The 50,905-nt window shown below is 63.3% G+C and carries 53 protein-coding genes; 31 read left to right on the top strand and 22 right to left on the bottom strand.

The window, feature by feature from the left end:
- The first annotated feature begins 357 nt into the window (after positions 1-357).
- Entirely contained in the window at positions 358-1,566 is a 1,209-nt protein-coding gene (locus tag AC1DYO_RS28615; protein WP_477267747.1) for an MFS transporter, read from the top strand.
- A 139-nt stretch (positions 1,567-1,705) separates the two neighbouring features.
- Positions 1,706-2,335: an ankyrin repeat domain-containing protein gene (locus tag AC1DYO_RS28620; protein ID WP_477267748.1), complete on the top strand. Its 630-nt coding sequence runs from the start codon at positions 1,706-1,708 to the stop codon at positions 2,333-2,335.
- A 49-nt stretch (positions 2,336-2,384) separates the two neighbouring features.
- On the opposite strand, the gene AC1DYO_RS28625 is transcribed toward AC1DYO_RS28620, so the two are convergent.
- Positions 2,385-2,687, bottom strand: coding sequence for a DUF1330 domain-containing protein (locus AC1DYO_RS28625; RefSeq protein ID WP_477267749.1), 303 nt, complete (start codon positions 2,685-2,687; stop codon positions 2,385-2,387).
- 165 nt (positions 2,688-2,852) lie between these two features.
- The gene (locus AC1DYO_RS28630) at positions 2,853-3,419 is read right to left on the bottom strand and encodes a hypothetical protein (RefSeq protein ID WP_477267750.1); all 567 of its coding nucleotides are present in this window, start codon (positions 3,417-3,419) and stop codon (positions 2,853-2,855) included.
- Positions 3,420-3,660: 241 nt separating this feature from the next.
- On the opposite strand from AC1DYO_RS28630, the gene AC1DYO_RS28635 reads away from it, so the two are divergent.
- From AC1DYO_RS28635 to AC1DYO_RS28680, 10 genes are all read left to right on the top strand, one after another.
- Positions 3,661-3,849: a hypothetical protein gene (locus AC1DYO_RS28635; RefSeq protein ID WP_477267751.1), complete on the top strand. Its 189-nt coding sequence runs from the start codon at positions 3,661-3,663 to the stop codon at positions 3,847-3,849.
- A 207-nt stretch (positions 3,850-4,056) separates the two neighbouring features.
- The gene (locus tag AC1DYO_RS28640; RefSeq protein ID WP_477267752.1) at positions 4,057-6,276 is read left to right on the top strand and encodes a sensor domain-containing diguanylate cyclase; all 2,220 of its coding nucleotides are present in this window, start codon (positions 4,057-4,059) and stop codon (positions 6,274-6,276) included.
- Positions 6,277-6,432: 156 nt separating this feature from the next.
- On the top strand, positions 6,433-6,672 hold the full coding sequence (locus AC1DYO_RS28645) for a GDCCVxC domain-containing (seleno)protein (RefSeq protein WP_477267753.1): 240 nt from the start codon (positions 6,433-6,435) through the stop codon (positions 6,670-6,672).
- A gap of 31 nt (positions 6,673-6,703) precedes the next feature.
- Positions 6,704-7,171: a hypothetical protein gene (locus AC1DYO_RS28650; RefSeq protein ID WP_477267754.1), complete on the top strand. Its 468-nt coding sequence runs from the start codon at positions 6,704-6,706 to the stop codon at positions 7,169-7,171.
- Positions 7,172-7,371: 200 nt separating this feature from the next.
- A complete protein-coding gene (locus tag AC1DYO_RS28655) occupies positions 7,372-8,742 on the top strand; it encodes a multicopper oxidase family protein (protein ID WP_477267755.1) in 1,371 nt (456 codons plus the stop codon).
- A 30-nt stretch (positions 8,743-8,772) separates the two neighbouring features.
- A complete protein-coding gene (locus AC1DYO_RS28660; protein ID WP_181060423.1) occupies positions 8,773-9,213 on the top strand; it encodes a DUF411 domain-containing protein in 441 nt (146 codons plus the stop codon).
- 28 nt (positions 9,214-9,241) lie between these two features.
- Positions 9,242-9,766, top strand: a complete 525-nt coding sequence (locus AC1DYO_RS28665; protein WP_235984451.1) for a TlpA disulfide reductase family protein — start codon at positions 9,242-9,244, stop codon at positions 9,764-9,766.
- A gap of 3 nt (positions 9,767-9,769) precedes the next feature.
- The gene (locus AC1DYO_RS28670) at positions 9,770-10,483 is read left to right on the top strand and encodes an SCO family protein (RefSeq protein ID WP_181060421.1); all 714 of its coding nucleotides are present in this window, start codon (positions 9,770-9,772) and stop codon (positions 10,481-10,483) included.
- A 41-nt stretch (positions 10,484-10,524) separates the two neighbouring features.
- Complete coding sequence (locus AC1DYO_RS28675) at positions 10,525-11,313, top strand: DsbA family protein (RefSeq protein WP_477267756.1); 789 nt, start codon at positions 10,525-10,527, stop codon at positions 11,311-11,313.
- A complete protein-coding gene (locus tag AC1DYO_RS28680) occupies positions 11,310-11,855 on the top strand; it encodes a hypothetical protein (RefSeq protein WP_477267757.1) in 546 nt (181 codons plus the stop codon). Before AC1DYO_RS28675 ends, AC1DYO_RS28680 begins: the two co-directional genes overlap by 4 nt.
- A 194-nt stretch (positions 11,856-12,049) precedes the next feature.
- Here the strand turns inward: AC1DYO_RS28680 and AC1DYO_RS28685 are convergent, their stop codons facing one another.
- From AC1DYO_RS28685 to AC1DYO_RS28720, 8 genes are all read right to left on the bottom strand, one after another.
- Positions 12,050-12,718 carry an ATP-dependent DNA ligase gene (locus AC1DYO_RS28685; protein ID WP_477267758.1) on the bottom strand — a complete coding sequence of 223 codons (669 nt, stop codon included), beginning with the start codon at positions 12,716-12,718 and terminating at the stop codon, positions 12,050-12,052.
- Between the two features lie 311 nt (positions 12,719-13,029).
- Positions 13,030-13,368: a slr1659 superfamily regulator gene (locus AC1DYO_RS28690; protein ID WP_477242300.1), complete on the bottom strand. Its 339-nt coding sequence runs from the start codon at positions 13,366-13,368 to the stop codon at positions 13,030-13,032.
- An 18-nt stretch (positions 13,369-13,386) separates the two neighbouring features.
- On the bottom strand, positions 13,387-13,947 hold the full coding sequence (locus AC1DYO_RS28695) for a slr1658 superfamily regulator (protein ID WP_477267759.1): 561 nt from the start codon (positions 13,945-13,947) through the stop codon (positions 13,387-13,389).
- A 2-nt stretch (positions 13,948-13,949) separates the two neighbouring features.
- Positions 13,950-16,316 carry a SpoIIE family protein phosphatase gene (locus AC1DYO_RS28700; protein ID WP_477267760.1) on the bottom strand — a complete coding sequence of 789 codons (2,367 nt, stop codon included), beginning with the start codon at positions 16,314-16,316 and terminating at the stop codon, positions 13,950-13,952.
- Positions 16,313-17,491: a methyltransferase domain-containing protein gene (locus tag AC1DYO_RS28705; RefSeq protein WP_477267761.1), complete on the bottom strand. Its 1,179-nt coding sequence runs from the start codon at positions 17,489-17,491 to the stop codon at positions 16,313-16,315. Before AC1DYO_RS28705 ends, AC1DYO_RS28700 begins: the two co-directional genes overlap by 4 nt.
- Positions 17,488-18,009, bottom strand: coding sequence for a ubiquinone biosynthesis methyltransferase UbiE (locus AC1DYO_RS28710; protein ID WP_477267762.1), 522 nt, complete (start codon positions 18,007-18,009; stop codon positions 17,488-17,490). The genes AC1DYO_RS28705 and AC1DYO_RS28710 overlap by 4 nt, the downstream gene beginning before the upstream one ends.
- A gap of 278 nt (positions 18,010-18,287) precedes the next feature.
- Positions 18,288-19,937 (bottom strand): putative bifunctional diguanylate cyclase/phosphodiesterase, encoded by a 1,650-nt coding sequence (locus AC1DYO_RS28715; RefSeq protein WP_477267789.1) that lies wholly within the window; start codon positions 19,935-19,937, stop codon positions 18,288-18,290.
- Positions 19,938-20,365: 428 nt separating this feature from the next.
- Positions 20,366-21,508 (bottom strand): helix-turn-helix domain-containing protein, encoded by a 1,143-nt coding sequence (locus AC1DYO_RS28720; RefSeq protein ID WP_477267763.1) that lies wholly within the window; start codon positions 21,506-21,508, stop codon positions 20,366-20,368.
- Between the two features lie 302 nt (positions 21,509-21,810).
- On the opposite strand from AC1DYO_RS28720, the gene AC1DYO_RS28725 reads away from it, so the two are divergent.
- A complete protein-coding gene (locus tag AC1DYO_RS28725; protein WP_477267764.1) occupies positions 21,811-22,113 on the top strand; it encodes a hypothetical protein in 303 nt (100 codons plus the stop codon).
- Between the two features lie 51 nt (positions 22,114-22,164).
- Here AC1DYO_RS28725 and AC1DYO_RS28730 read toward each other — a convergent pair whose 3' ends face one another.
- A complete protein-coding gene (locus AC1DYO_RS28730; protein ID WP_477267765.1) occupies positions 22,165-22,482 on the bottom strand; it encodes a hypothetical protein in 318 nt (105 codons plus the stop codon).
- A gap of 114 nt (positions 22,483-22,596) precedes the next feature.
- On the opposite strand from AC1DYO_RS28730, the gene AC1DYO_RS28735 reads away from it, so the two are divergent.
- Positions 22,597-23,328: a DUF2270 domain-containing protein gene (locus AC1DYO_RS28735; RefSeq protein WP_235984450.1), complete on the top strand. Its 732-nt coding sequence runs from the start codon at positions 22,597-22,599 to the stop codon at positions 23,326-23,328.
- A 108-nt stretch (positions 23,329-23,436) separates the two neighbouring features.
- Here AC1DYO_RS28735 and AC1DYO_RS28740 read toward each other — a convergent pair whose 3' ends face one another.
- The gene (locus AC1DYO_RS28740; protein ID WP_477267766.1) at positions 23,437-24,330 is read right to left on the bottom strand and encodes a LysR family transcriptional regulator; all 894 of its coding nucleotides are present in this window, start codon (positions 24,328-24,330) and stop codon (positions 23,437-23,439) included.
- A 175-nt stretch (positions 24,331-24,505) separates the two neighbouring features.
- On the opposite strand from AC1DYO_RS28740, the gene AC1DYO_RS28745 reads away from it, so the two are divergent.
- The 5 genes from AC1DYO_RS28745 to AC1DYO_RS28765 are packed head-to-tail and all read left to right on the top strand — an operon-like array spanning position 24,506 to position 27,383.
- Positions 24,506-24,910, top strand: coding sequence for a (R)-mandelonitrile lyase (locus AC1DYO_RS28745; RefSeq protein ID WP_477267767.1), 405 nt, complete (start codon positions 24,506-24,508; stop codon positions 24,908-24,910).
- Positions 24,907-25,245: a carboxymuconolactone decarboxylase family protein gene (locus tag AC1DYO_RS28750; RefSeq protein ID WP_477267768.1), complete on the top strand. Its 339-nt coding sequence runs from the start codon at positions 24,907-24,909 to the stop codon at positions 25,243-25,245. The genes AC1DYO_RS28745 and AC1DYO_RS28750 overlap by 4 nt, the downstream gene beginning before the upstream one ends.
- Before the next feature lie 4 nt (positions 25,246-25,249).
- Positions 25,250-25,624: a DUF2255 family protein gene (locus tag AC1DYO_RS28755; RefSeq protein ID WP_477267769.1), complete on the top strand. Its 375-nt coding sequence runs from the start codon at positions 25,250-25,252 to the stop codon at positions 25,622-25,624.
- Between the two features lies 1 nt (position 25,625).
- Positions 25,626-26,615, top strand: coding sequence for an aldo/keto reductase (locus AC1DYO_RS28760; protein WP_477267770.1), 990 nt, complete (start codon positions 25,626-25,628; stop codon positions 26,613-26,615).
- 27 nt (positions 26,616-26,642) lie between these two features.
- Positions 26,643-27,383: an SDR family oxidoreductase gene (locus AC1DYO_RS28765; RefSeq protein WP_477267771.1), complete on the top strand. Its 741-nt coding sequence runs from the start codon at positions 26,643-26,645 to the stop codon at positions 27,381-27,383.
- A 51-nt stretch (positions 27,384-27,434) separates the two neighbouring features.
- On the opposite strand, the gene AC1DYO_RS28770 is transcribed toward AC1DYO_RS28765, so the two are convergent.
- A complete protein-coding gene (locus tag AC1DYO_RS28770; protein ID WP_477267772.1) occupies positions 27,435-28,046 on the bottom strand; it encodes a sulfotransferase family protein in 612 nt (203 codons plus the stop codon).
- 210 nt (positions 28,047-28,256) lie between these two features.
- Here AC1DYO_RS28770 and AC1DYO_RS28775 point away from each other — a divergent pair, with 210 nt between their 5' ends.
- Positions 28,257-28,562, top strand: coding sequence for a hypothetical protein (locus AC1DYO_RS28775; RefSeq protein ID WP_192248918.1), 306 nt, complete (start codon positions 28,257-28,259; stop codon positions 28,560-28,562).
- Positions 28,563-28,599: 37 nt separating this feature from the next.
- On the opposite strand, the gene AC1DYO_RS28780 is transcribed toward AC1DYO_RS28775, so the two are convergent.
- Together AC1DYO_RS28780 and AC1DYO_RS28785 are read right to left on the bottom strand one after the other, a co-directional pair.
- Positions 28,600-29,232, bottom strand: a complete 633-nt coding sequence (locus AC1DYO_RS28780; RefSeq protein ID WP_477267790.1) for a Vgb family protein — start codon at positions 29,230-29,232, stop codon at positions 28,600-28,602.
- Positions 29,233-29,266: 34 nt separating this feature from the next.
- Positions 29,267-30,487, bottom strand: a complete 1,221-nt coding sequence (locus AC1DYO_RS28785; RefSeq protein WP_477267773.1) for a helix-turn-helix domain-containing protein — start codon at positions 30,485-30,487, stop codon at positions 29,267-29,269.
- A gap of 388 nt (positions 30,488-30,875) precedes the next feature.
- On the opposite strand from AC1DYO_RS28785, the gene AC1DYO_RS28790 reads away from it, so the two are divergent.
- From AC1DYO_RS28790 to AC1DYO_RS28815, 6 genes are all read left to right on the top strand, one after another.
- Complete coding sequence (locus AC1DYO_RS28790) at positions 30,876-31,628, top strand: DUF899 domain-containing protein (RefSeq protein WP_477267774.1); 753 nt, start codon at positions 30,876-30,878, stop codon at positions 31,626-31,628.
- Positions 31,629-31,706: 78 nt separating this feature from the next.
- On the top strand, positions 31,707-31,979 hold the full coding sequence (locus AC1DYO_RS28795; protein ID WP_477267775.1) for a hypothetical protein: 273 nt from the start codon (positions 31,707-31,709) through the stop codon (positions 31,977-31,979).
- A 48-nt stretch (positions 31,980-32,027) separates the two neighbouring features.
- Positions 32,028-33,032 (top strand): zinc-dependent alcohol dehydrogenase family protein, encoded by a 1,005-nt coding sequence (locus AC1DYO_RS28800; RefSeq protein WP_477267776.1) that lies wholly within the window; start codon positions 32,028-32,030, stop codon positions 33,030-33,032.
- 274 nt (positions 33,033-33,306) lie between these two features.
- Positions 33,307-35,856, top strand: a complete 2,550-nt coding sequence (locus AC1DYO_RS28805; RefSeq protein ID WP_477267777.1) for a caspase family protein — start codon at positions 33,307-33,309, stop codon at positions 35,854-35,856.
- A gap of 3 nt (positions 35,857-35,859) precedes the next feature.
- Positions 35,860-36,156, top strand: a complete 297-nt coding sequence (locus AC1DYO_RS28810; protein WP_477267778.1) for a hypothetical protein — start codon at positions 35,860-35,862, stop codon at positions 36,154-36,156.
- Between the two features lie 149 nt (positions 36,157-36,305).
- Positions 36,306-36,578, top strand: a complete 273-nt coding sequence (locus tag AC1DYO_RS28815; RefSeq protein ID WP_181060395.1) for a hypothetical protein — start codon at positions 36,306-36,308, stop codon at positions 36,576-36,578.
- Positions 36,579-36,610: 32 nt separating this feature from the next.
- On the opposite strand, the gene AC1DYO_RS28820 is transcribed toward AC1DYO_RS28815, so the two are convergent.
- Positions 36,611-36,937 (bottom strand): hypothetical protein, encoded by a 327-nt coding sequence (locus AC1DYO_RS28820; protein WP_477267779.1) that lies wholly within the window; start codon positions 36,935-36,937, stop codon positions 36,611-36,613.
- Between the two features lie 134 nt (positions 36,938-37,071).
- On the opposite strand from AC1DYO_RS28820, the gene AC1DYO_RS28825 reads away from it, so the two are divergent.
- A complete protein-coding gene (locus AC1DYO_RS28825; protein ID WP_477267780.1) occupies positions 37,072-39,159 on the top strand; it encodes an alpha/beta fold hydrolase in 2,088 nt (695 codons plus the stop codon).
- A gap of 12 nt (positions 39,160-39,171) precedes the next feature.
- Here AC1DYO_RS28825 and AC1DYO_RS28830 read toward each other — a convergent pair whose 3' ends face one another.
- The gene (locus tag AC1DYO_RS28830; RefSeq protein WP_477267781.1) at positions 39,172-39,810 is read right to left on the bottom strand and encodes a TetR/AcrR family transcriptional regulator; all 639 of its coding nucleotides are present in this window, start codon (positions 39,808-39,810) and stop codon (positions 39,172-39,174) included.
- Between the two features lie 400 nt (positions 39,811-40,210).
- On the opposite strand from AC1DYO_RS28830, the gene AC1DYO_RS28835 reads away from it, so the two are divergent.
- The 3 genes from AC1DYO_RS28835 to AC1DYO_RS28845 are packed head-to-tail and all read left to right on the top strand — an operon-like array spanning position 40,211 to position 43,955.
- Positions 40,211-40,687, top strand: a complete 477-nt coding sequence (locus AC1DYO_RS28835) for a (2Fe-2S)-binding protein (RefSeq protein ID WP_477267782.1) — start codon at positions 40,211-40,213, stop codon at positions 40,685-40,687.
- Positions 40,684-41,667 (top strand): FAD binding domain-containing protein, encoded by a 984-nt coding sequence (locus tag AC1DYO_RS28840; RefSeq protein ID WP_477267783.1) that lies wholly within the window; start codon positions 40,684-40,686, stop codon positions 41,665-41,667. Before AC1DYO_RS28835 ends, AC1DYO_RS28840 begins: the two co-directional genes overlap by 4 nt.
- On the top strand, positions 41,664-43,955 hold the full coding sequence (locus tag AC1DYO_RS28845) for a xanthine dehydrogenase family protein molybdopterin-binding subunit (protein ID WP_477267784.1): 2,292 nt from the start codon (positions 41,664-41,666) through the stop codon (positions 43,953-43,955). The genes AC1DYO_RS28840 and AC1DYO_RS28845 overlap by 4 nt, the downstream gene beginning before the upstream one ends.
- Before the next feature lie 172 nt (positions 43,956-44,127).
- On the opposite strand, the gene AC1DYO_RS28850 is transcribed toward AC1DYO_RS28845, so the two are convergent.
- The 3 genes from AC1DYO_RS28850 to AC1DYO_RS28860 all read right to left on the bottom strand — a co-directional run bounded on the left by AC1DYO_RS28850 (position 44,128) and on the right by AC1DYO_RS28860 (position 47,379).
- Positions 44,128-44,841 carry an outer membrane protein gene (locus AC1DYO_RS28850; RefSeq protein ID WP_477267791.1) on the bottom strand — a complete coding sequence of 238 codons (714 nt, stop codon included), beginning with the start codon at positions 44,839-44,841 and terminating at the stop codon, positions 44,128-44,130.
- A gap of 227 nt (positions 44,842-45,068) precedes the next feature.
- Positions 45,069-46,028, bottom strand: a complete 960-nt coding sequence (locus tag AC1DYO_RS28855) for an AraC family transcriptional regulator (protein WP_477267785.1) — start codon at positions 46,026-46,028, stop codon at positions 45,069-45,071.
- 340 nt (positions 46,029-46,368) lie between these two features.
- Entirely contained in the window at positions 46,369-47,379 is a 1,011-nt protein-coding gene (locus tag AC1DYO_RS28860; RefSeq protein ID WP_477267786.1) for a zinc-dependent alcohol dehydrogenase family protein, read from the bottom strand.
- A gap of 97 nt (positions 47,380-47,476) precedes the next feature.
- On the opposite strand from AC1DYO_RS28860, the gene AC1DYO_RS28865 reads away from it, so the two are divergent.
- Positions 47,477-48,406: a LysR family transcriptional regulator gene (locus tag AC1DYO_RS28865; RefSeq protein WP_477267787.1), complete on the top strand. Its 930-nt coding sequence runs from the start codon at positions 47,477-47,479 to the stop codon at positions 48,404-48,406.
- A gap of 27 nt (positions 48,407-48,433) precedes the next feature.
- On the opposite strand, the gene AC1DYO_RS28870 is transcribed toward AC1DYO_RS28865, so the two are convergent.
- Both AC1DYO_RS28870 and AC1DYO_RS28875 read right to left on the bottom strand, forming a co-directional pair.
- Positions 48,434-49,192 carry a slipin family protein gene (locus tag AC1DYO_RS28870; protein ID WP_181060383.1) on the bottom strand — a complete coding sequence of 253 codons (759 nt, stop codon included), beginning with the start codon at positions 49,190-49,192 and terminating at the stop codon, positions 48,434-48,436.
- 71 nt (positions 49,193-49,263) lie between these two features.
- Positions 49,264-50,640, bottom strand: coding sequence for an NfeD family protein (locus AC1DYO_RS28875; protein WP_477267788.1), 1,377 nt, complete (start codon positions 50,638-50,640; stop codon positions 49,264-49,266).
- Positions 50,641-50,905: the final 265 nt, after the last annotated feature.

The following is a 50,905-nucleotide window of genomic DNA, read 5'->3' on the forward strand; positions in this document are numbered from 1 at the left end:
AAGCTGGCAGGAGCACAAAGATCGATGACACCGGCCTGATCATTGTGACACAACCGCGGCTCGATCGGACGCACTCTGTCATCCACGCCAGAATCCCTGCCGACCCAGATCGCCTCGGCGGGTCCCATTACAGAGTCAGGCTCCTAGCGCCGCAGAGCCACTCGTCAATTCGGCAGTGCATTTTGTCGGCGCCGCGCAGCCCTTCCGCCTGCTTTTGCGGCCTCCGGATGGACTTCCGCATAAACCAGATAAAAAATGCAACCGGATTGTCGGATTCGACATCGAGCCAACGTCCTTCGGACGCAAGCGGCGCAACGGAGCTGGCGCGCCGCATCGAACCGATTTCGGGAGAAGACCATGAACAATTCCTATCGTTGGGTCATCGTCGCGGCGGGCGCGTTGATGACCTGTGTGGCGCTCGGCGCGATGTTTTCGCTGGCGATCTTTCTCGAGCCGATGGCGCTCGACACCAACTGGTCGCGCACCGGCATTTCCAGCGCCATGACCCTGAACTTTCTGGTGATGGGCGCCGGCGGTTTCGCCTGGGGCGCCATCTATGACCGCGTCGGCGCCCGGCCCGTCGTCCTTGCCGGCGCGGTGTTGCTTGGCCTGTCGCTGGTGGTGGCAAGCCGCGCCCAATCGCTGCTGGTCTTCCAGCTGAGCTATGGCGTCATCGTCGGTCTCGCGGCCAGCGCCTTCTTCGCGCCGATGATCGCGCTCACCACCGCCTGGTTCGACACCCATCGCAGCCTTGCGGTGTCGCTGGTCTCGGCCGGCATGGGCGTGGCGCCGATGACCATCTCGCCTTTCGCGCGCTGGCTGATCACGGCCTATGACTGGCGCACGGCGATGTTCGATATCGGCGTGATGGCTTGGGTGCTGTTGCTGCCGGCCGTCTTGCTGGTGCGCCAGCCGTCGGCGGCGGTCGCGGCATCGGATGGCAGCGCGCCGGCGCCTGCCGCAGATCCCGGAATGTCAGTCGGCCAGGCGTTGCGCTCGCCGCAATTCCTGGTGCTGGGCATGACCTTCTTTGCCTGCTGCGCGGCACATTCCGGGCCGATCTTCCACATGGTGAGCTATGCCATGGCCTGCGGCGTGGCGCCGATGGCGGCGGTGTCGATCTACAGCGTCGAAGGCCTTGCCGGCCTTGGCGGCCGCGTGCTCTACGGCGTGCTCGGCGACAGGCTGGGCGCCAAGCCGGTGCTGATCGTGGGCCTCGCCATCCAGGCGGTGGTGATCGCCGCCTATCTCGCCGTCGGCAATCTCGAGCAGTTCTATCTGCTGGCTATCATCTTCGGCGCCACCTATGGCGGCGTCATGCCGCTCTATGCGGTGCTGGCGCGCGACTATTTCGGACCGCGCATCATCGGCACGGTGCTTGGCGCCGCCACCCTGCTCTCCAGCCTCGGCATGTCGTTCGGACCGCTCGCCGGCGGCATGATCTTCGACGCCTATGCCAGCTACTCCTGGCTGTTCATCGGCTCGGCGCTGATTGGCCTGGGTGCTGCCGGCATCGCCATCGCCTTCCCGCCGCAGCCCGGCCGGGAGCGGCTGCAAGCGGCGTGAAGTCCCTGGTTTCCGCCCTGGCGACGCGGAAATCTGTTTGCCCGATGCATGCGATTGTGAAAGGCTTCTGGCCGAAGATATCGCACGCCGGCCTGCCGGCGTGCGATCCTAGCCAAGTCCGTTCACGGAGGCAGTTGCGATGGGCCTGGAAGCCGAGGACGCGAAAGGCTGGTCGACCCTGTTGGGTGCGGCGGAGAAAGGCGACATCGAGACCCTCCGCGCCGAGCTGGCTGCCGGGGCCGACATCAACCAGACGGATGAGGGCGGCTGGTCGGCGTTGCATCTGGCGGCCCACAACGCCCGCGGCCCGGTGCTCGAAGCGCTGATTTCGCATCCGCAGATCGACGTGAATTCCAGGAACAAGTGGAAGAGCACGCCGCTCAGCCTCGCCGCGGCCAAGGGACACCACGCCGCCGTAACGGCGCTGGTCAAGCATCCCGACATCGATATCGACGCGCGCGCCGACTACTATGGCCGGACGGCGCTGATCGAGGCGGCAAGGACCGGGCATCTGGATATCGTCAAGCTGCTCGTCGAACACGGCGCCGACGTCAATGCGGCCGACAAGACCGGCCGCAACAGCGCGCTCATCGAGGCGATCAAGGGGCGGCACTATGACGTGGCGCAATATCTGCTGGAAACGAGGAAGGTGAACTTCCTCAACAAGGACATGCGGCTCAATGCCTTGATCTGGGCCGGCAGCACCCGCAATGCCGAGCTTATCGAGAAGCTGGAAGCAGCGATCCGCAGTTTCTTYGACGGCAAGTAAGCGCGTCAGATCGCTCCGGCACCTTTCTCCCAGCGCGACAGATCGCGGCCTAGGTCGGCGACAAAGCGATCCCGTCGACAGCCAGGATGCGTGTCCTGGCGCTGCGAAAGCGGATCTCCTTCAAACGCTCGTATTCCGGCGAGTCATACCAGGCCGAAAGCGATGCCATGTCGGGAAATTCGATGATGACGAGGCGGTGCGGATGCCAGTCGCCTTCGAACACCTTGGTCGCGCCGCCGCGCGCGAGATAGCGGCCGCCATAGCGCTCCTCGGTGGCCGGAACTTCACGCCTGTATTGATCGAATACGGCCGCGTCGGTGATATCGACATCGGCGATAAGATAGGCCGCCATCCCGTGTGTCCTCCCTGTTGCCAATCGTCCCTTCTCAAATTGCCTTGCACATCATCAGCAACGCATCGGCGCCCGCCGAAGTCGTCAAAATCCGCTGATGCGGCAATCATATTAGTATCAAATCATATTAAGCAAATCCGAGGAGACGGCTTGGTGACCAAGCTATCAGACGCCGCCGGCCTCCACCGTCCTTGCGACCACCCAGCGGTGCTTGCCGATCTTGCGGGCGCGCTGAAAACCTTGGCGTTCAAACATCGCCAGCGTGCCATTGTGCAGGAAGGCTCCAGCGACCGAGCGGCCTTCCGCATCCTCGGGATAGCTCTCCACCGTGCCGCCGCCGAGTCGGGCGATCTCGGTGAGCGCACCGGCAAGTGCTGCCGCGGCCACGCCTTTGCCGCGATAGGCCTTGTCGGAGAAGAAGCAGGTGATACGCCAGTCCGGTAGGTTCGTCAGCCCTTCCTCATAGGCGCGCCGGTGCTTTATGCGCGGCAGCTCCTGCGTCGGGCCGAACTGGCACCAGCCGACACAGGCCGCGCCGTCGAAAACGAGGGCCGCATGTGCATGGCCCTCGCGGACCCGGGCCTCCTTCTCGGCGCGGTTTCCTGCGGCGCCGACGCCTTTGGCGTGGAAGGCCATGCACCAGCAGCCGCCCCAGACGCCATTGTGCCGCTCGACCAGCGTGGCGAAATGCGGCCAGGTGTTTTCGTCGAGGGGTTTTGCGCTGAAGCTCATCGTGACCTCGTGAGCGACGAAGAATAACCGATCTGGAAAAACTTTGAAGCAAGGCGTCGGAAGCTGCGATCTCTTCCTGCCGGAACAACGGCTGCAGCCGACATAGGTTGTACAGGTTTCTCCCCATCCAGGACATCCGGCGCGGTCAGGACAATTCGATTCAAATGCGGCTGTGGATGTTTGCTTTCGGGTAAAGCGAGTCGCACATGTTCGGCGCACGGCGGGCAATAAGGAGAAGCTAATGAAAAGCGACTTTGCCGCCGCCCGGCTGCATCTGGAGCGGGCCTGCCACTATCTGCGCGGCAACGACGAAACGAGCAGCGAGGCCCTTGCGGCGCTCGACCTGTTGATCGAGGCGATCGCTGCGGCCCAGTACACACCGCCAGCGGCGGAGGTGGTGGATTTTCCACGGTCGGCAAGGCTGCGGTAGTCCCACGAAGAGGTCGCTTCGGGTGGGAGCGGCCTCGGCATGCCATCGGCTGACGAGCCGGCAATCGCCCGCCTTGATCGCGTGCGACGGGACAAGGTTCGGGCTCGCCGTTAGCACGTTGATAAGCATTTGGTAATACAAGACAGACAATGAAATACAGGCTCGATCCAGCGTATAGGATGCCGGTATCCTCGGCGGATTCGTGTCATGCGCATTAGAAGCCAGATCATCCTCAGCATGGTGAGCGCCGCGGCCTTGATCGGGCTGGTTGGCGGCGTCGCCATTTTTACGCAGAAAGCAGCGACCAGCTCGCTGGGATTGACCGAAGCGACCAACGTCGCGCGCGAACTGGCCGACACCATCGTCTTCAAATCATCCGACGGTTCGCCTTCGCTGCTCGAGCGGCCTGACGCGCTGCGCGAATTCCTGGAGTTGCAGCACCCTCGCTCGCTGCGCGATTTCGTCATCGTCGACCGCAACAAGACCGTCGTCGCCCATGCCGCCGACGAAGAACACCCTACCGGCTCGCGGTTCGATCACGACCCCAACAACGAAGTCGGCCAGACCCTGGTGGACGGCGTCCCGCGCAAGTTTTCCGATGCCCATGAAGGAAACGACATACTCGCCGTTCCTATACAGAATGCCGAGGGTGCGATCGCCGGCGCCGTACTGCTGGAATACGATCCCTTGCTGCGCGCCGCCGAACAGCGCACCAACGACATGCTCTGGCTGGTTGGCCTCAGCGCGGCGGCCGCAATGCTGGTTGCGACGGCATTCGCATGGCTGCTGCTCAACCGTTTCGGCGCCGGCCTTTCCGACATGATGCGAGGCATGCAATCGCTGGCAAAAGGCGATGCCATGACGCGCATAGATCACACCCGCAAGGACGAGTTCGGGCAATTGGCGCACGGCTTCAACATGATGGCCGACCAGCTTGCCTCCGCAAAGGCTCACATCGAGGACATCGTCGAGACGGCGGCCGAAGGTATTGCCGTGCTGGACGCCGATGGCCGCGTCGCCAGCGTCAATCCCGCGGCGGCGGCGATGATCGGACGGCGCGCCGACAAGATCGTCGGGCAGGACTGGGCCGCGGTGATGACAATGCGTGATCCCAGAGGCGGTGAGTTCGCCGGCGGGGCGTCGCCTGTCGAGCAGGCCTTGACCACCGGCCGCCAGCACCAAAGCGAAGTGCGCCTGGCCAAGTCGGATGGCTCGCATGTGCCGGTGATCGCGAGCTGCAGTCCGCTCAGCAGGTCCGACGGCGGTCTCGTGCTGACGCTGAGCGACATCAGCGAGCTGCGCCGCGCCGAGGGGGTGGTCAACGAGCGTGCCGATCAGCTGGCGGTGCTCAACCGTGAGCTGCACGAGAAGTCGGAGACCACGACCCGTCTGGTCAAGCTCGGGGAGCTGCTGCAGGCCTGTGTGACTTTCCCCGAAGCGTTTTCAGTGGTCGGCACCGCCATGGCCGAGTTCCTTGGTGGCTTGAGCGGAACCGTCCACTTGACCAGCGCCTCGCGCAACCTGGTCGAGGAAATGGCGCATTGGGGCGATATTCGGTCGAGCGTCGGGCAATTTGCGCCGGAAGACTGCTGGGCCCTGAGACGCGGCCAGGAGCATGTCGCCGGTCCCGGCATGCTGACCCCGCGCTGCGCCCATATCACCGAGAACGGCAAGAAGGGCTATGTCTGCATGCCGCTGGCGGCGCAAGGCGAGACGCTGGGTATCCTGCATCTGTGCGAGCCGAATGCAGCCGAGAGACCGCAATGGCTGGCTGAACGGCAGCAGATCCTGCGCGGCGTCGTCGACACGCTGGCATTGGCGCTGGCCAATCTGCGCCTGCGCGAGACGCTCAGGCAGCAATCGATCCGCGATCCGAACACCGGCCTGTTCAACCGGCGCTATCTCGAGGAAACGAGCAGCCGCGAACTGCGCCGGATGGAGCGCTCGGCCCAGCCGCTGACGATCCTCATGCTCGACGTCGATCATTTCAAGCAGTTCAACGACACGTTCGGGCACGAAGCAGGCGACCTCGTCTTGAAGCAGGTCGCCGCGACATTGATCGAGCACGCCAGGGACAGCGATGTCGTGTCGCGCTACGGCGGCGAGGAATTCGCCATCGTCATGCCGGGATGCTCGCTCGAGGAAGGCGCCGAGCGGGCCGAAGCGCTGCGCCAGGCAATCAGGCAGCTTCACCTGACGCATCGCGGCCGCACACTGGGCACCGTGACGGTCTCGTTCGGGGTCGCCGCCTACCCCGAGCATGGCGCGGGCTGGGCTGAAATCACCAATGCCGCCGATCATGCGCTCTACGAAGCCAAGGGCGAAGGACGCGACCGCGTCGTCGTCGCCAAAAGCGGCGTGCCCGGCGAGCGGCCCTCGATCCAGCTGGTATCGGCCGCGAAAGCGAGTGTAGACATTAAGGGCTAGGCTTTCGCCCGATCACCTATGTGCTTAGCGGAAAGCATGTGAGATGGTGATGTACGCATAACCTCACTGGAGGCCGATGCACTCGCGACTGTGTCGGCAGCGGTCATGGTCGGTGCGAGCGTTGCCACTACTGATTGCTGAACCGGTGCGATCCGCATGACGCAACTCACATCCACCCTCACTTGTCCGCATTGCGGGCATCAGGCCAGCGAGACGATGCCGGTCGATGCCTGCCAGTTCTTTTACGAATGCAGAGGCTGCGGGACGTTGCTCCGGCCGAAGGCGGGAGACTGTTGCGTTTTCTGCTCGTACGGAGATGTGCCGTGTCCGCCGGTCCAGAAGGCGCGTGCGGGAGGACGGCCGGCGTCGTGCAGCGGCAAGGATTGTCCGGGTTGACGAGTCGCGCCAGCGATGCCGAGCGGCCGTGATGTTGCAACAGCTGGCGATCACGGGCTTGGGACTTGCAAAAGCCGCGCTTTGCGGTCAGCCTAAAGGGATGGTGGCCCGGCTTTCGCCAAAACATCTGCTCGTCATGCTGCTCGCGGTCTTTCTGACCGCCGGGTTCAGCCTGTCCGCCGCTCAAGCCAGCGCCATGTCCGCAACGATGACAATGACAGCCGACGACAGCATGGCGATGCCCGCCGGTGCAGGCATGGGCAAGATGGCCGATGTCGGCATGAAGGGCGACTGCAAGGCCTGCCTCAAGGATGCCGGTGACAATGGCAATCCGATGCACTGTTCGCCGACCTGCATCGCGCCCGTGTTTGCGGTGCTGCCGCAGGGCCTTGCCATGACGACAGCTCCCCGCTTGCGGCAGCCGGCAGCGCTGCCCACACCGTTCCCGTACGGGCGAAGTTCCCTGCCCGACCCATACCCTCCCAGACCCAGCGCCTGACGCCGATTCAGCCGTCTTACGGCTGACCCCGGCGCCTGATCGCCTGCGCGCGCAAGAAGCGCCGCGGGCACGCATGGCAATCCAGTTCGATGTCGGCATGCCCGCCATCGATCGAGATCGCAAAGGGTTGAAGGGTGAATTACGATTTCCATTATTCCATATCCCGCCGCGGGCTTCTCGCGGCAGTGGCGGGCGCTGCCGTGTCCGCTTCGCTGCGTCCCGCGCGCGCCTCGGCCGTGGACCAACGCCAGATCAAGGTTGCGCCGGGCCAGGCGCCGTTGAACGGCGTCGACGGCCAATCTACCGCTGTCTGGACCTACAACGGCACCGTCCCCGGGCCGGCGCTGCGGCTGCGGCAGGGCGAGCCCGTCCGCATCACCATCGAGAACGGGTTGGATGAGGACACAACGGTTCATTGGCACGGCATCCGCTTGCCGAACGCCATGGACGGTGTGCCCGGCCTGACCCAATCGCCCATCAAGCCGGAAACAAGCTTCATCTACGAGTTCACGCCGCCAGACGCGGGCACCTTCTGGTACCACCCGCATGCCGACAGCCTGGTGCAACTCGGCCGCGGTCTTGCCGGCCCGCTCATCGTCGAGGAGGCCGAGCCCGTCGCCGTCGACCGCGACCTGCTCTGGTTGCTGCAAGATTGGCGACTCGCCGCCGACGGCCAGATCGCCGGCGGCTTCGGCAGCGCCATGGATGCGTCGATGTCCGGCCGCGTCGGCAACCTCATCACCATCAACGGCACCGCGCCGGGCGATCAGAATGTGAGGGCGGGCGAGCGCGTCAGGCTGCGGCTCGCCAATGCCTCGCTGGCCCGCATGATGGCGCTTCGCTTCGAAGGCCACCGCCCGGTCGTCGTCGCGGTCGACGGCCAGCCCTGCGACCCGCATGAGCCGGAGGACGGCCGCCTGGTGCTGGCGCCGGCCATGCGCATCGACATCGTTCTCGACTTGCAAGGTGACCCCGGCAGCAGCCACGCGGTCATAGACGACTTCTATGACGGCCTTGCCTATACGCTGACCAATCTCGCCTATGACAAAGCGGCGCCGTTGCGCGCCCATCCTCTCGACGCGCCTGTCGGCCTGCCGCGCAATCCGCTACCCGCGCCGGACCTCGCGAACGCCGTGCACCAAGAGATCATGCTGCAGGGCGGCATGATGGGCGGCGGCAAGCTGAAGGGCGTCGGCGGCATGATGGGCATGGGAATGCCCGGCATGAACGGGGGTGCCGCCTGGGCGATCAACGGCATGTCGATGACCGGCGACGGCCACGCCGGCATGGCGCCGCAGTTCACGCTCGAACGGAGCGCCACCTGCCACCTCACCATCCGCAACGAGACCGCCTGGTGGCATCCCATGCACATCCACGGCTTCAGCATGCTGGTGCTGTCGCGCAACGGCGCGGCCGTGCCACACCGGCAATGGCAGGACACGGTGCTGCTCGCCCCCAAGGACACGATCGAATGCGCCTTCGTCGCCGACAATCCCGGCGACTGGATGCTGCACTGCCATGTCGCCGACCACCAGATGGCCGGCCTGATGACCGTGCTCCGCGTCAAATGAAGTTGAACCGCTTACCCAAAGGAGACTGAAATGAAACTGATCTATCGCCTAGTCGCCCTCACCGCCCTTGTCGCAACGCCCCTGCCCGCAGTCGCGGCGACGATCCAGGCGGTCATGTACAAGAACCCGCAATGCAGCTGCTGCGAATCCTACGCCAACTACCTTGAGCACAACGGATTCAAAGTGGACATCAAGCCGGTCAACAATCTGTCGCAGATCAGCAGCGATGCAGGTGTGCCCGCCGACCTTGAGGGCTGCCACACGCTGATGGTTGACGGCTACGTCGTCGACGGTCTGGTGCCGGTCGACATCGTCAAGAAGCTGTTGACCGAACGGCCCGCCATCACCGGCATCACGCTGGCCGGCATGCCGACAGGCGCCCCCGGCATGGGCGGCGAAAAGGATGGCACCTGGACGATCTACGCCTTCACCAAGGACGGCAAGGCGCCAACCGTCTACGCGACGGAGTGAGAGCCCGGTGGTCATAAGCAGAGTAACGATGGCGATATTCGGCGCGTTGCTCGCCGCGGCGCTGCCCGCTTCTGCGGCGGAGGCGCCGCAGAACTTTGCGGTTGTCGACACGCCCGCTGCAGTGCCTGAGATCGGCTTCACGGACGCCGCCGGCCAGCCGAGAACGCTGGCCGATTATTCCGGCAGGGTGGTGCTGCTCAACATCTGGGCGACATGGTGCGCGCCTTGCCGCAAGGAAATGCCGACGCTCGACCGGCTGCAGGCAAAACTCGGCGGACAGGGCTTCGAGGTCGTCGCGCTGTCGATGGACAGGAAGGGCCCCGACGCCGTCAAGAAATTCTTTACCGAGATCGGCATAGAGCACCTTGAAGTCAACATCGACACTTCGGCCAAGGCCATGTTCACGCTCGGCGCGGTGGGCCTGCCGATGACTTTGCTGATCGACCGTGACGGCAAGGAAATCGGCCGGCTGATCGGGTCGGCCGAATGGGATGCGCCCGATATGGTCGACTTCATCCGCGGCCGCATCGCCGCCAACCCGGAAAGGAAATGAGCGATGCACATCCAATCGAGTTGGAACGAATGGACGCGTGTGCTGCTGGTCGCGCTCGCGGCGCTGGTCGCTGGCTTCACTCACGGTGCTCGGGCGCACTCGCTCGACGATGTCGACGCCATGCTGCAGAACGACGAGAAATATTTCCAGCCGATCGACAAGCCTGCGCCCGATTTCACGCTGCGTACCGCCGACGGTCGCACCGTGCGACCGGCCGATCTCCTCGGCAATGTCGTCGTGCTTCATTTCATCTACACATCGTGCCCAGACGTGTGCCCGCTCCATACCGAGAAGATCGCCGAGATCCAGAAGATGGTGAATGGCGCGCCGATGAAGGATCAGGTTACCTTCGTGACCATCACCACCGACCCTACAAAGGATACGCCAGATGTGCTCAATGCGTACGGACCGGCGCATGGACTCGACCCGGCCAACTGGCTGTTCCTGACCACGACCCCCGATCAGCCGGAGGATGCGACTCGCAAGCTGGCGGAAGCCTTCGGTCACAAGTTCAGCATGACCGATGACGGCTACCAGATGCATGGCATCGTCACCCATGTGATCGACAAGGAAGGACGCTGGCGGGCGAATTTCCACGGCCTGAACTTCGCGCCCGTCAATCTCGTCACCTTTGTCAACGCGCTGACCAACAATGTCGAGCGCCCGCACGCCGAGCCGGACGAAGGCTGGCTGGCGAAGTTGAGGGACCTGTTTTGAGGCGAGAGCACCGGGCAACTGCGAGAAAAGGAGAAAGGCACATGTTCATCAGGCCAAGACAGGCAAGCCCTTCCCGTGGCGGCATCCTCTGCACGCTCCTTATTGCCACGCTGACAGGTTGGCTACTGCTCAATCCGGGTTTGCAAGGCATATCGGCGCGTGCGGCCGGCGAGATGTCCCAGGACCAGCTCGATCAGCAAATCCATGACTACATCCTGGCGCATCCTGAGGTTCTCATGCAAGCACTGCAAAGCCTGGACCAGCGTCAGCGTGAAGCAGAGGCGGCCCAGGCAAAGCAGGTGCTGGCGTCGCGCGCCGACGACATCTTCCACGACAAGCAAAGCCCCGTCGGCGGCAACGCGCAGGGCGACGTCACCCTGGTCGAATTCTTCGACTACAATTGCCCCTATTGCCGGCAGATGGCGCCGATCATGGAACAGGCCGCAGCCGACGATCCGCAGCTCAAAATCGTCTACAAAGAATTTCCCATTCTCGGTCCGGATTCCCTGTTCGCGGCCAAGGCAGCGCTGGCGGCGCAACTTCAAGGCAAATATGGCGCTTTTCACAAGGCGCTAATCGGTGCGCGGACCAGGGTGACCGAGGCGGCCGTACTCAGGATCGCCGGCGAGGTCGGGCTCGACGTCGAGCGCATGAAGACCGACATGCAGCAGCCCGACATCCAAACATTGATCGACCGCAACACGGAGTTGGCCCAGGCGCTGAGGATCACCGGAACGCCGGGCTTCGTCGTCGGCGATCAGATTTTTCCGGGTGCTACCGATCTTGAGACGATGAAGAAACTGATCCGGCAGGCAAGGAGCGGCAAATGACGGCGAACCCAAACCGACGAACGGTCGTTCTCGGCGCAATCGGCGCCGCCACGGCCCTTGGCCTATTCGAGGACGAGGCTATGGCTACGGACGACCTGGCGGCCCGTTTCAAGGATCTCAGCCAGAACGGCAACAGCACCTGTTCGGCCAAGTTTACAGAGTCGATCGCGACCCTGCCTGCGATGTCACGGATTACAGGCTCATGTTGCAGCCCGATGGAAATGAAACGATATGCCGACCAGGTGAACGGCCTGGCCAAATACCGCGACATCGCGATGATCCCGAGCGATCCCTATGACATTCCGGCGGGCATCGCTCAGAAGATGATGCCTTACTACGACCTGAACCTCAGCGGCGACGAGCAGATGGCCTACGACTACGCAATGGCCAATTCCGAGGAGAAAGGCCCGTGCTGCTGTCCATGCTGGCGCTGGAAGGTGTATGGCGGACTGGCGAAATACCTGATCCACGAGCACGGCTTCACCGGCAAGCAGATCGTGGATGTGTGGGACCTTTCCGACGGCTGCGGCGGAGGGATGTAACTCGGAAGACCACCCCTAGCAGACGGAATTGGCGGCGATCTGAAAAGCGAGGCGGACCGCTCTCACGGTACTGGCTCGCGCTTCCGGAATCCTCTGCGGCCTATTTGCGTCTGTGCTAATATATTTTGATCACGCGAGGCGAATTGACTGGTTTCATTGCGATGACAGCGCAGCCGATGTACCGTCTCTCGCCGTCACGCGTGGCCATCAGGGCCATTGGAGCCGTGCCAGGCTCGCGAATGACGCTCGGCAATTCGGAAATCGCCTTCCTCGAAATATCCGGCCTTCAGCCATGCGGTCGACGGTCCGCTCCGGTAGCGGCTGTCGGCGCGCTTCGAGATGATGCCCTCAAGCCCGATCTTGTCGACGGCGCGGAGGATCGCCAGCGCATCGCCGTCGAAATGCTCGCTGTACCGGATCTTGCCGGCGCCAGGCTCAACCAGTTGCCACAGCGCCTGCTTGCGCTGCAGCAGGGGCAAAGGGGCAAGATTGCGGCCATCGAGATGGAGGATGTCGAACGCCACGAACACCAGCCGGCTCGGCTCATTCCAGATCGCGGTTTCCAGCGCAGGGCAATCGGGGGCGCCCTGCTCGCCGGCTACAATGACCTCGCCGTCGAGAATGGCAGCCCTGCATGGCAGCTCGACTGCCAGCGCGATGGGCCAGTATTTTGTCGTCCAGTCATGGCCGTTCTTGCTGAAAAGACGCACGCCGCCTTGATCGATGATGAGCTGCGTCCGATAGCCGTCGAACTTGACCTCGTGAACCCATCCCTCATCTTCAGGCGGTTGCTCGACCAGAGTCGGAACCTGCGGCGGAATGAACTCCAGCCGGCCGCCGCTGACCTTGCCACGCTTACTCAATGACGGACACCTTTGACCGCGTAGCGGGAGGCGTTGCCGGCACAGGCAGCGACACCCCAGCTTTCTGGACGCCTGCCGCCTGTGCCGAGCCCCCGCCAGACCCATTGCGAACATCTACGGACGAGGCCGGAATGTCGTTAGCTTCGCATCCAGATACTTATCCTTGCGTACATATCTCACTCGATGCGGCGCTCTTGCCCCGACTGGCCGATGCTGGCCAGGATTGCCGCTGACTCACGCAGTCCCTTGGCCAATTTCGGGCGACCCAGTTAAGGTCTGTTGGGTCTTCAGGCCTGAAGACCCAACAGACCTTAGTCCATCAAAAGCACCAGGGCGGGGTGCAGCTTCTTCAGGTTCGGCAATGATTTCGATTGCCAGGGTATGTCGGGCGTTCCACGCACGACAAGTCGAACATCGGGATGCTTGCGCACCTCGATGGTGAATTTCGCCAGCAGGTTGATGCCGGAAGAGTTGAGAAAGTGAAGGTCCTTCAGGTTGAGTGTAATGGAAGCGGGATTTGAGGCAAGAACACTGGTCGCCAAAGCCGTGACGGGCGCACCGGCCTCGGAGCTGGCAAGCCGCATTGCGCCGTCGAAGAAAATATCGCTTCCTTCGTTCCACACGCGGTAGTCGTCTGTCTTGATTTCCATGACCTGGCTTCGTTTCTTCTAGTTGTGCGTTTGCGAGATCGGAATGGAGGCATAGGTTTCCAGGCAAATCCGATCACCTTCGTCGGCGGAGCTGAATATCCAGGCCAGGCGTGCGCCATAGTCGCTCATCAACGTCAGCAATCCAAGTCCGGAGCGTGACACGTCGGGGCTCGCGGCATTCGCTTCAATTCGCTGTATCAGCAGGTCTCTGGGGTCGCCAACCGTGATGTCCGCCAGGAGGTTTTTGAACTCGGATGCGTTTTCACCATCGACGTCATTCGAGACCTTAAGCTTGAAGCACTCCGAATCCATCGACGCCTCGATCACGATCTCACCCGGTGCGCGAAATTTGACGGCGTTCTCGATGAGCTCGTTGACCAGATATCCTATGCTGTGCCGTACTTCGATGTAGTCATTGCGGGACGACCGGAAGCGCAAGGCGAAAAGATCGGCGATGAAGTCCGAGGTCGTGGCACAATGACGCCAACTCAAGTCGAGAGGTCCGTCGAACAGCCGCACGCGACTGACGCTCTCCTTCATCCCGATTGCAATGTCAGGGGTCCCGAACAGCGTAGTCATTGCTATGTGTGCCTTATGATCACGAGGGTGATGTCGTCATGGATCTTCTGGACTCCGATATGGGCCATAAGATCCTCGATGATCCCGATCTTGATGTCCTCGGCGCTCTCGCCTTGACGTTTTCTTGCGCTCTGGCAGAGGCGCTCGAACCCGAATAGCCTTTTGTCCTGATCCTCCGCCTCGGTCACACCGTCGGTGTGCAGCACGATCACGTCGCCACTCTCGAACCGGATGTCACGCGTGTCGATGAACTTCGAGATGTCGTTCTCCAGACCAACCGGCATACCCAGATCAAGCGTATCGATGCGTTCGACTTCCCCGTCCGCACGCACGACGAGAACGTCCTCATGCTGGCCGGATAGCGTTACCCGCTCATCCTCGAAGTCAAGAAAGGCCAGCGAGAGATGCTTGCCGGTGTTCGTCCGCTCGATGTTCTTGTAGATCGCTCTGTTCAGCCGGTCCAGAAACTGGTGCGGATCCCCCTCGTTGGTCTCCTGCAGCGCGCGTGCAACGGATTGGACCATCAGCATCAGCACGCCGCTCTCGAGACCATGACCGGTCACGTCGCCAATGCCGATCTTGATCCGTGATCCGTTCTGCAGGACGTCGTAATAGTCACCGCCGACCTCGTCGGCCGGCCGCATGTAGGCTGCGATCTCCAGCCCCGGAATCGCTTCGAGTTCGAATGGTTTCGGCAGGACCATCAACTGGATCTGCCTGGCAACCGCGAGCTCGGCGCCGAGGCGGACGTTCTCGTCCTGCAGCTTTTCGTTGAGAGCGGAAATCTCCTGATTGGCGTCGCCGAGCTCCCTGGTTCGTTCGTCGACGAGTTGCTCGAGGTTTTCCGTGTGGAAGCTGATCTGCTCGGCCATGCGGTTGAAAGCGATGCCAGCGGCTCCAACCTCGTCGCGCGTCGGAATGCTGACGCGGACAGAGTAGTCCTTGGTCTGGAGCCGCTGGGCGGCACTGGCAAGCGCCCTGAGGCCCGCGGTGATCCGTTTCGAAATTCCGAGCACGGCCGCGAAAACAATCAGAAGCGAAACGATGATCGCACCGATCTGAAAGAGCAGGATACGATTGGTTGCGAGCGAAATACTCCTCTGCGCGGCAAACAGGGACGCATAGATCTCCCGTTCGGGAACGACGATCCCGACCGACATCGTTTCGGACTTGATCGGTCCCGAACTCCACAGATTGGTCGGCTTCAGTCGCTTGAGGACAACAATGTAGGGTACGCGTTCGCCCTTGTTGTCGAGCATGATATGCTGAATGACACCGTCATTGTTCTGGCCGAGAGGCAGCGACGCGATAGCCGGCTGCGTACTTCCCCGCAGGGACCGCTCCAGGCCGGTGACGCCTTGCGTGCCCGCGTCGCTTGATGAAGTCAGGCCGATGATCGCCTGGCCCGACGGATTGATCGCCACCACATTGCCGGTCGACATGGTGAGGAAGCCGAACCCGGTTTCAGCGATCTTCACCCTTTCGACGACTTCCGCGAGCTGATCGAGAGTGATGTCTGCCCCGGCCGTACCGGCGATACCGGTGTGATCGCGCGTCCACAGCGGGTGGAAAAAGCTGACGATCAGCTTTCCCGTGATTGCATCGGTGTAAGGCGCTGTCTGGGTGATATCGTCAGGGACCGGACGCGAGGCTGGATCCTTGGCCCATTGCTGCCATGAACCATAGATTCCCGGAAAGAAGAACTCCCAGAACTCCGCCTTGTTGTGGCCCGGATAGAGCTTATCGAAGGTCTGCGCCTGGTTCGTATACGGCACCGTCCTGAAGATCGGCCGTTCTTTTGGACCAATATAGTACATTTGCAGTTTGGACGATCCGCTGGCCATGAGAGTCGGCGCGACGAGATCGATCACGGTACTGTCTTCTATTTCCTTCTGAACTCCCGGCAGCGGAGCGTGGTCGGCGCCCAGCAGGTAGCCCCAGACACTGACCACGGAAGGCGCGCCCGGCAGGTTCTGCGCCCAATCGCCCTGCGCGTCGTAGACGACCTTCACGGAGCCGGGCGCTTCATGCGAAAGCGTCGCTCCGACCTCTTGCTGCCTCGACGGTTCGTTGATCTGGGCCTGCAGTATGCCAGCCAGCGCCTTGACGTCGCCGTGAACCCGATCGAGCAGCAGATCAACGCTCAACGCTGTCGATTCGGCATAGGAACGAATGTATTCCTGGTTTGCGGTCGTCAGGCCCTCACCGACTTCCGATGTTGCGTCGCGCGACAGCTTCTGAACGTTCCAAAGCGCCAAGCCACCGCTCAGCAGGAGGTCGAACAGGACGGCGCCGCCAACGACCAACACGAATTTCGCTCGAAAGGAGCGCAGGCCGAAGCGCGGCGTAGGCTCATTGTCGGCTTTCATTGCGGCCGTCGCCCGGATGCGACCCAGATCGGCCACCCCGCATAACCCTTGGGGTGGAGCGCAGCGAAAATGTGGTCCTCGAAGCCCTGCCGGAACTGTGCGACGAACTCCGGTCCATCGCCGCGCCTGGTCGCCATCTCGCCCGCATAGACATCCGCCCAGGCCGCAATGACATCAGCGAAATCCTGCGGATCGCCGTCCAGGTTAGTGACCATGAAGGTCTCCACACGGATGTCTTCGAATCCTGCTTCCATCAGATATCGCCGGCTCTTGGGCCCAAGCTCGACGTCCATCTCGAAATGCCCGAACAGCTTCGCCACCTCGTTGTAGGTCCAGCGGATGCTTTCGGCGCGCGGCTCGCCGAGGCAATGCGAATTCTTCTCGTTGGTGATGTAGACCCGCCCGCCCGGCTTGCATATGCGGTAGAGCTCCTTGAGGATGAGTTCAGGCCGATTGAATATCTGAAGGGAATGCCGGCAGGTCACCAGGTCGAACTGCGCTTCATCGAGCAGCATCTCCGACGCATCGCCATAGGTATATTCGATGCCCCGGATATCGAACTCCCGCATCACCTGTCGGGCATAGTTCAGGCTCGATATGGAGTGGTCGAGGGCGACGATCCGCGATGGCTGGAACTCCTTCTGCACGAGCACGGCGAAATCGCCGATCCCGCAACAGATGTCGGCCATGACGATCCCCTGCCTCATGCCGTGTCGCGGCAAGATTGCGCGCTCGTGGCGCCAGGTCATCTTCGTCTGTGAACGCAGGATCGGAACGAACCCGCCTTCCTCGAGGAAGCCCTGTCCCGGATAGAATTCGCTGTCGTACTCCTCGACCGTGATGTTCGGCTCGATTCCGCTCAAGCGGCCGAATTTTCGCGAGGTCCATCCGACGACGCTTGACGTGATGACGACGAATTTGAGATCGGGCCGAGCGCGGCAGGCGTCGATGATGATCCTCGAAAAGGCGTGAAACGCGGCGTTGTTCATCTGCGTCAGGCGTCTGACATTGACGTAGAGAACGCCGCGCACACGGCCGATCGCATCGCGGAGCAACGCTATGCTAGGCCCAAGCTCATCGATCGCCTGAGGCCGGACCACCCCGGATATGGAGAACTCCTGGTTGTTGGCGTCATATTGCGCCTTGAAGCGCGGGAGGAGGTCGTAAGGGCTCAATGTTGCAGGCCCTCAAGCGGAAGATCCACGACAAGCTTGATTGCATCACCATCGGCTTCCTCGACCCTGAGTGTCGCGTTGTAGTCGACAGCCAGTTCCAGGAGCACGACCTCCCGGCTGGGCGCGAGATCCCCAGACACCGAATTGAGGTATCGCTCCCTGGCCTCTGTTCCCGCGACGTGTGACACGGCTTCTTCGTAGAATTGGCGCTCCTCTGGCACGCATGGGAACGTCAGCTCGATCCTGTCCGTCGCGCCGTGGCGGGACACCCTGCATGCCAGTTCACCACCGGCATGGCGCGTACGAAAGGCGACTTCCAGCAATTCATTGAGGGCAGAGGAAAAGAGATTTGAATGCCGGACCGAGTCTGATCTGTTTTGACTGATCATCCGGGCCATGTATGTCGAGACATAATCGCAGTGTCTCCAGGCGGAGACGAAAGCTTTGATTTCCATGTCGATCTGGATCATGGGCGCAAAAGTCGGCTCGCCAGCCAGCTCATGATGAACAGGTCCCATAGGCAACCTCCCTTGTTCCATCAGCATTGAGCCCTGGTAGGGCGATGGTCTCCGCGACGAAAAATTTCACCGCGCGCCGTGATGAGCCACTCTTGCACCGACTCGAAGAATTGAGCGGTATCTGCCTCGATCGTTTCTACAAATCTCCACTTCACCGTTAACAAAGGGTGCAAGGTGCAAAGCAATTCCAGGAAAGGTGCGCAGGGGTTTTCCGTCCGGAATTGCGTAAAAACAAATACTTAAAGCGGGTCGGCGGCACTATCAAAAGCTGAACCGCTCTAAACCGCCCGATTTGATTCCTCCATTGCTCGCACCACCCTCAGCGGGGACCGTTTGATGAAATTGCTGGTTGCCTCGGCTCCGAGCGGGCGCCCAAGGAAATTGCCTTGCAGGCAATCGCAATTCTCCTTGATCAGCCACCGCGCCTGTGCCGACGTCTCGACCCCCTCGGCGGTGACGCTTATTCCCAGGCCGTGCGCCATATTTATGATCGATCGCACGATGGTCTGGCTTTTGAGATCGGTCTCCAGATCCGCAATGAAGTACCGATCTATCTTCAACGTGTCGAAGGGAAAGTTCTTAAGGTAGCTCAACGATGAGTAGTATGTTCCAAAATCGTCGAGCGATATTCGTATTCCCAAGACGTTCAGAGTGTTTAATGTGTCGATATTGTCGATCGTCTTCTCGAGAAGAACCGTCTCGGTAATCTCGAGTTCAAGTCGGTCGGCTCGGATTCCAACTGCATCGATGACCTGAGCGACGGTATCCGTCAGCGAACCGCTAAAGAACTGAGCCGGCGACAGGTTCACTGCGACCGTCAGCGAGGAGGGCCACGTCAATGCCTGGCGACAGGCTTCTTCGAGCACCCATCGTCCAATCTCGTCCATCAGACCGTCCGCCTCGGCGATCGGTATGAACACGCCGGGTGGAATGATTCCGATCTCGGGGTGCCGCCACCGCAGTAGCGCTTCGAAACCGATCACCGACGCGGGAGACCGAATGAGCGGCTGATACTCCAGATAAAGCTCGCCCCGCTCCAGCGCGGTTCGAAGGTTGCGCCTCAGATTCTCGCGTTGCTCGAGCAAGAGCAGCATCGAACGGTTGAACGTTCGAGCGCAACCGCGTCCGTCCGTCTTGGCTGCGTAAAGAGCAATGTCCGCGGCTTTCATCAACTGCTCGCCATCGGTCCCGTGCTCCGGCCCGAAAGCAATTCCGATACTCGATCCGACGAAGACGGGAATGCCGTTGATGACGAACGGCTCCTTGAACGCGTCGACCAGCGATCCTGCGAGGCGCTCGGCTTCCGCAGGTTGATCCTTTCCCAATTGGATGACGGCGAACTCATCGCCGGCATACCGGTATGCGGATTCGCCGTCCTGCAGCGCATCGCGGATTCGACCCGCCGCGAGCTGAAGAAGCGTGTCGCCGGCTCCATGACCGAGCGTGTCGTTGACGGCTTTGAAATCGTCGAGGTCGATTTGCAGCAGGGCGGCTTTCGGCTTTGCTCCGCCGATGGCCGTCAGCGCCTGCTGTAGCCGCTCGCCGAATCGCCGCCGATTCTGCAGTCCGGTCAGCACGTCGTGCGTCGCCTGATGGAGCAGAATTACATGCTCCTGCTCCTCCGCCGCGCTCCGCTCGCCGTGCCCCCTTGTCTCGATGATCCCCACACCATTCGCGGCGGCGAAGACGAAAACGGAACGAGGCGCTTCGCCCGATGATCGCGGCAAGTCGATGCTTGCCGGAGTGCCGCCGTGGAACACACGAAGAAATTCGTCGCGATACCTTGCATCGAGGAAGCTCGGATAGATCTCCCAAACGGCGGCACCCGGCGCTACCGCGCCTCCGTACACGCCTTTGAGCTTGGTTGCGTAGTGCGTCAGGCAGAAGTCGCGGTCATAGAACGACAAAAGTTCGGTCGTGTTTGCCAAAAGGTCAGCGAGAAGCGCTTCGCCGGCACGTGGAACATCGCTTGAGGAAGGCCCCTCACTCTCCGTGCCGACGCCTGATGCCTCTGGGCGCAAGAGCCACCTCCATAGGCGGTGCAAATTCGCGTCCCCCAGTCCAGAAATAGCATAACTGCCAAGCTTGGCAAACTTTTCAACTTGCAGTCTTAACAAGTTCCGCATGCTGCGTAGTTGCAATGTATGCGCCGCCGTGATTGGCGGCAAATTGTCGACAATGATGAACAGTCACAGTTCCTTAATAAATCGGCAATTGGCGGAAATTGGCTGTAGATTGATGGCGCGGTCGACGCGACACGAAATATTCTGGTTCATGAGGCAGCGTGGCCTTGGCCGCCCCCGACAAGCCTGCAAGCCTGCTTGAACCTGCCCATCTCAACATCGCCGATCCTGTTTCAATTTCCGAGCGATTTGAGCCAACCTTCAAAGGAAGAGGCCTTCTCGTGCACAGCAGGCGAAACAGAGTTGGCGAGGCGCGGCAACACCACAGTGGTGCGGCCTTCGCGGGGGCTGTAACCGAATTCCTTGCTGAATGCCCGGCTGAAATTAGCGGCTGAACTAAACCCGAAGGCTTCGGCAATTTCAACAATGCGCCGGCTGTCCGCCGGATCGCTAAGGGCAATATGGGCTGCCAGAAGCCGGCGGCTTTGTATGTAATGGAGAACACCACCGCTTGGTTCGAACAACTGATAGAGACGAGAGCGCGATACGCCGAGCGCCCGGCACATTGAATCCGGTGTCAGATGAGGCGTATCCAGATTGTTTTGGACGTATCGGCGCGCTCGCTCCATCAGCGCGACACCCGCCAATTGTTCGGCGGCGGCAGCATGTTCCGCCGGCGGCGCGAGGCAGGCAATGATCATGCTGCGTGTTGCGTGCACGATGCGGGGCAGATCTTCGGCCGTGAGACTGCGCAGTCTTGCTTCAATGCTGTTGACGTAGTCAACCAAGAGGCTGGCAAAGTTGCCGAACAGAATTGAATTGTTCTTCGCGTCGAGGGTTGCGGCCACATCAGAGAACAAATCACGCGGCAGATAGAGAAAGAGACTTTCGGAGTCCGTTGTCCTCCCGCGAAACGGATAGCCAAGCGACCTGATCTCCAATTTGCCCGGCTGGCCTTCTGCAACGCGGCGATCGACCTCCGTCCACGACCGGCCAGTACGTGGCAACGCGACATACCAGTGATCGATCGAACTGGACCGAAGCTTGGCGGCAGAACGGTTGTAACTATGTGCCGGAGCGTGCTGCTGGACGATCAGCATGCCACCGAGGTTCCAAGCCGTGTGGTCGGCGGCAAAGCCATCGTCCGGCGACTTGTCATCCGGCAACTTGACCTCGACAAGCGGAGCCATGTGCGCTTGCCAGGTGGCGAATTGATCCTCTGGTGCCAGTTCGCGCGTTGAAAAAGACAAAGGCTGGAGCGCCGGCCCGAGTGGCGAAGCTGACTCGTTATGAGGTTGAGCGTCGCGCGGCCAACGACGTCGATCACGCTCCGGCGGCTGCTTCGCAGGGGTCTTGCCTTGCCTTTTTGCGTCCATCGCGTGGTGCCATATCCGAATCGGCTATGCCCATGCCCCTCGCAATCATGTGGTCTATCTCGGGTATCTGGCAAGACTTTGCGGCCGATATCGACAACCAGCCGGATCAAGCCGTTCGGTGACCACAGCCGAAACGACTGCCAACCGCAGCGGAACTCGCGTCGGCAGAGCAGGCGATCACGCTGAGTTGCAGCAAGAAATGCATTCCGAGATAAGTTTCTGGATGCGACGCTAACGACACTCTTCAGCCCGCTGCATATACAATTGAGCATTGTGGAAGCGTAGTCGGGGAGACTGTCGAAATGAACGCAAAGCTCAACAGCGAAGCTCGTCGCAAGATAATTCTTGACGGATACATTAACAACGAGCCGTTGAAGGATATTGCGGCCAGGATCGGATGCTCACTGGCGAGTTTGAAAGTTACAGCCAGTAAAATCGGCTGCACTCGAACTCCGCAGGAGGCGGCCGATTTTAGGCGCGGGTTTCATATCCCGGAAAACAAGCGACATGATTACTACCAGCTGATGAATATTGGTCAGTATAAAGCTCGTGAGTGCGCGCAAATTTTGGGACTGCTGACCGTTCAATCGTCAGGAAGCGAGTAAACTCACCGCAATACACTGTCGCCGATATTGTCGCTGGAGCATTCCATCGCCTCAGCGGCTGGTCGGGCAGCGGGCCCTGAAAGGTTCGCACAAATGCCGCGTGGGCGCTTCAACCGCACCTGCCTCAGCCCCCACGATCTGGCTATTTGCGAACATGTGTTCGATCAGGTCTGCGCGGATGAACATCTCAACCCCTTGGACCCGGACGCCGAAATCCTGGCGGTGATGGTTGTGGCCATTGTTCGAAATGCTCGCACCAGCGAGTGCGAACTGCTGGAAGCGGTCAGGTCTCGTCGGCAAAAGGTCGCGGGAAGCGGGCATTAGCGCACCGCATTCGATCGCGTAGCCGGCGGGTTTGGCTGAGCGCATAAACCCCTCCAGGAAAGAGGGTGGAACGTTTCGGCCCGCCGCGCGTTGAGTTTATTGGGGTGAAGGCCGGCTTGTTTCGGCCGGCCATGGCGTTAGGGAGGCGCGTGGCGGGGAATGTCGCAGGTCAAGACCGTGAAGCCCGACGAGGCGGCGGCGCCGCCGCGGGTGTCGGATGCGTTTGCGCTGAAGCTCACCTCATCGGAACTCGCGACCACCATGTCACATTTCCACCGCGCAGAAATCGCCCGCATGGCTGGCTGGCGCGACCGGCTGGACCGCACCAGCAACTGGGCAATCACTGTCGTCGCCGCCATGCTCTCTGTATCGCTATCGACGCCAAGCGCCCATCACGGCGTGCTGCTGTTTGCCATGCTCTTGATCACGCTGCTTCTGTGGATCGAGGCGCGGCGCTACCGCTTCTTCGACGTCTACCGGGCCAGGGTACGCCAGTTCGAGCGCTACTATTTCGCCCAAATCTTCTCGCCGCAGCCTGACTACGCCTCCAACTGGCTGGCCATCGTCGGCGAAGGCTTGCGTTCGCCACGCTTTCTGATCTCGCAACGCGCGGCTCTGGTGCGCCGGCTGCGCCGCACGTACATTTTTATGTACACGATCCTGATGCTGGCCTGGGTGCTGAAGATCACGACGCCCAGCCTGCAGCGCGAAGGATCGCCGATCGGCTTCGGCGCGTCATTCCTCGATGCCGCGCGCGTGGCGCAGCTCGGCCCGGTTCCGGGCATCTATGTGGTTTGCATGGTCGGACTGTTCTATGTCGGCCTGCTCGCAGCCGCTTTCCTCATTTCAAGCGATGAGGGTGAGCTTTCGCATGGCACCGTGCATGTCTGAGCATAGTTCCGACAGCGCAATCGGCACCCGCGCTAACGCGCCGACCCGGCCGCTGCATCCGCTGCAGGTGCGATTATTTCGCCGAAGGCATGCGGACAAACGTTGGGCTCAGCCGCGATGGCGCAGCGCATCGACCAGCAGCGAGAAGGCAGGCGTCGCCTGGCGGCGGCTGGGATAATAGAGATGGTAGCCGGGAAAAGGCGGGCACCAGTCGGCCAGTACCCGCATCAGCCGACCGTCAGCCAGCTGGGGCGTCACCTGATCCTCAGGCAAATAGGCAAGGCCGAGCCCCGCCTGCACGGCATTCAGGCGCAGTGCCGCAGTGTTGAAGACCAACTGGCCCTCGACGCGCACCTTCAGCTCGCGTCCGGCCTTTTCGAATTCCCAGGCATAGAGTCCGCCATAGGTCGGCAGGCGCAGATTGATGCAATTGTGGGTCGTCAGGTCCTGCGGCGTGCGCGGCTTTGGCCGCGTGGCGAAGTAGGCCGGCGACCCCACCACCGCCATGCGCATGTCGGGGCCGATGCGCACGGCGATCATGTCGCGCGCCACCTGTTCGCCAAGCCGCACGCCAGCATCATAGCGCTCGGCAACGATGTCGGTCAGGCCGTAGTCGACGATGATCTCGACCCTGATGTCGGGATAGTCGGGCAGGAATTTTTCCAGGACCGGCCACAGGATCGCGTCCGCCGAATGCTCGCCGGCGGTGATACGGATGGTGCCGGCGGGTTTTTCACGCAGTTCGCTGAGCGCCGCGAGTTCGGTTTCGATCTCGTCCAGCCTCGGACCTATCGTGCGCGCCAGGCGTTCGCCGGCCTCGGTCGGCGCTACACTGCGCGTGGTGCGGGTCAGAAGCCGTACGCCGAGCCGCTCCTCCAGTGCCCGCAACGTATGGCTGAGCGCCGATTGCGAGACGCCAAGCTTGGCCGCAGCCTTGGTGAAACTCCTCTCGCGCGCAACGGCGAGGAAGGCGGTGAGCTCATTCAGATTGTCGCGCGGCATTGATGAGCTCTCCTCATAGGTACATGCCGGATATAGCACCTAATCGCGGATAATCGCAGAGCCTAAATAGGCTCCATCACAAATCGAGCAGCCTCGGCGGCGGCAACGACGGCGGCCATCCCCCCACCGGCATCGAGAAGGAACCCCCCCGCCGGCATCGGGAAGGAACAGATCCATGGACATCAAGCGAAGCGGCTCGCAGCCCTCGGCGAAGGGCCCGGCCGACTATTTCACCGGCACGGTGCGCGTCGACGCGCCTTTCAAGGGCAGCGAGCCTGCCCGGGTCGGCGGTGCCACAGTGACCTTCCAGCCGGGCGCACGCACCGCCTGGCACACGCATCCGCTCGGCCAGACATTGATCGTGCTGTCGGGCGCCGGACTGGTGCAGCGCGAGGGCGGGCCGGTCGAGCCGATCCACCCCGGCGACATCGTCTGGTTCGCGCCCGGCGAGAAGCACTGGCATGGTGCGGCGCCAACCACGGCGATGAGCCACATCGCCATCGCCGAAGCGCTCGACGGCAAGGTCGTCGACTGGATGGAGAAAGTCACCGACGAACAATACGGAGTTAAGCCATCATGACCGATGCACCAGCGGTTCCCAAAAATCCGTTCTCCGATATCGCTCCCGCCCTCGGCAAATATACCGACGAGGTGCTGTTCGGCGACGTCTGGAAGCGTCCCGGCCTGTCGCCGCGCGACCGCAGCCTCATCACCGTCGCCAGCCTGATCTCGGGTTACCGCATCAATGAAATGCCGGGGCACATGAAGCGAGCGCTCGACAACGGCGTCACCCGGGACGAGCTCATCGAAACCATCACCCATCTCGCCTTCTACGCCGGATGGCCGACGGCAGCCACGGCTGTGGGCATTGCCCGCAAGGTCTTCGAACAGGCCGACACCGAAAGAAGGGGATGAGGACATGACGTGGTCGAAAAATGAGCTCGCCAAGATTGGAGCGAGCGACGATCTGCACATATCGCCGCTGCGCGATGACGGCGTGACCCTTGGCACGCCAACCTGGATCTGGTCGGTCGTGACTGACGGCGAACTCTATGTGCGCGGCTACAATGGCCAGGCATCGCGCTGGTACCAGGCCGCGATCAGGCAAAAGGCCGGTCGCATAAGCGCCGCCGGTATGACCAGGGACGTCGGCTTCGAGCCGGTCGACGAAGCTATCAACGACCGCGTCGACGATGCCTACCGGGCGAAATACGCAGCGAGCCCTTATCTCGCGCCGATGATTGCGGCGCGCGCCCGCGCCGCAACGGTGCGGATCACACTGAAGGAGAATTGAGATGCAAAAACGCACACTTGGAAACAGCGGTCTGGAAGTCTCGGCCATCGGGCTCGGCTGCATGGGGATGAGCCAGTCCTACGGGGCACCGATGGAGACGGCGGATGCGGTCCGCCTGATCCGCGCGGCGTTCGAGCGGGGCATCACCTTCTTCGACACCGCCGAAGTTTATGGACCGTTCAAGAACGAAGAGGTCGTCGGTGAGGCGTTGCAGCCGATCCGCGATCAGGTGGTGATCGCCACCAAATTCGGCATCGACATTGCAGGCACCGCCGGGCACAGCGGCATGGACAGCAGGCCGGAGCACATACGTGACGTCGTCGAGGCTTCGCTCAAGCGATTGAGGACCGATCGCATCGACCTCCTCTACCAGCACCGCGTCGACCCGATCGTACCAATCGAAGATGTGGCGGGCACGGTGAAGGAGCTGATCAGCCAAGGCAAGGTCAAGCATTTCGGCCTCTCGGAGGCCGGCGTACGCACCATCCGTCGCGCGCATGCGGTGCAGCCGGTCGCAGCCCTGCAGAGCGAATACTCGCTATGGTGGCGCGAGCCGGAAGAGGCGATCCTGCCGGTGCTGGAGGAGCTGGGGATCGGCTTCGTGCCGTTCAGCCCCTTGGGCAAGGGCTTTCTCACCGGCGCCATCCGCGCCGACACGACGTTCGACAGCAACGACTTCCGCAACACGGTCCCGCGTTTTGCGGCGGAGGCCCGCAAGGCCAATCAGGTTCTGGTCGATGCGATCGGCGCGATCGCGGCCGAGAAGAAGGCGACCCCGGCGCAGGTCGCGCTCGCCTGGCTGCTGGCGCAAAAACCCTGGATCGTTCCGATCCCCGGCACAACGAAGCTCAACCGCGTCGAGGAGAACATCGGCTCGGCTGCCGTTGCGCTGACGGCGGACGATCTTGCCAACATCGAAAACGCGGTCTCGGCGATTGCCGTGCAGGGAGAGCGCTATTCTCCGCAGCAGGCGGCAAGGATCGACCGCTGATCGCGACGAAATCAGAAGGGTAGAGTCATGGCACAAGGTATCGAAAACAAGGTCGTCGTCATCACCGGCGCCAGCAGCGGGCTTGGCGAAGCCGCCGCACGGCTGCTGGCGAAAGAAGGCGCGAAACTCGTGCTGGGCGCGCGACGTCTCGATCGCTTGCAGGCGCTGGCAACTGAGCTTTCACTCGGCAAGGACGCCATCCTGCAGACCGACGTCACCGACGTGGGCCAGGTCCGGCGTCTCGTCGACCATGCGGTGAAGGTGCATGGCCGGGTCGACGTCATCATCAACAATGCCGGGCTGATGCCGCACTCACCGCTGGAGCGCGGCAAAGTCGAGGACTGGGACCGGATGATCGACGTCAACATCAAGGGCGTGCTCTACGGCATCGCCGCTGCCCTACCGCACATGAAGACGCAGAAGAGCGGCCACATCATCAACGTGTCGTCGGTTGCCGGCCACAAGGTGCGGGCCGGCGGTGCTGTCTATTCCGCCACAAAGCACGCGGTGCGCGTCATCTCGGAAGGCCTGCGCCAGGAGGTCAAGCCCTACAACATCCGCACCACCATCATCTCGCCCGGTGCCGTGGCGACGGAGCTTCCCGACAGTGTCACCGAACCGGATTTTGCGGCCGCCATCCGCGACATGTACGACAAGACCGCCATCCCGGCCGATTCCTTCGCCCGAACGGTGGTGTTCGCCATGAGCCAGCCCGACGACGTCGACATCAACGAGATCCTGTTCCGGCCGACGGCGCAGGAGTATTAGTCTCAGGAGTCACGACCGAGAGCGGGCAGCGGATCGGCGAAGCTGCCGACCTTAGAGCTGCCGGTCAAGCGCGAATTGCGCCTGGAATGCCCTGGTGTCGTTACGATTGGGATAGGGCTGGTCCGGCACTGGAACGCGCAGATGCGCGCACAGTGTCTCCCAGCCGTCGCCCAGTTTGTGGACCAGCAGCCGCTCCGGCCGCACTGTCGCCATGACCGCGGCGACGTTGGCCTCGTAGATGGCAATCGCGGTCGCGCGATCCTGCGCCTTGCCGCCGAAGACTTGCTTGGCGATCAAGGAAATGCCGAGCGCCTCCTCATCCCTCAGCTGGCTGATGCCGGCCAGGATGGTCTTCTCGAAACTCTGCCACCAGCTTTCCGGCGAGCGCCAGGTGAGGATGACCGAGGCGTCGGGATAGACCTCGATCAGCTCGCGCCAGTAATGCGCCGACGGCCAGTCCATGCAGGAGGCATAGCCGGCAAACAGCTCGCTCCAGTCAGGCGCAGCACGATTTACCAGCGCGCGCCAGAGCCGCTTCTGCCCCTCATTGGCGATGACTTCGGACATATGATGACAGGGACCCAGGCCGAGGATGGTCAGCGCTTCGCGCATCGAATCCGTTCCGGTGCGGCCAAAGCCCGTTCCGATCACCTTGATCGACATATTTGTTCTTCCCTGGTTCGAACCGGCCGAAGTCGGTCAACCATGTCCCCTCCGTATGCACCGCGCGTGGCGGTGGCATCAGGATCGCGGCCGGGCCAGATTAGCCGTCGACGATAGAGCTGTCCCCTACAAAGATCGGTTGACCGGCCTCGGCCACGAAGCGACTATTCAGCTTGGATAGCCAGGATGCAGACTGCAGGAGGACATGAGATGGACGAACCCGATCGCTGGCGGCACATGGCGAGTGCGCCCAAGGACGGCAGCCGCATCCTGGTCACGGTGCGGCCGTCGGAACAGGGCCCGGCCGAGGTCGACCTCGCCTATTGGTCGCGCGCCGACCAGTTCGGCTCAGAGGGCTGGCGCTCTTCCGATTCGTCTCCGGGGCGGGTGATCGAGTATCCCGAACCGGAGTTGAAATGCTGGATGCCGCTGCCAACGGCCAATCTGAGCCGGGCTTCCATGCCCAGCCCGTGGGAAGGCGAAGACGTCCCTCTGCTCGATGGGTCGGGAATATAATGACGGCAGGACGACCATAGGAAATACGCTGCCGCCCTTATTTGGGGCGCCGCACCGCCCGCACCATGCCGCCGGGGCCGCTGCCGCAGAAGAAGCGGTCGCCGCCGTCGGATTCGAGCCCCGACACGCCCACGCCTGCCGGCATATCGAGCCGCTCCAGCACCTTTCCGGTTTGCGGGTCGACGCGCCGGACATCGCTGTCGTCGCCTTCCCAGGTGCCGTGCCACAGCTCGCCATCCACCCAGGTCACTCCGGTGACGAAGCGGTTGGATTCGATGGTGCGCAGGATTTTGCCGGTCTCGGGATCGATCTGGTGGATTTTGCGCGCCCGGTTCTGCCCTACCCAGAGCGTGCCCTCGGCCCAGGTCATGCCGGAATCGCGGCCGCCGCCGGGCGCCGGAATAGTGGCCAGTATCTCGCCGGTGTCCGGATCAATCTTCTGGATGCGATCCCCGGCCAGTTGAAACAGATGCCGGCCATCATAGGCGGTGCCGGCGTGGGCGGCGACATCGATCGAGCGCAGCGTCTCACCGCTTGCCGGATCGAAGGCGGTCAGCCGCTCGCCCGAAGCAAACCAGACATTTTCTCCGTCAAAGCTCACGCCATGCACGGTGTCGACTTCAGAAAAGGGTCCGTATTCACGCAGGATTTCGGCGGCTGAATGTTTCATGTCCTGGTCCTCGATCATGGTCACGGAACCTTCCCTAGCCGTTCGGCAGCGGTGCCGGGAGTAACAAGGTGGTCGTGAAACCGGCCACAGGTGGTGTCATCCAGCGCCGCGCCCGGCCGTGGCCGAACGACTGCACCTTGCCGGTCTCGGCAAGCTGCTCGAGCGCCCGCTGCACGCTGCGCTGGCCGGCGCCGAGCGCCAATGCCAGTGCCGAGCTTGCCCAGGCCTCACCGTCGGCCAGGAAGGCCAGCACCGCCGCGTGCCGCTCCTCGATCGGCCGCGCCAGTACAGCCACCGTGCCGGCCTGGCGCGGCGCCAACGCGAAGCCTTGGCTCGTCGCCTCGATGCCGGCCAGCTGCCGCAACTCGGCGCGCAGCCGGCCGATCTCGACCCGCAGCCTCGCCCGGTGCGATTCATCCGCGTGCCTGCCGCCAAAGGCGCGGGCAATCAGCGTCGCCCGTGACATATCCGCCGGCCAGGCTTCGGCGAGCGCACGTGCGAGCGCAAACAGCACCGGCCGCGTGGCCAGAGAGACAGCGATTCCCTGCTTGCGCACAGCGTAACGGAACGTATCGACGACCAGCGCCGGTGACGCCTGCAGCGCCTCGACATCTTCGAGCAGCAGGGGGCGTTCGGCGCCAGCCGCGATCAGTCGTGCCGCTGGGGTGTCCAGCGCCAGAAAGGCGCTGTCGACCTCGGCCATAAGGCCCGGAATGCCGGCCCGGCGGGCGGCATGGCGCGCCCACTCCAATGCCTGGCGCGCGGCTTTCGTCTTCAGACGCCGCATGGCAATGCCGGCAACCGCCAGTTCGTGCGCGGCGCGTGAGGCCGGCGGAAGCGGCGCCGGATCGAGCCCGGCCAGCACGTCTTCAGCCTCGTCGAGGCGGCCAATCAAAAGCAGGCGGCGCACCTTGAGATGCCCGGCATGCGCCGCGTTCAGCCTGTCGCCATGCTTTTCCAATGTCGCCCGCGCCGCATCGAGCGCCTTGGCCGGCCAGCCGAGGTCACGCGAGACCAGCGCGATCTCGGCCTCGGCAACGATGCATCTGGCGCGCGCCACCGGCTCTTTCGGGCCGAAGGCGCGGCCGGCCCGCCGCAACAGTGCTTTGGCGCGATCGAGATCGCCGAGCTGCGCCATGGCGATGCCGCGCAGCGCCAACGCCGGCGCGTCCTCGCGCAAGGCGACACGGTCGAGTGCGGCGAGCGGATCACCCGCTGCCAGCGCCAACCCTGCCGCGGTGATCAGCGAGTCCATTCAAATCCCGTCACACTTGTAACTCCCACCCCCGCCGGTCATGGCCCTAACTTAAGTCACCGCCGCCAAGCAGCAAGCCGGGGACGGCAACCTAGCCATCTGGGCTGGCAGGAGACACTCGGGCTGCCGTTGACGCCAATATCGGCATTCACTAGCCTGAGCATCTCAGATGGTACTTTTAAGCTTCTCATAAGGGAAAACTGACAATGCCTGCTTCCGAGGACCTTGAGCACACTGCGCGACCCCACCACCCCTGCTGCGGTGGGCCGCCTGCAAATCCCGTCACATTTGTAACTCCGCCCTCGCCGCCTCGCGGCCCTACCCTACCTCACGATCAGCAGACAACGACGCGCCGCAGCGGCGTAATGACTGGCAAAGGAGACGAGCAATGACCAAGCACGTGGCAATGAAGACCCCGCCAATCGTTTCAAGGCAGGAATGGGAAGCCGAGCGCGAAAAGATGCTGGTGAAGGAGAAGGCGACGATGCGCGCCAGGGACGCGCTGTCGGCCGAGCGCCGGCGCATGCCGTGGATGGAAGTGGACAAGACCTATGTGTTCGAAGGCCCCAACGGCAAGGCAAGCCTGCTCGACCTGTTCGAGGGCCGACGCCAATTGATCGTCTACCGCGCCTTCTACGAACCCGGCGTCTATGGCTGGCCCGAACATGCCTGCCGCGGCTGTTCGCTCGGCGCCGACCAGGTCGGTCATCTCGCCCATCTCAACGCCCGCAACACCACGCTTGCCTATGCTTCGCGCGCGCCGCAGGCCGATATTGCCAGCCTGAAGCAGCGGATGGGCTGGGAGATGCCCTGGTACACAATCACCGACAGCTTCGACAAGGATTTCGGCGTCGACGAATGGCACGGCCACAACGTGTTCATCCAGGACGGCAAAAAGGTGTATCGCACCTACTTCATCAACAGCCGCGGCGACGAGCAGATGGGCACGGTCTGGAGCTATCTCGACGCCACGCCGCTCGGCCGCCAGGAAGTCTGGGAGGATTCGCCCGAAGGCTATCCGCAGACCGAACTCTACAGCTGGTGGAACTGGCACGACAATTACGACGCCGGACCCGACAAGACATGGGAAAAAGTGTCCGCTGCCGGCGAAGCCGCGTTCCGCGACAAGGACGGCAAGTAAGGGCTACCCAGCTTGGTTCCTCGCCCCCGCAGGGCGAGGAACCAAGTCCCAGGCATTGACCATCAAGGGATGAGAACCATGAGCGACATCGGCACTGGCGCTGGCAACGAGATCCCTCAAACCACAGACACAGCCCCTGTCGGCATCGCCGACTGGCTATGCCTCGCCGCGGCGCCGACTTTTGCTGTGATGGCGCTGCTCACCTGCATTCACACTGGCGACGGCGTCATGTCGTGCCTGGGCGCCGATGCCTCCCTGCTCACCGGCATGCCGGTGATGTATCTCTTGATGAGCGCCTTCCATCTGGCGCCATGGTTGCGCGTGATTTCCGGCCGGCCGGTCCGGCAATAGTCCGGCTCGCCACTGCCATTCCAACACCCGGCACGTCGGAGAGAGACAATGAGGCTGGTCAGGCTGAGAGCGCCGGGCGGGTTGGACAGGCTCGACCTGGTCGAGGAGGATCAGCCACGGCCCGGGCCGGGTGAGGTGCTGGTCAGGATCCGCGCCTGCTCGCTCAACATGCGCGACGATTTCGCCGTGCAAGGCAAGGTGCCGCTCGCCGACGGGCGCGTGCCGCTGTCGGACGGCGCCGGCGAGGTGATTGCCGTCGGCGACGGCGTCTATGCGTTCAAGTCAGGAGATAGCGTCGTCAGCACCTTCTACCCCGGTTGGCTGGGCGGCGACATGACATCAGATACAAGGCGCGACATTCCGGGAGACAGTTTCGACGGCTTTGCCAGCGAGTATGTGTGCATGCCGGCGCAGGCCTTCACCAGGGCGCCGGCGGGCTATACACATCTCGAGGCGGCAACGCTCACCTGCACCGGCGTCACCGCCTGGCGAGGCCTGGTGACGTGCGGCAAGGTGAAGCCCGGCGACACGGTGCTTATCCTCGGCACCGGCAGCGTTTCGCTGTTTGCTTTGCAATTTGCCAAGGCCGCCGGCGCCCGGGTCATCGCCACGTCGTCCGACGAAGAAAAGCTGGAGAAGCTGAGACGCCTCGGCGCCGACAGCGTCATCAACTACAAGGCGGTGCCGGACTGGGGCGGCAAGGCCAGGGATCTGACGGACGGACGCGGCGTCGATCATGTGATCGAGGTCGGCGGACCCGCCACGCTGACGCAGTCGATAGCGGCCTGCCGGACAGGCGGGCACATCGCGCTCGTCGGCGTCCTCACCGGCTTTGCGGCCGAGGTTTCGATCCCGGCGCTGTTTTCAAACCAGATCCGCATCAGCGGGATTTCCATCGGCAGCAGGGCCGACCAGGAAGACATGATCCGGGCCATAGAGGTCAACCGCCAGAAGCCCCTCATCGACAGCAGCTTTCCGCTGCAGGACATCGCCGCAGCGTTCAGGCATTACGAAGCGCAAAAGCATTTCGGCAAGGTTTGCCTCGAGGTTTGAGTTCCCTCAGGCGCGCTGAAGGTCGAACACCCGGTTGATACAACCCGGCGCATTCAGCACGTCGATGCGAACTGTGAGACTTGTCACATACCCGACCTTGAAGCGCGTGCTACTTGCACCCTGCGGTCAGTCGGCGCGGAAAAGAATCACCTGCTATGGTCTGGCGGTGACGGGCCTTTCACTTTATCCTGTTGCAGGTTGCATACCCGTCAACAGACCTTGATGCCGCAAGCGGTGTTCTCGTCGGCGTCAGGCAGCGGCCAGGGGTTTTGCCATGCTCCGACTTTGCGGATTCATCGCGGCCTTCATCCTCGTTAGCCTCACGACCTTTGAGGCTTGCGCCGATCGAAGGGTCGCCCTCGTCATCGGCAATTCCGAATACCGTGACATCCCGGCACTCAAAAATCCGGCCAAGGATGCAGAGGATGTCTCAGCCACGTTCCGGCTGGCCGGCTTCGAGGTTTTCGTCGCCGAGAATCTCACCAAGCAGCAGTTCGAAGGCCAGTTCCGGGACTATCTGGCCGCCGCCGATGGCGCCGATCTCGCCGTCGTCTACTATTCCGGGCACGGCTTTCAGATCGGCGGCGAGAATTTCCTGATACCGGTCGACGCCTCGCTGAAGAAGGCGGCCGATATCGAGGTCCAGGCCATCAAGCTCAACGATGTGCTGGAGCAGTTGCGCTCGAAGTCGAAGATCCAGGTGATCATCCTCGATGCCTGCCGCAACAACCCCTTCCCGCGCAACAATTACTGGCTGCGTGACCAGCTTGTCACCGCCGGCAACACCGGACTGGCGCAGGTGCGAAGCTCGCTCAACACGTTGATTGCCTTCGCCACCGAACCGGGCGCCGTCGCCTATGACGGCAGCGGCGACCTCAGCCCGTTTTCATCGGCATTTTCGCGGCGCGCGCTGGCGCCGAACCAGGAGATCCGCACGGTCATGTCGGCGGTGCGCCGCGATGTCGTGCAAGCCACCAACGGCATGCAGGTGCCTTGGGAAAATTCCTCGCTGATCGATGACGTGGTGCTGGTGCGCCGCAGCAACCGGCCTTCGCTGCCGCCTGTGCTGGAGAAGGTGGTGCTGTCGGGTGTCGGTCCCGTGGCGCTTGGCCTGCCGGAGCCGGTCGATGTCGATGGCGGCGCTATCAGTGTCAGCATCGAAAGGCCGCCCGCAATGGGCCGGCTGATGCTGGACGGCAAGGACGTCGCGGTGGGTGAACCGATCGCGGGCAAGGATCTGCCGCGCCTGCAGATGGAAGTCCCCAAAGGCGCCGCCACGCAGGACGAGGTGGATATGCTGGCCTATGCCACGCATGACAATTGGGGCGGCGGAAGCCAGGGCATATTGGTGTTCCGCGTCAAGAGCGGCGAAGGTGCCGCCGGCCAACAGATCATGGCTTCGCTCGAGGCCGAGCAGAAGCAGCTGGTGCTGGATCGCGGCATCCACATCACCGGTGCTGCCGAAGCGATCGAGAACCGCAAGATCGATATTCCCGTCGGCGTCGGCCCGGTCGCGCTCAATCTGGATTTCCCAACCGACGATCCTGCCGTCAGCCTGAAGGTTTCGGGCTATCCGGCAACGGGAACGCTGTCGCTGCCAGATCGGACGCTTTCGCCGCAATCCAGCCTTCTGGCCGGTGAAGTCGACCATCTTCGCTACGAGCCGCAGATCGGCGCCGGCGCGCCGGTCGAGGTCGGTTTCGAAATCCGCGCCGACAGCAGCTCGGCCAAGCCCGCGACGATGAAGCTGTCGCCTACGGTCGATGCCTGCGATACCGCCGCCGGCGAGCCTCTCGACCTGCAAGGGGTGGTGCCCGGCCTGCTGCCGAACGAGATCGGCGCCGGTGCGGTGGCAGCCTGCGAGGCCGCGGTGAAAACCTATCCCGATGTCCCCCGCTTCCGCTACGAACTCGGCCGCGCGCTGCTTGCGGCCGGCAGGGTCGGCGAGGCTAAGGCAGCCATCGAGGACGCCGCCAAGAAAGGCCATGTGCGCGCCGTCTTCGAACTCGGCTATCTCAACGCAACGGGGACCGGAACGGCCATTGACCGCACCCAGGCCAACGCTCTCTACAAGGCTGCCGCCGACAAGGGCGATCCTTACGGAATGACCTCGTGGGGCCGCGCTCTGTTCAATGGCTATGGCGTCAATCGCGATACGGCCAAGGGCCTCGACCTGCTGCTCAAGGCGGCGGCCATGGGGCACACCTATGCCATGAACGACCTTGCCGCGATCTTCACCGAGGGCCGCAATGGCGTGCCTGCCGATCCGGCCCGCGCCGTCGCCTTCCTGCAGGCGGGTGTGCAGCGCCAGGACATGTATTCGATGAACCTGCTCGGTCGCAATTACCTCGCCGGCCAGGGCATCGACAAGGATCCGAAGACGGCTCAGGCACTGTTCCAGCAGGCCACCGATCTTGGCCAGCCCTACGCTCCGGGCAGTCTCGCCCGCATGTACAGGGATGGCGTCGGCGTGCGCCAGGACGCGGCGGAAGCACAAAGACTGTTCGAACTGGCGACCGCGCGCGGCGATCCGTCCAGCGCCTATGATCGCGCGGCGCTCGAAATGGCGAAAGGCGACACGGCCGATCAGGCTGTCGCGGTGCGTTTCCTGGCATTCGCCGTCGCGCTGGATCTGCGCAAGGAGCTGCCGGACGCCAAGAAAGGCCTGGCGCAGTTCGGCTCGAAGCCGAAAACGGCAGCTCTGGACGCGCTGCGTCAAGAGCTCAAGTCGAAGATCCCCCCGTCCGGTTCGCTGGACACGCAACTGATCAATGCGGCCCGGGGAGTCTGGGAAGAAGCCAATCCGCGTCGGGACTTGTTCTGAACAATGGAGGACATGGTGGGCAAGGCATTGAAGCAGGTATTCATCGGGACAATTCTATCCGGCGTTCTGGCCGGGCTCATGGGCTGCACCTCGGTGTCGCCCATGTTTGAGCCGGCGCCGCCGGTGAAACATCGCAAGGTGGTTCGCGTGGCGCCGCAGCCAAAGGTGGTCCGATACAAGAAGGCGACCACCGGCAAAGTGGTCAAGCCGGCCGAGGAGACCCCGCAAAAGCCGCCCGTGATTCCTGCCCTTGGCGGTGGCGGAGGAGGTGGTGGTGGTGGCGGCGGCGGATGGGGATGAGGGCCGGAGCGAAGGCAAAGCCAGAGCTGGAGACCGCACATCAGAAGCGGCTAATTGACAGCCCAGGAGAAACGGCGCTCACTGGCTCGCGCAGGTAGACCGCAGCAAGCGGGCAATTGCGACCCGCGGCGTCACCTCGGGAGGATGCCATGCCGACTGTAATTGGCCATCACAACATCTCGAAAGACACCAAGCATTGGCTCAATTCACCGAAGCGCCAGGAGCTTTTCGGTTCACTCGGGATCACCAACGTCCGCACCTTCGTCGATCCGCAGAACCCGAAACGGGTCGCGATCATGATGGACGTTCCAGACATGGATAAGCTCGCGGCGATGATGCAAAGCAAGGCGGCCGCCGATGCGATGGCTCACGATGGCGTGGTGCCGGAATCGCTGGTGATCCTTGTGGAGACGAAGGGGTAGGCGGAGAACGCCCTGCGCTTCGAGCGCCGCGTTCAACGACCCCAGAGCGTCTTGCTAAATTGCGAATGAGCCTTCGACAGCGTCAAGCCGATGCCGTCGATCAGCAGAACCGCATTTTTCGCTGCACGAGCGGCGAGCACATGGGCACGGTCCACGGCGGCCGACAGGTCGAACCTGCGAACGGCAGATGCCCGCCAGGCCTGTTGCTTTTCGAGATAGCCGGCCAGTGCAATATCATGACGCTGTGGCGCGCCTTGCCCTTGCTGATCGTGAGTGGGGTCGTCATGCCAGATGGGCCATTCGGTCGAGCCAGGGCGATGCACGGTGTCCTCCTGCGAAAAGAGAGCCAGTGCCGACAATCTCCTCAAGCGTCGTGAGAAACGCGTGGGAACCTGCGTGATGGAATCGTGAAAAGCGCCTCGGCGGCGGAATAAGTGTTGAAATGGAGTAAGCTTGAGCGGATCGTCGTCACGCTGTGACTGTGGCGGATCCGATGACCGGACCTTATCTTCGCCTTTTGGGTGGTTTCGACTTTGCCGGCGTCGGGGCCGCGGTTCCGGCCATCAGCCGCAAGGCGCGTGCGATGGTCGCCTATCTCGCACTCCAGTCGGGGCATTCGCAGTCGCGCGAGAAGCTCGCGACGCTGCTGTGGGGGCTCAACGGCGAGACCCAGGCGCGAATGAGCCTGCGGCAAGCGGTGTCGGCGGTCAAAAAGGTCATGCGAGCGTCCGGTGGCGGGCGCTTCCTCACCGACGGCAACAACGTCGCGCTGCATCTCGACGACTTTGATTTCGATGTCGCGAGGTTCGAGGCGCTGGTCGCCAGCCCGGCACCCGAAGACCTCGAACTGGCGCTCATTGTCTACCGCGGCGACCTGCTCGACGGCTTCGGCCTGAAGGAGGAGCCGTTCGAGGACTGGCTGAGGATCGAACGCGAGCGGCTGCGGGCTTTGGCCGTGGCCGCTCTCGACAGGCTCGTCGCGCATTATGCCGCGACGAACGATCCCGCCGCATGCGTGCGCGCAGCGACGCGCCTGCTGGCCATGGAGCCGTTGAGGGAGGACGTCCACCGCGCCCTAATGCGCGCCTATGCGGCGCAAGGCAGGACCAATCTCGCGCTGAAGCAATATGAGCACTGCCGCACAGCGCTTCAACGCGATCTCAAGCTGCAGCCGGAGCCGGAGACGCGGCAATTGTTCGAGACGCTGAGGACGCGCCGGACGATAGCGCCGGCACGGCCAGACACGGCTGATGCGGATGACGGCTTCAGTCATCAGCCCGTACGGCCGCAGACCCACTACGTCAAATCGGCCGGGATCAACATCGCTTATCAGGTGACCGGCGACGGGCCGGTCGACCTGATCCATGTGCCGGGATGGGTCTCCAACCTCGACCATGCCTGGGCCTCGCCGCGGCTTTCGCACGTGCACCGGCGGCTCGGCACTTTCTCGCGCCTGATCCGCATGGACAAGCGCGGCACCGGGCTCTCGGACCGCAATGTCGGTCTGCCGACGCTGGAAGAGCGGATGGAAGATGTGCGGGCAGTGCTGGATGCGGTCGGCTCGAAGCGCACGGTGCTGTTGGGCACTTCCGAGGGCGGCCCGATGTGCATGCTGTTCGCGGCGACCTATCCCGAGCGCACTGCGGCACTCGTGCTCAATGGGGCCTACGCCCGCGGCAGATGGTCGAAAGACTATCCCTGGGCGAAGACAAGCGAGCAGGTGGAAGAAGATCTGGCGATCGTCGAGAGAGAATGGGGGGCGGCGGCGGATATGAGCAACGCGGCGCCCAGTCTGATGAGCGACACGTTCGAGACAGAATGGTTCGCCGCCTATCTCAGGAATTCCGCCTCGCCCGCCGACGCGATCGCGCTGTGGCGCTGGGGAACCGAAATCGATGTTCGCGACATTCTGCCTGCCATCCATGTTCCGACGCTGATCGCGCAGGCGACCGGCGACCGCTGGGTAAAGCGGGAAGAAGGACGCTACCTGGCGACACATATCGAAGGCGCCAGATACGTCGAGTTCGCCGGCCGCGACCACGTCATCTGGGGCGAGAATTCCGACCGCCTCGTCGACGAGATCCAGGCGTTCGTCACCGGCGCCTTGCCGACGGCCCCGACCGAACGTGTGCTGGTGTCGGTGCTGTCCATGGCGTTCGATCGACCAACCTCAGCCAAGGATCGGGTTGAACGGCATGAAGAGGAAATCCGCGGGCAATTGCTTGCTGCCGGAGGCAGGGAAATCACGCGATCGGGCGGCAGGCTGGTCGCCGTGTTCCAGCGGCCGACGCGATTGATCCAATGCGCGATCGCCATTCGCGATCGCTTGCGGCGATCCGGTGTCGAAGTCCGCTCGGCTGTGCATATCGGCGAATGCGAGCAGCGCGGCGATGACTTTTCCGGCATCGCGGTCGAACTGTCCTGGCGGCTGCTCGACCACGCGCGGCCAGGCGAGATCATCGTGTCGCGCACGGTACGCGATCTGGTGGTCGGCTCCGGCCTGACATTCGAGGAGCGTGGCGAAATGCAAGCCAGCGGCCTGCCCGGCGCGCTTCAGTTCTTTTCGGTCAACGGAGCGTGACGGTTCGCCTGATCATTTTGCCTTCGCCCCGAACCGCAAGCCGTCCATCAGCAGCTTGACCAGCCGGCGCGAGCGGTCGCGCCAGTCCTTGGTGTCGGGCGCCGAATAGATGCCGCCGAGCGCATGCAGCACATCGGAGGCGTCGACGTCGCTGCGGATCGAGCCTTCGGCCACTGCAGCCTCGACCAGTTGCCGCAAGGCCAGCGACACCCGGCCCGACATGTCGGAAAACACAGCGGAATTGGTATTGAACAGGATGCGCAGGCTGGCGGCCAAGCCGCGCTTGGTGGCGATGTAATCGACGAAGCGCTGCATCCACTGTTCCAGCGCCACGTCGGCGGGGTGGTGGCTGGCGAGGTCGTCGGCGGCCGCGCAGAGCGCCTCGACTTCACGCCGATAGACCACTTCGACCAGATGCTCGCGGGTCGGAAAATGCCGGTAGAGCGTGCCGATGCCGACGCCTGCCTGGCGCGCGATCTCCTCCAGCGAGGCATCGACGCCCTGCTCGGCAAACGCCGTCGCCGCCACCTCGACCAGCCGGTCGCGGTTGCGCTGCGCGTCGGCGCGCAGCGGCTTTGGCGCTGCGGCTTCGCGTGCACCTTGGGCGGTTGCTGTCTGCTGGTCGTCCAATTTTTTCTCCACTGTCGGCATATGGGGGCTTGAACCCAGAGGGGTAAGCCCCCACGTAAATAAACGGAGGCGCCTCCGCTTTAGTGGAGCAGCCTTATCATATAATCAGGGAAGCCGGTATGTCACGTGCTGAGATTGTGAAGACTGAAGCATCCCCTGTCCGCTGGAGAGTGGCGAAAGCCGAAGCGAGCGTAATCTCCCCCCTTGAGGGGGAGATGTCGCCGAAGGCGACAGAGGGGGTCGGTTCGACTGGACATGACCTCCTGCGGCAGATGGAGGCTAGCGCTCCACGCGAGGCGACCCCCTCTGGCCGCTTCGCGGCCATCTCCCCCTCTAGGGGGGAGATTACGCCTCCTCTTGCCTTGCCCCGTCCGGACGCCATTTCATTCCCCTCGCGTCAAGCAACTGGAGCCAGACGCCTATGACGAAAACTTCCATCCATCTCACTATCAACGGACACCGTCACGAGCTCGAGGTCGAGCCGCGTGTCACCCTGCTCGACGCCTTGCGTGATCGCCTCGACCTGACCGGCACAAAGAAAGGCTGCGACCAGGGCCAATGCGGCGCCTGCACGGTGCATGTCGACGGCCAGCGTGTGCTCGCCTGCCTGACACTTGCCGCACAAGTCGAAGGCCGCGAAATCACCACCATCGAAGGGTTGGCCGGCGAAGACGGCACGCTCAACGCGGTGCAGGCCGCATTCCTCGAACAGGACGCCTTCCAGTGCGGCTACTGCACCCCCGGACAGATCATGTCGGCGGTGGCCTGCATCCGCGAGGGCCATGCCGGTTCGGACGATGAGATCCGCGAATACATGGCCGGCAATCTCTGCCGCTGCGGCGCCTATCCGCACATTGTCGCCGCCGTGCGCCAGGCGGCACTGGAGGTCGCGTCATGAGGAATTTTTCGTATGTTCGTGCTGATACACTCGACGCCGCACGCCAGGCGGCCGCCCTGCCCGGCGCCATGCTGCTGGCCGGCGGCACGACGCTGGTCGATCTTGCCAAATGCGGCGTCGCCGAACCTGACACTCTGGTCGACATCACCCATCTCAAAGGGCTCGACACGATCACCGTCGATGAGCGCGGCGCCACCATCGGCGCGCTGGCGAAAATGAGCCGCATTGCCGACCATGCCGAGATCAAGAGCCGCTTCCCCGCGGTCTCCGAAGCGCTGTGGCAGGCGGCTTCGGCGCAGCTCCGCAACATGGCGACAATCGGCGGCAATCTGATGCAGCGCACGCGCTGCCCCTATTTCCGCGATCCCGCCAATTTTCCCGCCTGCAACAAGCGTTCGCCCGGCAGCGGCTGCTCGGCGATCGGCGGCGTTACCCGCGGCCACGCAGTGCTCGGCATCAGCGACTCCTGCATCGCCATGTATCCCGGTGACCTCGCCACCGCGCTGGTCGCCTTCGACGCCATCGTGCATCTCGGCGAACGCCAGGTCGCGGTCGACGATTTCTTCCTCTTGCCCGGCGCCACGCCTGACAGGGAACATGCCATCGAGCCGGGCGAGATGATCACCGCCGTGGAAATCCCGGCTTCGGCCGCTGCGCGGCGTTCGACCTATCTGAAAATCCGCGACCGGCAATCCTATGAGTTCGCCGCGGCAAGTGCCGCGGTCGGCATCGACTTCGAAGCCGATGGCCGCACCATTCGCGACCTGCGCGTCGCGCTCGGCGGCGTCGCGACAAAGCCATGGCGGGCGCATGCCGTGGAAGCGGCGCTGAAGGGCAAGGTGCTCAGCGAAGACACGGTGCGGGCCGCCAGCCTGCTCGCCGTAGAGGGCGCCGTCGACCATGGCGCCAACCACTACAAGATCGAACTGGCGCCGCGCGTCATCGCCCGCGCCATCCTCAAGACAGGAGCCATGGCATGACCATTCACGACCCCAGAACCCGGCACGGCGACGCCTCCGACGGCGCGGTCGGCGGACGGCTGTCGCGCGTCGACGGCCCGGCCAAGATCACCGGTGCTGCCAAATACGCCTTCGAGCAGCAGCTCGACGGGCTGGCGCATGCGGTGATGGTCGAGGCCACCATCGCCGCCGGCACGGTGAGCGCGATCGACACACGGGCCGCGGAGACCGCGCCGGGCGTGCTTCTGGTGCTGACGCCCGACACCATCATGGAGATCAAGGGCGCGTCGGACTGGCTGGGCAATCCGCCAACGCAGAAGACATACTCACCGCTCGCCCGCACGGTCACGTATTCCGGCCAGCATATAGCTGCCGTCGTGGCCGAGACCTTCGAGCAGGCGGTCGCCGCCGCGGCCCTGGTCGAGGTCAGCTATGACGAGACGCCGGCCATCGTCGACCTCAGCGACGCCAAGGCCGGCGATGGCATCCCCATCGACGCCATGACCAAGGAATGGGGCGACGCTCAAGGTGCGTTCGCCGCCGCTCCGGTGCGCGTCTGCGCCGCCTACAACATGCCGCGCGAATTCCAGGCGGCAATGGAGCCGCATGGGCTGATCGCGCGCTGGCAAGGCGACGAGCTCACCATCTGGGAGCCCAGCCAGTGGCTCGACGGCATGGCACGCACCTATGCCGAATGGTTCGGCATACCTTTCGAGAAGGTGCGACTGGTCTCGCCCTATATCGGCGGCGGCTTCGGCTCCAAGGCGCTGGCGCTGGCGCACAGCGCGGTGGCGGCGGCGGCGGCGAAAATGCTGGGACGGCCGGTGAAGCTGGTGCTCACCCGGCCGCAGAACTTCACCTCCTATGGTGGCCGCGCCGCCACCCGCCAAACGGTGACGATCGGCGCCGACAGCGACGGCAAGATCCTGTCGATCGTGCATCGGGGCGTCAACGAGACCTCGATCGACGGCATGTGGGTCGAGCCGCTCGCCTCGGTCACCTCGATCATGTACGCCACGCCGAACTTCTCCTCGAAGCAGAATGTCGTGCGGGTGAACACGGTGGTGCCGGGCGCCAAGCGGGCGCCGGGCGAAAACCCCAGCGCCTTCGGCATCGAAAGCGCCATTGACGAGCTCGCCTACGAGGTCGGCATCGATCCGCTGGAGATCCGGCTCAGGAACTATGCCGAACAGGATCCGGAGGCGAAGAAAGCCTGGTCGACCCGCCAGTTGCGCGAGGCTTTTGCAGCCGGCGCCGAGCGCTTCGGCTGGGCCAGGCGCACCCCCAAACCGCGCTCGATGCGCGACGGCAACCAGCTGATCGGCTGGGGCGTCGCCGCCGGCACCTATCCGGTGCGGCGCGCCTATGGCGAGGCTGTTGTGCGCATCCTCGCCGACGGTTCCGTCGAGGTCGAAAGCTCCTCGATCGACATGGGTCAGGGCACCTATACGATCCTGGCGCAGACCGCTGCCGAGACGCTCGGCGTGCCGGCCGAGCATGTCGTCGTCAAGCTTGGTGACTCGCGCTTTGCCCGCGCGGGCGTCGCCGGCGGTTCACGGCTCGCCGGCGTCATGACAGGTGCGGTCTACAAGGCGGCGGGCGCGGCGCTCGACGAATTGGTCGGGCTCGCGATCTCCGATCCGCGCTCGCCCTTCCATGCGCTGCAGGCCAACACTTTGGTCGTCGCCAATGGCCGCATCACCGCGCCGCGCGGCGATGGTCCCGATGTCTCGATTGCGGAACTGCTGGCGAGCGTTGGCCGCGACCACATCGAAGCCACCGGCGACACCATGCCGGCGAATTCGACCGCCGAGGATCGCTACAAGAACTACACCACCATCGCCACGTCGGTGCCGCACACCGAGGGCGACTATTCGCGCCACTCCTGGTGCGCGCATTTCATCGAGGTGCGGGTCGACGAGGATTTCGGCACGGTGCGCGTGTCGCGCGTGGTGTCGGCGCTGGACTCAGGCCGGCTCTACAACCCGAAACTCGCCGAAAGCCAGTGGAAGGGCGGCATCATCATGGGCATCGGCCAGGCGCTGCTCGAAGAAGGCATCGTCGACCGCCGCCATGGCCGCATCGTCAACAACAATTTCGGCGACTATCTGGTGCCGACCAATGCCGACATCCCCGACATAGACGTCATCTCGGTCGGCATTCCCGACCTGCATTCCTCGGTGCTCGGCGGCAAGGGCGTGGGCGAACTCGCAATCGTCGGCGTCGCGCCGGCGATCGCCAATGCGGTGTTCCATGCTACTGGCAAGCGGATCAGGGACCTGCCGATCACGCTGGAGAAATTGATTTAGCGACGAAGCTGCCGATCTCCCCCCTCGAGGGGGAGATGTCGCCGAAGGCGACAGAGGGGGTCGCTACGCGTGAAGCGCCAACCTCCATCTGCCGCGGTAGATCGAGCCCCGCCATACCGACCCCCTCTGGCCTGCCGGCCGTCCGTGCCTGCGCGCGCCCAGAGCCGGCAGATCAGAACTTGTAGCTAAGGCCGGCGCGGACATCGTGCGTCTGGAGATCGACGCTCGTCGCCGAGGGAAGACCGGCTGCGATCGAGAGAGCCTTGCTGCCGAAGTCGGAGTAGCGATATTCGACCCGCGCGATCCACCTGTCGGTGAAGGCGTGCTCGACGCCGGCTCCAACCGTCCAGCCGATATGGGTCTCATCGTGGAATGGTATTTCAATGGCGCCGCCGCCGCCGCCGACGCCGATCGCAGTCACTTCATACTTTGCCGCGGCCACGCCGGCAGCGATGTAGGGCAAAGTCCGATCGAAAGCGTAGCCCGCTCGCAGCCGCGCCGCACCCGACCACTTGAGTTCGCTCTTAAGCAATGTACTGAAACCACCGCCGCCAGCATCGAGGGGTATAACTCCATCTGTATTATTATACGTGAGGTCAGCCTCGGCGCCGATGACGAAGCGGTTCGCCATTTCGTAGTTAGCGCCGATATGAATACCGCCAATAAAACCGTCTGGATCGAGGGGAAGGTTGAGGTCGGTGGCACCGCCGATGCCGCCGCCTGCGATGAAGAAATCGGATCTTCCGGCCGCGTAACCGAAGTGAACGCCCGCATAGAGGCCGGACCAGTCGTAGGCGGCGACAGGCGAACCCTCATTGATGTCGGCCGCGGATGCAACGCCGGCAGGCGCGAGAATGATAGCTGTCGCGAGAAGAATTGTTTTCATTGTCAATTTGCTGCCCCAGAAATGTTGCGTCCCCCGCCGCGGAAATGCTTCGCGGAGATCCAGCCGTTGTCGACGCCCCGGTGTTGCATTGTCCGTCGGCCGCGTCTTGGGCTGAGCCGCACCCGAATTGTCGTGGAGCGCGCCGCAGCACTTTCTCGGCCGGTGTGGCCATTCAGCCGCAGTCGGTCGGCACGCCATGCGTTTGCCGGGATTCGTGGCCGGTGAGACTACCTGGCGGCGCTCGGCGTCGAGCCGAAGCGGCGGCGGAAGCAGCGATTGAAATAGGAGACATCGGAGAAGCCGCTGAGCAATGCGATCTCGCTGATCCGCATCTGGTCGTTGCGCCTGTCGGAGAGCATTCTATGGGCTCTCTGCAAGCGCGATTCGAGAATGCGCTCGGCAAAACTCATCCCGGTTTCCTGCAGGAGATCATGGACATAGCGCACGGAGAGCCGCAGTTGCTGGGCAACGCTCTGGGCCGAAATGGCGGGATCGGCGAAATTGTCCCGCATTTTTTGCAGGATGGCCTGGAGCCTTGCAGCGCGTAGGCCGCGCAACCCTGCAACCTCGGCGCTTTCGCCTTTCGCGCCGGTCGCAAGGCCGACCAGATCGACGACCGTTTCGGTGGCATGGGTGACAAGATCGGGCGAGACCAAGGCGGGGCCTGCTTCCAGAAAGCGGCAATAGCGCTTGAGCATATCGAGCGCCTCATTGTCGGCTCCGATGGTCAACGCCAGCCGGTCGTCGACATGGGCGAAGGCTTTCTCCAGTACGTCGCGGGGGACCACCACATTCGCCCAGATGTTCTTATCGCCGCCGGTCATTTGCAGCGCTTCCGAAGCCGAGACCAGCGCTGCTTCGCCCTTGCCGACATGATAGTCGCGACCGACCTGGGTGCCACTCAGTATCGTATCGCCATTGTTGACCAGCAGCAGATAGCCGTCACGGCCGTCGGCGGCGATGTTGCTCGCCCTGCGGCTGGCATGCTTGATCGTCCCGGCCATCTGGCCGAGCACCAGCGGCCCGACGGGCGTGGCTTCGATTGCCGCTTCGAACGGCACGTTGCCGGAAATGGCATATTCCACCGACCATATCTCCGCGACATGGATGTCCTGCCAGAGCGCGAACCGTGCCTGGTGGCCGAGCTGCGGCGGCAGGTCGGCCGATGAGAAGACGTTCTTTTTCAAGGGCAAAGGGGCCTTTTCTGCGCGCGCGTCTTCACTTGGAAGTTCTATGTATTGGACCAATTCACCCCTTGTCCAGAGCGAGCAATATTTATGCCGCGTGCGGCAATTTCACTGCTGTTCTAGACAATAATTCGCCCGAACTTTATCGGTATGCCCAGCAGAATTTCCGAAATACTCGAAAATACCGGTGGGAATCAGCGCGGTGGACCGCGCCTGGGATGGGTAGGACTGCCAATTTCCCTCACAAAAACGCCACCCCTCGGCTCCTCCTTGGCGCGCCGCGGCCGCTCCGCCTCGGCCTGCTGGCAGGGGGCGGCCAGGCGCAAACCTCACCCTTCCCTCACCACTCCAAGCCAAACACCAGCTTGCCGAAGTGCAGGCCGCCGGCGGCCATGTGGGTGTAGGCTTCGGACGCTTCGTGCTGTGAAAACACCTTGTCGACGACCGGTTCGATCCCGGCGGCGCCGATGGCGCGGGTGGCGTCCTTGAGGTCCGACACCGATCCGGTGTTGTTGCCGATCACCTTCAGCGCCTTGATGATGATCGGCAGCAGGTTGACGGTCGCCTCGGCGCCGGTGACGAAGCCGATGGTGAACAGCGTGCCGCCAGGCGCCGTGGCGTTGACGGCGCGGGCGAAGGTGGCGGTGCCGCCGGTCTCGACGACGAGGTCGGCGCCGAGGCCGTCGGTCAGTTCCAGCACCTTGCCGTCCCAATCCGGGGTCGCGCGGTAGTTGATCAGGTGATCGGCGCCGAGCGCCTTGGCGCGCTCCAGCTTCTCGTCCGACGAGGAGGTGATGATGACGGTGGCGCCGGCCGCCTTGGCAAGCTGCAGGGTGACGATCGAGACACCGCCGGTGCCGAGCAGCACGACCACCGAGCCCGGCCCGATATCGGCGGCGCGGATGGCGTTCCATGCGGTGGTGCCGGCGATCGGCAGCGTGGAGGCTGCCTCGAAGGAGAGATACGCCGGGATCGGCACGATCGAATTGGCCGGCAACGCGAAATATTCGGCGAGCGATCCGGGCAGCGAGACGCCGCGCATCTCTCTCATCTCGTAAGGACGCGGCCGGCCGCCGATCCAGCGCGGCTTGGCATGGGCGACGACGCGATCGCCGACGGCGTATTTGGTGACGCCCTCGCCGAGCGCGACGATCTCGCCGGCGCCGTCGGCGATGGGAATGAGCGGGAAGCTCGGGCCGGGATAATTGCCGCTCGCCACCGCGACATCGACGAAGTTCAGGCTCGCCGCGCGCTGGCGGATCAGCACCTCGCCGCGCTGCGGCTCGGGGGTGGCGACAGAGGCGGCGCAGAAGGCGTCCAGCCTGGGCTGGCTGAGTTCGATGGCTTTCATGGTTTCACTCCGGTGAGACGATTGATGGGTTGAGTGAAGCTAACTGCTGCGCTATTCCTCGATAATCCTTGGTTTTTACATTTGAGTATTGCGTATTATGCCGCAATCCTATGAGCCGGCCGCGCTTGCCGAAATGGCGGCCTTCGCGGCCATCGCCGAGGCGCGCTCCTTTACCAGGGCGGCGGCATGGGTTGGGCGCGACGCCACCATCCTGTCGCGCCGCCTGCAATCGCTGGAGGAGCGGCTCGGTGTCAGGCTGCTTCACCGCACGACGCGCAGCGTGTCGCTGACCGAGGCGGGCGCGGAGTTCCTGGTGCGCGTGCGCGCCATCCTCGCCTCGGTCGACGAGGCGGAGGCGGCCGCTTCCGCGCATGCCGGCGGCGGGCCGCGCGGCCTGCTCAGGCTGGCGCTGCCCGGTACGTTCGGGCGCATGTGGATCGGGCCGCTGTTGCCGCAATTCCTCGCCGAATTTCCCGATGTGCGCATCGAGGCCGAGTTCTCCAACCGCTTCGCCGATCTCGTCACCGAGAATCTCGACGTCGCCGTGCGGCTCGGCGCGCTGGAGGATTCGCGCCTGGTGGCGCGCAAGGTAGCGACGCGGCGCCGGCTGCTCTGCGCCGCGCCCGCCTATCTCGCCCGCCATGGCAGGCCGGAAACCCCCCAAGCATTGCTCGAACATTCCTGCCTGGGCTTCAGCGGGTTCCAGAGCTTTCCGGCCTGGGAGATGACTGACCGCGAGGGCCGCCGTGTGCGCGTCGAGGTGTCGGGGCCGCTCGTCACCGACAATGCCGAGGTGCTGGTCGAGGCCGCCGTGCAAGGCGTCGGCCTGATGATGAGCACCGACTGGCTGGTCGGGCGAGAGCTCGCCGACGGGCGGCTGGTGCCGATCCTTGAGGACTGGACGCTGGCCGACGAAGGCGCGGTGTATGTCGTCATGCCGTCAACCAAGGGCCAAGCCACCAAGACCCGCGCGTTCGCCGACTGGATCGGCAAGCGCTTTTCGCCGGAGCCGCCGTGGAGGGCGTGAAGTTGCCGCAACGCTCCCCCTTCTCCCCTACTTCCCCTGCCCCTTCATGAACTGGCTCAGCAGGTCCACCGGCAGCGGGAACACCACCGTGGACGAGCGCTCGCCGGCGATATCGTGCAGGGCCTCGAAATAGCGGAGTTGCATGGCCTGCGGCTCCGCCGCCAGCATCCGGCCCGCCTCGACCAGTTTCGCTGCCGCCTGTTGCTCGCCATCGGCGTTAATCACCTTCGCGCGCCGCAGCCGTTCGGCCTCGGCCTGCTTGGCGATGGCGCGGATCATGCTCTCGTTGAGATCGACATGCTTGATCTCGACATTGGAGACCTTGATGCCCCAGGCATCGGTCCGCTGATCGAGGATCTCCTGGATATCGCTGTTGAGCTTGTCACGTTCGGCCAGCATTTCATCAAGTTCGTGCTTGCCGAGTACCGAGCGCAGTGTGGTCTGCGCCAGCTGGTTGGTCGCGGCCATGAAGTCCTCGACCTGGATGATCGCCCGCTCGGCGTCGACGATGCGAAAATAGAGCACCGCGTTCACCTTGACCGAGACGTTGTCGCGCGAGATCACGTCCTGCGGCGGCACGTCCTGGACCACCACCCGTAGATCGACCTTCACCATCTGCTGCACGAAGGGGACCAGGATGATGAGGCCGGGCCCCTTGACCCCGGTGAAGCGGCCGAGCGTGAAGACCACGCCGCGCTGGTATTCCCTCAGGATGCGAATGGCCGCGGACAGGAACATGACCACGACAAGCGCCAGAACGAGATAGGCCACATAACCGATGCTCATTGCCTTGCTCCATCATCAGAGCATGTCGCCCCAAAATGCGCAGCGGTTTGGGACATGCTCAAAACAAAGACTCACCTCCGGCGCCGTACCGTCAGCACGAGGTCCTTGACCTCGGCCACCTCGACGCTGTCGCCCGGCGCAAGGGGTTCGTCGGCTTTCGCCCGCCAGCGCTCGCCCTGGGCCAGCACATGACCCTCGCCTTGCGACCAGTCGAGGATTTCGGCCGGCAGTCCGTGCATGGCCTGCGCGCCGACGCGCGGAAGGCTCCTGCGCGCCGCCCACAGATAGCTGCCGGTCAGCAGCGCCAGGCCAAGCGTCAAGGCAGCGGCGGCGCCGATGACGGCCCACGACATCGCGAAGCCGGGGCCCTCGACCTTGAGCAGCATGGCTGCCCCCAGCAGAAAGGCGCTCACGCCTCCCAGCCCGAGCACCACGGTGGGGTTGAAGGCCTCGACGATGAGGAAGGCGATGCCGAGCAGCATCAAGGCAAGGCCGGTATAGTTGATCGGCAACAGATTGAGGGCATAGAGCCCGAGCACGAGGCAGATCGTGCCGATCACGCCCGGCGCGACCGCGCCCGGGCTGGTGAACTCGAAGACGATGCCGTAGACGCCGACCAGCATCAGGATGACGGCGATGTTGGGATCGGTGATGACGGCGAGAAGCCGGATGAACCAGCCCGGATCGAGCGTCTCGACCGGCAGCCCTTTCGTCGCCAGTACCTGCTTCTTGCCCGACACCTCGACCGTCCGCCCGTCGGCCAGCTGCAGCAGTTCGGTCGTGTCGCGGGCGACGAAGTCGATGACATGTTCCTGCAGCGCCGCGTTGGCCGAGAGGCTCGCCGCCTCTCGCACAGCCTTTTCGCCCCAGTCGGCATTGCGTCCGCGCAGTTCGGCCAGCGAACGGATCAAGGCAACCGCGTCATTCGTCACCTTGGCCATCATCGCATCGCCAGCCGGTGGTGGTCCGGTGGCATTCTTCTGGTCCTTGTCTGTGCCCTTGTCGCCGCCGGGACCGGGAAGAGATGGCAGCGGCCCGCCAAGCTCGATTGGTGTTGCCGCGCCCAGGTTGGTGCCGGGCGCCATCGCCGCCACATGGGTCGCGTAAAGGATGTAGGTGCCGGCGCTGGCCGCATGGCCGCCGGCCGGCGCGACATAGCCGATGACGGGAACCGGCGAGGCGAGGATGTCGGCGATCATCTCGCGCATCGAGGTGACCAGCCCGCCGGGCGTATCTATCTGCAGGATGACGACCTCGGCGTTTCGCCCTGCGGCGACCGCCAGCGCTTCCTTGAGCTGCCTGGCACTCGCCGGACCAATGGCGCCGTCTATCTCGACGCTCAACGCAACCCTCTCCCGGCCGCTCGCCTCTCCGGTTGCGGTAGAGGGACAAACAACCACAGCGGCCACGAAAGCCGCGGCAAGAAGGGCTACATGCGCGCGTTTCACGCTCAAAGCTCCATGGATTCAATATGGGTTGTATTTTGGCGAAGTCCATGAGGAGGCATTGGCGAGACGGTTGAGCGCGTAATCTCCCCCTTGTGGGCAGGGCTATCGCATATGAGTAAAGAGCTCATAGAAGAAATCTTTGCTCCAGTTTGCCCGTCGCATTTTGCTGGCGATAGGTTTGTCGAGTGGATGAGCCGTCAAGATGTTTTGCGCGAGCCTGCGGATGACGGCCAGGTTTTGTGGCGCATTGTCCTTACGGGTACGG

Source organism: Mesorhizobium sp. P2_F5 (assembly GCF_056403715.1).

Bases quoted from the DNA above. Each gene is read 5' to 3' on its own strand.
- AC1DYO_RS28720 (WP_477267763.1), bottom strand. From the start codon at position 21,508: ATGGACGCAAAAAGGCAAGGCAAGACCCCTGCGAAGCAGCCGCCGGAG.
- AC1DYO_RS28850 (WP_477267791.1), bottom strand. From the start codon at position 44,841: ATGAAAACAATTCTTCTCGCGACAGCTATCATTCTCGCGCCTGCCGGC.
- AC1DYO_RS28800 (WP_477267776.1), top strand. From the start codon at position 32,028: ATGAGGCTGGTCAGGCTGAGAGCGCCGGGCGGGTTGGACAGGCTCGAC.
- AC1DYO_RS28690 (WP_477242300.1), bottom strand. From the start codon at position 13,368: ATGGAAATCAAGACAGACGACTACCGCGTGTGGAACGAAGGAAGCGAT.
- AC1DYO_RS28830 (WP_477267781.1), bottom strand. From the start codon at position 39,810: ATGCCGACAGTGGAGAAAAAATTGGACGACCAGCAGACAGCAACCGCC.
- AC1DYO_RS28710 (WP_477267762.1), bottom strand. From the start codon at position 18,009: ATGGGACCTGTTCATCATGAGCTGGCTGGCGAGCCGACTTTTGCGCCC.
- AC1DYO_RS28825 (WP_477267780.1), top strand. From the start codon at position 37,072: ATGACCGGACCTTATCTTCGCCTTTTGGGTGGTTTCGACTTTGCCGGC.
- AC1DYO_RS28750 (WP_477267768.1), top strand. From the start codon at position 24,907: ATGACCGATGCACCAGCGGTTCCCAAAAATCCGTTCTCCGATATCGCT.
- AC1DYO_RS28665 (WP_235984451.1), top strand. From the start codon at position 9,242: ATGGCGATATTCGGCGCGTTGCTCGCCGCGGCGCTGCCCGCTTCTGCG.
- AC1DYO_RS28630 (WP_477267750.1), bottom strand. From the start codon at position 3,419: ATGAGCTTCAGCGCAAAACCCCTCGACGAAAACACCTGGCCGCATTTC.
- AC1DYO_RS28725 (WP_477267764.1), top strand. From the start codon at position 21,811: ATGAACGCAAAGCTCAACAGCGAAGCTCGTCGCAAGATAATTCTTGAC.
- AC1DYO_RS28700 (WP_477267760.1), bottom strand. From the start codon at position 16,316: ATGAAAGCCGACAATGAGCCTACGCCGCGCTTCGGCCTGCGCTCCTTT.
- AC1DYO_RS28815 (WP_181060395.1), top strand. From the start codon at position 36,306: ATGCCGACTGTAATTGGCCATCACAACATCTCGAAAGACACCAAGCAT.
- AC1DYO_RS28860 (WP_477267786.1), bottom strand. From the start codon at position 47,379: ATGAAAGCCATCGAACTCAGCCAGCCCAGGCTGGACGCCTTCTGCGCC.
- AC1DYO_RS28695 (WP_477267759.1), bottom strand. From the start codon at position 13,947: ATGACTACGCTGTTCGGGACCCCTGACATTGCAATCGGGATGAAGGAG.
- AC1DYO_RS28675 (WP_477267756.1), top strand. From the start codon at position 10,525: ATGTTCATCAGGCCAAGACAGGCAAGCCCTTCCCGTGGCGGCATCCTC.
- AC1DYO_RS28775 (WP_192248918.1), top strand. From the start codon at position 28,257: ATGGACGAACCCGATCGCTGGCGGCACATGGCGAGTGCGCCCAAGGAC.
- AC1DYO_RS28755 (WP_477267769.1), top strand. From the start codon at position 25,250: ATGACGTGGTCGAAAAATGAGCTCGCCAAGATTGGAGCGAGCGACGAT.
- AC1DYO_RS28650 (WP_477267754.1), top strand. From the start codon at position 6,704: ATGTTGCAACAGCTGGCGATCACGGGCTTGGGACTTGCAAAAGCCGCG.
- AC1DYO_RS28835 (WP_477267782.1), top strand. From the start codon at position 40,211: ATGACGAAAACTTCCATCCATCTCACTATCAACGGACACCGTCACGAG.
- AC1DYO_RS28680 (WP_477267757.1), top strand. From the start codon at position 11,310: ATGACGGCGAACCCAAACCGACGAACGGTCGTTCTCGGCGCAATCGGC.
- AC1DYO_RS28780 (WP_477267790.1), bottom strand. From the start codon at position 29,232: ATGAAACATTCAGCCGCCGAAATCCTGCGTGAATACGGACCCTTTTCT.
- AC1DYO_RS28865 (WP_477267787.1), top strand. From the start codon at position 47,477: ATGCCGCAATCCTATGAGCCGGCCGCGCTTGCCGAAATGGCGGCCTTC.
- AC1DYO_RS28740 (WP_477267766.1), bottom strand. From the start codon at position 24,330: ATGCCGCGCGACAATCTGAATGAGCTCACCGCCTTCCTCGCCGTTGCG.
- AC1DYO_RS28615 (WP_477267747.1), top strand. From the start codon at position 358: ATGAACAATTCCTATCGTTGGGTCATCGTCGCGGCGGGCGCGTTGATG.
- AC1DYO_RS28790 (WP_477267774.1), top strand. From the start codon at position 30,876: ATGACCAAGCACGTGGCAATGAAGACCCCGCCAATCGTTTCAAGGCAG.
- AC1DYO_RS28735 (WP_235984450.1), top strand. From the start codon at position 22,597: ATGTCGCAGGTCAAGACCGTGAAGCCCGACGAGGCGGCGGCGCCGCCG.
- AC1DYO_RS28770 (WP_477267772.1), bottom strand. From the start codon at position 28,046: ATGTCGATCAAGGTGATCGGAACGGGCTTTGGCCGCACCGGAACGGAT.
- AC1DYO_RS28625 (WP_477267749.1), bottom strand. From the start codon at position 2,687: ATGGCGGCCTATCTTATCGCCGATGTCGATATCACCGACGCGGCCGTA.
- AC1DYO_RS28870 (WP_181060383.1), bottom strand. From the start codon at position 49,192: ATGAGCATCGGTTATGTGGCCTATCTCGTTCTGGCGCTTGTCGTGGTC.
- AC1DYO_RS28760 (WP_477267770.1), top strand. From the start codon at position 25,626: ATGCAAAAACGCACACTTGGAAACAGCGGTCTGGAAGTCTCGGCCATC.
- AC1DYO_RS28670 (WP_181060421.1), top strand. From the start codon at position 9,770: ATGCACATCCAATCGAGTTGGAACGAATGGACGCGTGTGCTGCTGGTC.
- AC1DYO_RS28660 (WP_181060423.1), top strand. From the start codon at position 8,773: ATGAAACTGATCTATCGCCTAGTCGCCCTCACCGCCCTTGTCGCAACG.
- AC1DYO_RS28810 (WP_477267778.1), top strand. From the start codon at position 35,860: ATGGAGGACATGGTGGGCAAGGCATTGAAGCAGGTATTCATCGGGACA.
- AC1DYO_RS28645 (WP_477267753.1), top strand. From the start codon at position 6,433: ATGACGCAACTCACATCCACCCTCACTTGTCCGCATTGCGGGCATCAG.
- AC1DYO_RS28765 (WP_477267771.1), top strand. From the start codon at position 26,643: ATGGCACAAGGTATCGAAAACAAGGTCGTCGTCATCACCGGCGCCAGC.
- AC1DYO_RS28640 (WP_477267752.1), top strand. From the start codon at position 4,057: ATGCGCATTAGAAGCCAGATCATCCTCAGCATGGTGAGCGCCGCGGCC.
- AC1DYO_RS28805 (WP_477267777.1), top strand. From the start codon at position 33,307: ATGCTCCGACTTTGCGGATTCATCGCGGCCTTCATCCTCGTTAGCCTC.
- AC1DYO_RS28845 (WP_477267784.1), top strand. From the start codon at position 41,664: ATGACCATTCACGACCCCAGAACCCGGCACGGCGACGCCTCCGACGGC.
- AC1DYO_RS28745 (WP_477267767.1), top strand. From the start codon at position 24,506: ATGGACATCAAGCGAAGCGGCTCGCAGCCCTCGGCGAAGGGCCCGGCC.
- AC1DYO_RS28635 (WP_477267751.1), top strand. From the start codon at position 3,661: ATGAAAAGCGACTTTGCCGCCGCCCGGCTGCATCTGGAGCGGGCCTGC.
- AC1DYO_RS28730 (WP_477267765.1), bottom strand. From the start codon at position 22,482: ATGCGCTCAGCCAAACCCGCCGGCTACGCGATCGAATGCGGTGCGCTA.
- AC1DYO_RS28785 (WP_477267773.1), bottom strand. From the start codon at position 30,487: ATGGACTCGCTGATCACCGCGGCAGGGTTGGCGCTGGCAGCGGGTGAT.
- AC1DYO_RS28795 (WP_477267775.1), top strand. From the start codon at position 31,707: ATGAGCGACATCGGCACTGGCGCTGGCAACGAGATCCCTCAAACCACA.
- AC1DYO_RS28840 (WP_477267783.1), top strand. From the start codon at position 40,684: ATGAGGAATTTTTCGTATGTTCGTGCTGATACACTCGACGCCGCACGC.